Source organism: Pseudoalteromonas luteoviolacea (assembly GCF_001750165.1).
Taxonomy (GTDB): domain Bacteria; phylum Pseudomonadota; class Gammaproteobacteria; order Enterobacterales; family Alteromonadaceae; genus Pseudoalteromonas; species Pseudoalteromonas luteoviolacea_G.
In genome coordinates this window covers 3,860,247-3,916,365 of the sequence record NZ_CP015411.1, presented here as the reverse complement: position 1 = coordinate 3,916,365, position 56,119 = coordinate 3,860,247, and the positions used below count along the sequence as shown (strand labels likewise).

General features: G+C 43.3%; 68 protein-coding genes (2 of these 68 only partly in view). 58 read left to right on the top strand and 10 right to left on the bottom strand.

Annotated features, from left to right (window positions below; all coding sequences use genetic code 11):
- Positions 1-992, bottom strand: partial view of a flagellar assembly protein T N-terminal domain-containing protein gene (locus S4054249_RS16705; protein WP_046356525.1) — the 5' portion only. Its footprint begins 202 nt before the window's first position; 992 of the gene's 1,194 nt are visible here — the first part of the coding sequence; the start codon lies at positions 990-992; the stop codon falls past the left edge of the window.
- 125 nt (positions 993-1,117) lie between these two features.
- Here S4054249_RS16705 and S4054249_RS16700 point away from each other — a divergent pair, with 125 nt between their 5' ends.
- Positions 1,118-1,588: an LPP20 family lipoprotein gene (locus tag S4054249_RS16700; protein WP_039608532.1), complete on the top strand. Its 471-nt coding sequence runs from the start codon at positions 1,118-1,120 to the stop codon at positions 1,586-1,588.
- Positions 1,589-1,657: 69 nt separating this feature from the next.
- On the opposite strand, the gene flgN is transcribed toward S4054249_RS16700, so the two are convergent.
- The 3 genes from flgN to flgA all read right to left on the bottom strand — a co-directional run bounded on the left by flgN (position 1,658) and on the right by flgA (position 3,181).
- Positions 1,658-2,086 (bottom strand): flagellar export chaperone FlgN, encoded by a 429-nt coding sequence (gene flgN / locus S4054249_RS16695; protein WP_046356524.1) that lies wholly within the window; start codon positions 2,084-2,086, stop codon positions 1,658-1,660.
- A complete protein-coding gene (gene flgM, locus S4054249_RS16690; RefSeq protein ID WP_046356523.1) occupies positions 2,079-2,402 on the bottom strand; it encodes a flagellar biosynthesis anti-sigma factor FlgM in 324 nt (107 codons plus the stop codon). Before flgM ends, flgN begins: the two co-directional genes overlap by 8 nt.
- Positions 2,403-2,473: 71 nt before the next feature.
- Positions 2,474-3,181, bottom strand: coding sequence for a flagellar basal body P-ring formation chaperone FlgA (flgA, locus tag S4054249_RS16685; protein WP_046356522.1), 708 nt, complete (start codon positions 3,179-3,181; stop codon positions 2,474-2,476).
- Positions 3,182-3,321: 140 nt separating this feature from the next.
- On the opposite strand from flgA, the gene S4054249_RS16680 reads away from it, so the two are divergent.
- Together S4054249_RS16680 and S4054249_RS16675 are read left to right on the top strand one after the other, a co-directional pair.
- A complete protein-coding gene (locus tag S4054249_RS16680) occupies positions 3,322-4,254 on the top strand; it encodes a chemotaxis protein CheV (protein ID WP_039608536.1) in 933 nt (310 codons plus the stop codon).
- Between the two features lie 16 nt (positions 4,255-4,270).
- Positions 4,271-5,104: a CheR family methyltransferase gene (locus S4054249_RS16675; RefSeq protein WP_039608537.1), complete on the top strand. Its 834-nt coding sequence runs from the start codon at positions 4,271-4,273 to the stop codon at positions 5,102-5,104.
- 31 nt (positions 5,105-5,135) lie between these two features.
- On the opposite strand, the gene S4054249_RS16670 is transcribed toward S4054249_RS16675, so the two are convergent.
- From S4054249_RS16670 to ettA, 5 genes are all read right to left on the bottom strand, one after another.
- Positions 5,136-6,305, bottom strand: coding sequence for a glutathionylspermidine synthase family protein (locus S4054249_RS16670; protein WP_046356521.1), 1,170 nt, complete (start codon positions 6,303-6,305; stop codon positions 5,136-5,138).
- Positions 6,306-6,338: 33 nt separating this feature from the next.
- Entirely contained in the window at positions 6,339-6,932 is a 594-nt protein-coding gene (locus S4054249_RS16665; protein WP_046356520.1) for a DUF1190 domain-containing protein, read from the bottom strand.
- Between the two features lie 9 nt (positions 6,933-6,941).
- Positions 6,942-7,346 (bottom strand): DUF350 domain-containing protein, encoded by a 405-nt coding sequence (locus S4054249_RS16660; RefSeq protein ID WP_046356519.1) that lies wholly within the window; start codon positions 7,344-7,346, stop codon positions 6,942-6,944.
- Between the two features lie 23 nt (positions 7,347-7,369).
- The gene (locus S4054249_RS16655; protein ID WP_046356518.1) at positions 7,370-7,732 is read right to left on the bottom strand and encodes a PilZ domain-containing protein; all 363 of its coding nucleotides are present in this window, start codon (positions 7,730-7,732) and stop codon (positions 7,370-7,372) included.
- Between the two features lie 110 nt (positions 7,733-7,842).
- Complete coding sequence (gene ettA, locus S4054249_RS16650) at positions 7,843-9,507, bottom strand: energy-dependent translational throttle protein EttA (RefSeq protein ID WP_046356517.1); 1,665 nt, start codon at positions 9,505-9,507, stop codon at positions 7,843-7,845.
- A 580-nt stretch (positions 9,508-10,087) separates the two neighbouring features.
- Here ettA and S4054249_RS16645 point away from each other — a divergent pair.
- The 48 genes from S4054249_RS16645 (at position 10,088) to S4054249_RS26080 (ending at position 46,881) form a co-directional block, all read left to right on the top strand.
- Positions 10,088-10,363, top strand: a complete 276-nt coding sequence (locus tag S4054249_RS16645) for a helix-turn-helix domain-containing protein (protein WP_046356516.1) — start codon at positions 10,088-10,090, stop codon at positions 10,361-10,363.
- Positions 10,338-10,697, top strand: coding sequence for a hypothetical protein (locus tag S4054249_RS16640; protein WP_046356515.1), 360 nt, complete (start codon positions 10,338-10,340; stop codon positions 10,695-10,697). Before S4054249_RS16645 ends, S4054249_RS16640 begins: the two co-directional genes overlap by 26 nt.
- Positions 10,698-10,712: 15 nt before the next feature.
- On the top strand, positions 10,713-11,132 hold the full coding sequence (locus S4054249_RS16635; protein WP_039608545.1) for a glycoside hydrolase family protein: 420 nt from the start codon (positions 10,713-10,715) through the stop codon (positions 11,130-11,132).
- Positions 11,129-11,527, top strand: a complete 399-nt coding sequence (locus S4054249_RS16630; protein ID WP_187301391.1) for a 3TM-type holin — start codon at positions 11,129-11,131, stop codon at positions 11,525-11,527. Before S4054249_RS16635 ends, S4054249_RS16630 begins: the two co-directional genes overlap by 4 nt.
- Positions 11,524-11,772, top strand: coding sequence for a hypothetical protein (locus S4054249_RS16625; protein WP_145925043.1), 249 nt, complete (start codon positions 11,524-11,526; stop codon positions 11,770-11,772). The genes S4054249_RS16630 and S4054249_RS16625 overlap by 4 nt, the downstream gene beginning before the upstream one ends.
- A 118-nt stretch (positions 11,773-11,890) precedes the next feature.
- Positions 11,891-12,733 carry a baseplate assembly protein gene (locus S4054249_RS16620; protein ID WP_046356513.1) on the top strand — a complete coding sequence of 281 codons (843 nt, stop codon included), beginning with the start codon at positions 11,891-11,893 and terminating at the stop codon, positions 12,731-12,733.
- Entirely contained in the window at positions 12,730-13,740 is a 1,011-nt protein-coding gene (locus tag S4054249_RS16615) for a phage tail protein I (RefSeq protein ID WP_052960991.1), read from the top strand. The genes S4054249_RS16620 and S4054249_RS16615 overlap by 4 nt, the downstream gene beginning before the upstream one ends.
- Before the next feature lie 25 nt (positions 13,741-13,765).
- Complete coding sequence (locus S4054249_RS16610; RefSeq protein ID WP_187301390.1) at positions 13,766-14,320, top strand: phage tail protein; 555 nt, start codon at positions 13,766-13,768, stop codon at positions 14,318-14,320.
- 9 nt (positions 14,321-14,329) lie between these two features.
- Positions 14,330-14,599: a hypothetical protein gene (locus tag S4054249_RS16605; protein ID WP_046356511.1), complete on the top strand. Its 270-nt coding sequence runs from the start codon at positions 14,330-14,332 to the stop codon at positions 14,597-14,599.
- A 62-nt stretch (positions 14,600-14,661) separates the two neighbouring features.
- On the top strand, positions 14,662-15,438 hold the full coding sequence (locus tag S4054249_RS16600) for a hypothetical protein (protein WP_046356510.1): 777 nt from the start codon (positions 14,662-14,664) through the stop codon (positions 15,436-15,438).
- Between the two features lie 14 nt (positions 15,439-15,452).
- Entirely contained in the window at positions 15,453-15,914 is a 462-nt protein-coding gene (locus S4054249_RS16595; RefSeq protein WP_046356509.1) for a hypothetical protein, read from the top strand.
- Between the two features lie 110 nt (positions 15,915-16,024).
- A complete protein-coding gene (locus tag S4054249_RS16590) occupies positions 16,025-16,639 on the top strand; it encodes a hypothetical protein (RefSeq protein ID WP_046354650.1) in 615 nt (204 codons plus the stop codon).
- Between the two features lie 10 nt (positions 16,640-16,649).
- The gene (locus S4054249_RS16585; RefSeq protein WP_052960856.1) at positions 16,650-17,018 is read left to right on the top strand and encodes a hypothetical protein; all 369 of its coding nucleotides are present in this window, start codon (positions 16,650-16,652) and stop codon (positions 17,016-17,018) included.
- Between the two features lie 93 nt (positions 17,019-17,111).
- A complete protein-coding gene (locus tag S4054249_RS16580; protein ID WP_046358352.1) occupies positions 17,112-18,008 on the top strand; it encodes a hypothetical protein in 897 nt (298 codons plus the stop codon).
- A 2-nt stretch (positions 18,009-18,010) separates the two neighbouring features.
- A complete protein-coding gene (locus S4054249_RS16575) occupies positions 18,011-18,313 on the top strand; it encodes a hypothetical protein (RefSeq protein ID WP_046358351.1) in 303 nt (100 codons plus the stop codon).
- 74 nt (positions 18,314-18,387) lie between these two features.
- A complete protein-coding gene (locus S4054249_RS16570; RefSeq protein WP_046358350.1) occupies positions 18,388-19,419 on the top strand; it encodes a baseplate assembly protein in 1,032 nt (343 codons plus the stop codon).
- Positions 19,412-20,302: a phage tail protein I gene (locus S4054249_RS16565; protein ID WP_052961171.1), complete on the top strand. Its 891-nt coding sequence runs from the start codon at positions 19,412-19,414 to the stop codon at positions 20,300-20,302. The genes S4054249_RS16570 and S4054249_RS16565 overlap by 8 nt, the downstream gene beginning before the upstream one ends.
- A 16-nt stretch (positions 20,303-20,318) precedes the next feature.
- The gene (locus S4054249_RS16560; RefSeq protein WP_046358349.1) at positions 20,319-20,873 is read left to right on the top strand and encodes a phage tail protein; all 555 of its coding nucleotides are present in this window, start codon (positions 20,319-20,321) and stop codon (positions 20,871-20,873) included.
- A gap of 3 nt (positions 20,874-20,876) precedes the next feature.
- Entirely contained in the window at positions 20,877-21,791 is a 915-nt protein-coding gene (locus tag S4054249_RS16555; RefSeq protein ID WP_046358348.1) for a hypothetical protein, read from the top strand.
- Positions 21,792-21,854: 63 nt separating this feature from the next.
- On the top strand, positions 21,855-22,640 hold the full coding sequence (locus tag S4054249_RS16550; RefSeq protein ID WP_046358347.1) for a hypothetical protein: 786 nt from the start codon (positions 21,855-21,857) through the stop codon (positions 22,638-22,640).
- A 7-nt stretch (positions 22,641-22,647) separates the two neighbouring features.
- Entirely contained in the window at positions 22,648-23,001 is a 354-nt protein-coding gene (locus S4054249_RS16545) for a hypothetical protein (protein ID WP_046358346.1), read from the top strand.
- Positions 23,002-23,033: 32 nt separating this feature from the next.
- Positions 23,034-23,873 carry a baseplate assembly protein gene (locus S4054249_RS16540; RefSeq protein ID WP_046358345.1) on the top strand — a complete coding sequence of 280 codons (840 nt, stop codon included), beginning with the start codon at positions 23,034-23,036 and terminating at the stop codon, positions 23,871-23,873.
- Positions 23,858-24,712: a phage tail protein gene (locus S4054249_RS16535; RefSeq protein ID WP_046358344.1), complete on the top strand. Its 855-nt coding sequence runs from the start codon at positions 23,858-23,860 to the stop codon at positions 24,710-24,712. The genes S4054249_RS16540 and S4054249_RS16535 overlap by 16 nt, the downstream gene beginning before the upstream one ends.
- A gap of 156 nt (positions 24,713-24,868) precedes the next feature.
- Positions 24,869-25,348 (top strand): hypothetical protein, encoded by a 480-nt coding sequence (locus tag S4054249_RS16530; protein ID WP_052961170.1) that lies wholly within the window; start codon positions 24,869-24,871, stop codon positions 25,346-25,348.
- Between the two features lie 8 nt (positions 25,349-25,356).
- Complete coding sequence (locus S4054249_RS16525) at positions 25,357-27,339, top strand: DUF4815 domain-containing protein (RefSeq protein ID WP_046358342.1); 1,983 nt, start codon at positions 25,357-25,359, stop codon at positions 27,337-27,339.
- Positions 27,339-28,529, top strand: coding sequence for a hypothetical protein (locus tag S4054249_RS16520; RefSeq protein ID WP_046358341.1), 1,191 nt, complete (start codon positions 27,339-27,341; stop codon positions 28,527-28,529). The genes S4054249_RS16525 and S4054249_RS16520 overlap by 1 nt, the downstream gene beginning before the upstream one ends.
- Before the next feature lie 8 nt (positions 28,530-28,537).
- Entirely contained in the window at positions 28,538-28,756 is a 219-nt protein-coding gene (locus S4054249_RS16515) for a hypothetical protein (protein WP_046358340.1), read from the top strand.
- 9 nt (positions 28,757-28,765) lie between these two features.
- On the top strand, positions 28,766-30,232 hold the full coding sequence (locus tag S4054249_RS16510; RefSeq protein WP_046358339.1) for a hypothetical protein: 1,467 nt from the start codon (positions 28,766-28,768) through the stop codon (positions 30,230-30,232).
- A 9-nt stretch (positions 30,233-30,241) separates the two neighbouring features.
- A complete protein-coding gene (locus tag S4054249_RS16505) occupies positions 30,242-30,679 on the top strand; it encodes a hypothetical protein (RefSeq protein ID WP_046358338.1) in 438 nt (145 codons plus the stop codon).
- Between the two features lie 1,254 nt (positions 30,680-31,933).
- Entirely contained in the window at positions 31,934-32,833 is a 900-nt protein-coding gene (locus tag S4054249_RS16500) for a baseplate assembly protein (RefSeq protein WP_046357457.1), read from the top strand.
- A complete protein-coding gene (locus S4054249_RS16495; RefSeq protein ID WP_052961077.1) occupies positions 32,826-34,130 on the top strand; it encodes a phage tail protein I in 1,305 nt (434 codons plus the stop codon). Before S4054249_RS16500 ends, S4054249_RS16495 begins: the two co-directional genes overlap by 8 nt.
- The gene (locus S4054249_RS16490) at positions 34,130-34,699 is read left to right on the top strand and encodes a phage tail protein (RefSeq protein ID WP_046357458.1); all 570 of its coding nucleotides are present in this window, start codon (positions 34,130-34,132) and stop codon (positions 34,697-34,699) included. The genes S4054249_RS16495 and S4054249_RS16490 overlap by 1 nt, the downstream gene beginning before the upstream one ends.
- A gap of 14 nt (positions 34,700-34,713) precedes the next feature.
- Positions 34,714-35,523 carry a hypothetical protein gene (locus S4054249_RS16485; RefSeq protein WP_046357459.1) on the top strand — a complete coding sequence of 270 codons (810 nt, stop codon included), beginning with the start codon at positions 34,714-34,716 and terminating at the stop codon, positions 35,521-35,523.
- A gap of 3 nt (positions 35,524-35,526) precedes the next feature.
- Entirely contained in the window at positions 35,527-35,754 is a 228-nt protein-coding gene (locus S4054249_RS16480) for a phage tail assembly chaperone (protein ID WP_046357460.1), read from the top strand.
- Positions 35,755-35,810: 56 nt separating this feature from the next.
- A complete protein-coding gene (locus S4054249_RS16475) occupies positions 35,811-36,602 on the top strand; it encodes a hypothetical protein (RefSeq protein ID WP_230851870.1) in 792 nt (263 codons plus the stop codon).
- A 28-nt stretch (positions 36,603-36,630) separates the two neighbouring features.
- A complete protein-coding gene (locus tag S4054249_RS16470) occupies positions 36,631-36,912 on the top strand; it encodes a hypothetical protein (protein WP_046357461.1) in 282 nt (93 codons plus the stop codon).
- Positions 36,913-37,000: 88 nt separating this feature from the next.
- Positions 37,001-37,573: a hypothetical protein gene (locus S4054249_RS16465; protein WP_039608574.1), complete on the top strand. Its 573-nt coding sequence runs from the start codon at positions 37,001-37,003 to the stop codon at positions 37,571-37,573.
- 8 nt (positions 37,574-37,581) lie between these two features.
- Positions 37,582-38,394, top strand: a complete 813-nt coding sequence (locus tag S4054249_RS16460) for a phage baseplate assembly protein V (protein WP_046357462.1) — start codon at positions 37,582-37,584, stop codon at positions 38,392-38,394.
- A gap of 3 nt (positions 38,395-38,397) precedes the next feature.
- The gene (locus S4054249_RS16455) at positions 38,398-38,700 is read left to right on the top strand and encodes a PAAR domain-containing protein (protein ID WP_046357463.1); all 303 of its coding nucleotides are present in this window, start codon (positions 38,398-38,400) and stop codon (positions 38,698-38,700) included.
- Positions 38,697-39,035: a GPW/gp25 family protein gene (locus tag S4054249_RS16450; RefSeq protein WP_230851869.1), complete on the top strand. Its 339-nt coding sequence runs from the start codon at positions 38,697-38,699 to the stop codon at positions 39,033-39,035. The genes S4054249_RS16455 and S4054249_RS16450 overlap by 4 nt, the downstream gene beginning before the upstream one ends.
- 168 nt (positions 39,036-39,203) lie before the next feature.
- Positions 39,204-40,367 carry a phage tail sheath subtilisin-like domain-containing protein gene (locus tag S4054249_RS16445; RefSeq protein ID WP_046357465.1) on the top strand — a complete coding sequence of 388 codons (1,164 nt, stop codon included), beginning with the start codon at positions 39,204-39,206 and terminating at the stop codon, positions 40,365-40,367.
- Positions 40,367-40,882 (top strand): phage major tail tube protein, encoded by a 516-nt coding sequence (locus S4054249_RS16440; protein WP_052961078.1) that lies wholly within the window; start codon positions 40,367-40,369, stop codon positions 40,880-40,882. The genes S4054249_RS16445 and S4054249_RS16440 overlap by 1 nt, the downstream gene beginning before the upstream one ends.
- Before the next feature lie 3 nt (positions 40,883-40,885).
- The gene (locus S4054249_RS16435) at positions 40,886-41,143 is read left to right on the top strand and encodes a phage tail assembly protein (RefSeq protein WP_039608579.1); all 258 of its coding nucleotides are present in this window, start codon (positions 40,886-40,888) and stop codon (positions 41,141-41,143) included.
- A 5-nt stretch (positions 41,144-41,148) separates the two neighbouring features.
- On the top strand, positions 41,149-41,274 hold the full coding sequence (locus S4054249_RS27170; RefSeq protein WP_256370531.1) for a hypothetical protein: 126 nt from the start codon (positions 41,149-41,151) through the stop codon (positions 41,272-41,274).
- A gap of 147 nt (positions 41,275-41,421) precedes the next feature.
- Complete coding sequence (locus tag S4054249_RS16430) at positions 41,422-45,162, top strand: hypothetical protein (RefSeq protein WP_052961079.1); 3,741 nt, start codon at positions 41,422-41,424, stop codon at positions 45,160-45,162.
- 37 nt (positions 45,163-45,199) lie between these two features.
- Positions 45,200-45,652: a phage tail protein gene (locus S4054249_RS16425; protein WP_046357466.1), complete on the top strand. Its 453-nt coding sequence runs from the start codon at positions 45,200-45,202 to the stop codon at positions 45,650-45,652.
- Positions 45,652-45,864, top strand: a complete 213-nt coding sequence (locus S4054249_RS16420) for a tail protein X (protein ID WP_039608581.1) — start codon at positions 45,652-45,654, stop codon at positions 45,862-45,864. The genes S4054249_RS16425 and S4054249_RS16420 overlap by 1 nt, the downstream gene beginning before the upstream one ends.
- A gap of 6 nt (positions 45,865-45,870) precedes the next feature.
- A complete protein-coding gene (locus S4054249_RS26080) occupies positions 45,871-46,881 on the top strand; it encodes a phage late control D family protein (protein ID WP_046357467.1) in 1,011 nt (336 codons plus the stop codon).
- A 158-nt stretch (positions 46,882-47,039) separates the two neighbouring features.
- On the opposite strand, the gene S4054249_RS16410 is transcribed toward S4054249_RS26080, so the two are convergent.
- Complete coding sequence (locus S4054249_RS16410; RefSeq protein WP_046357468.1) at positions 47,040-47,927, bottom strand: DMT family transporter; 888 nt, start codon at positions 47,925-47,927, stop codon at positions 47,040-47,042.
- A 194-nt stretch (positions 47,928-48,121) separates the two neighbouring features.
- On the opposite strand from S4054249_RS16410, the gene S4054249_RS16405 reads away from it, so the two are divergent.
- From S4054249_RS16405 to S4054249_RS16375, 7 genes are all read left to right on the top strand, one after another.
- On the top strand, positions 48,122-48,355 hold the full coding sequence (locus S4054249_RS16405) for a hypothetical protein (protein WP_196302575.1): 234 nt from the start codon (positions 48,122-48,124) through the stop codon (positions 48,353-48,355).
- A gap of 286 nt (positions 48,356-48,641) precedes the next feature.
- The gene (locus tag S4054249_RS16400) at positions 48,642-49,589 is read left to right on the top strand and encodes a homoserine O-succinyltransferase (protein ID WP_046357470.1); all 948 of its coding nucleotides are present in this window, start codon (positions 48,642-48,644) and stop codon (positions 49,587-49,589) included.
- 58 nt (positions 49,590-49,647) lie between these two features.
- Positions 49,648-50,670: a homocysteine S-methyltransferase family protein gene (locus S4054249_RS16395; RefSeq protein ID WP_419555196.1), complete on the top strand. Its 1,023-nt coding sequence runs from the start codon at positions 49,648-49,650 to the stop codon at positions 50,668-50,670.
- Between the two features lie 11 nt (positions 50,671-50,681).
- Entirely contained in the window at positions 50,682-53,309 is a 2,628-nt protein-coding gene (gene metH, locus S4054249_RS16390; RefSeq protein ID WP_046357472.1) for a methionine synthase, read from the top strand.
- An 861-nt stretch (positions 53,310-54,170) separates the two neighbouring features.
- A complete protein-coding gene (locus S4054249_RS16385; protein ID WP_046357473.1) occupies positions 54,171-54,410 on the top strand; it encodes a hypothetical protein in 240 nt (79 codons plus the stop codon).
- Positions 54,411-54,418: 8 nt separating this feature from the next.
- Entirely contained in the window at positions 54,419-55,750 is a 1,332-nt protein-coding gene (locus S4054249_RS16380; RefSeq protein ID WP_046357474.1) for an ABC transporter permease, read from the top strand.
- Positions 55,751-55,761: 11 nt separating this feature from the next.
- Positions 55,762-56,119 carry the 5' end (the start) of an ABC transporter permease gene (locus S4054249_RS16375; protein WP_046357475.1) on the top strand. Its footprint extends 854 nt past the window's final position, so the window shows 358 of its 1,212 coding nt (coding positions 1-358); its start codon is at positions 55,762-55,764; its stop codon lies beyond the right edge, outside the window.

The window sequence follows — 56,119 nt, the reverse complement described above, 5'->3', positions numbered from 1 at the left end:
CTTAATTCTTGACCCACTTTTAACCCATGTGCACTTCCCAAGTTAATAACTAACTGATCCTGGTCTTTGTGGAGTATCTTCCCTCGAGTTGGTAAACAGGCAAATGCTTGGTTAAGGTCTTGGGCGAGGCTATTAAACACGCCTTGAATGCGTTTACCATAATCTGTATGCCAAAAGGTATCACTATACACATCGACAATTTTGGTTTTTTCATAAGGCCAAATACCGGTCACACTGTAGTGTTGCTGCCACACTTTGTCCTTGCTGATGGCATCAAAAGCGGCAAAGTCAATTTTAAAGCTTCTGACATATTCATCATTTTGCCAAAAGGCGTAGTCACTATTTAACTTATGCGTATTAGCAAGATCGGTGATTTGACTGAGTAAGACATATTGACTATTACTGGCAGAAGTTAAGCTCTCAATTAACTGTGCGTTGTAATCAAAGTTCTGTGAAAAGAAAGCACGAACATTAATGTTCTTATCAATAAAAGGGATTGGCTTGACCGTCATATTTCGCTGCATCAAAGTTTGATACATGCGCTCGCTGGCCGATTTATGAATGTCAAAAATTTGACCTAGTCTAGCATGATGCGGTTGTATTAATTGACTTTGAGTGACGGTGATCTGTTTATGGAACGACTCTTCTGGGCATTGCTGCTGTTTAGGGAAAATATCTAAATGCAGAGTCACGCTCATCACGCCGTCTTGAGTATTTTCTGAGACTAGGTTTATCTCTTGTATCTCACCATGACTTTTAATTTTAATATGATCTTGCGCGAGGACACCATCAGCCAGCGTTTGCACGCTAGATACTGTGGCGCCAGAGAAGATTAGAGCTTGGGTAATGGCATCTTGCACTGCCTCTTGTCGTGCTGCTGCTCGATCACTGGTGTATGCATTAGCATACCCTGTCACTTCAAACCATTCAGCTTGGGCACTAAAGCTCAGTAAACAGGCAGTGATGGCTGTACTACTTACTCTATTCATCATTCAATACCGTATCAAAATTTTGTCTATTATGTTTAGAGGAGCAAGTCCTATGCCAACAGTATTGGCTTAATTTGTGCATATCAATCGTTCTAAAGGCAAACTTTGTAATTAGGAGTCGATATCATATGCGTGGGTTATTTAAAATTAGCAAAATTCTCGCCATTGGTGTAGCCGTTGGTTTAACAGGGTGCAGCTCAATTATCGACAAGCATGTAGAGTATAGCTACGTACAACCAGATAGTTACCCGGTATTAAAAGCGATAGGTTATGCACCGTTGCAAGCGCAACCTGGAGCAACCGACAGCGAAAAAATGCTCATGGCCATAAAAGTATCCAAGTTGGAGGCATATCGAGAACTTGCTGAGCAAGTATATGGTCACCAATTAAATGCGACTACAACCGTGCGTGGCGTTATTGCACAAAATGATGGGTTGCGCAGCCAAGTTCAGGGCGTCATTAGAGGTGCACGTGTTTTAAAATCTTATGCGGTAGGAGATATTTACACCACTGAGCTGGAGCTAGATATGAAGACTGTTTATGATTTGTATATTGGCCAAGTGAAGCCGAAAAAGATACAAAGAGTGACCTATTATTAGTGGATATGACGATTAGCAGACACAAAAAAGCACGATATGTACCGTGCTTTTTTGAAATTAGATAAATGATTATGCTTTCAAATTTTTAACTATCTCGCCAACGTTTTCTACCACATTGCCTTCTTCTGTGTAAGTTGTAGACATGGGTCTACCTATGAGAATTTCTTTGAGCTCCCGAACCGTCATATGTGCTAAGTGGGCCGCTTTTGCATTCACTTCATTTTTGTTTTTACACTTTATCAGCAATAGTTCTATTTGCTCAGTCAGAGGCATTACATCAGGGTTTTGAAACAACTCTTTAGGATAGGTCGACAGATCTTTGTCTGTTTTTTGAATACTATTCAAAAAGGTAATTTTTTGCCGTGCAATATCTTTCAAGCCTTCACCATTTCTGGCGCTAAGCGCGTCCAACTCTTCGTCCAGAAGCTGGGTCAAAGCTTCTAGAGAGGTAATTTGCGCTGTTAACTGCTGTACACACAGCTCAACTGTTTTATCCATACAAATCAAATTCAAATGCAGCTATGTTTTTAGCAAGCTTCTCAGCATCAACTTGGTATTTACCTTCAGCAATTGCTTTTTTGAGCTCTTCCACTTTTTTGCTATCAAATGCTGGGGCTTGTTGCGCTTTATCTTGCAAGCCTTTAAGTTGTTGCGCCTGTGGTGTTAGGCTGACAGAGTCCGCAGCGGCTTTTTGCTGTGCCGCTGGTTTAGTTGCTGTATTGTTTGCATCATTTCTTTGCAATTCAGCACGTTGTTGCTTAATATTATTAGCAACATTGTTCGGCTGATTTTGACCGTTAATGTTATTAACCATGATAGTGACCCATATAAATAGTTGTTTCAGTCTTATTATCGACCATTCCACTACTAACTTTAGCAAAAATTTTAAATATTGACTGCAACGGAATCAACATCTTTTACTCTTGCCCGTATAGTTTTTCCTGATTTTATGTTTTTCACTCTTATTTGCTCACCCAGATTGCCGTCTTGCAGCGCTATTCCTTGCGTTTTAATCGCAAAATGCGCGTTACCTGCCAAGATTATGACTGAGTCCCCTTTGCACACCATACAAATATGCCGCAAATTAATTGCTTTGTCGGCTTGAATTCGACGTTTGGTTTTACTGCCCACCAGCATATCAATGGTATCAATGTTTGAGGCGCGAACAAAATGTTTAGGGCGCATCGCAACTTTTAAGTCCTCGCGTTTTAACACTGTACCTTTATCAAGTTGCTGTGTGGTGACAATCACTGGGTATAAAGTTTCAATTTTTACATGCACAAACTGTACCCAGCTGCGTTTATCGTTACATCTAACTTGTACTGTGACTTGGCGATTAAATGGTGGTGCGGCTTTAGAGGTAACTTTTAAGGGCGTCAGACAGCGTCTGCTGGGGATCCGTGCATCAAGTGGCAATGCGGAAATTGTGAGTTTTCCTTTTGGGTCCTCTGCGCTATGCTCTTGCACATACTTTATTGCGAGTTCCTGAACTTTTGATGGCTCATAGGTGTGAGCATATACAGGCTGCTTGGCTAAAAAGTATACCAGAATGAGAAAGAATTGAACTGCAATTGTATTTTTTAACAAACTCATGATGTTTCGACTATGCTTATGGGGTGAAACAAGGTATAAAGATTTTGCGTGAATTGCTTCACCGCTTCAAGGGCAACTTTGAATGCTATATAACAAGCAAACATTGTTCCGATAAGCTGTATTTTGAGTAGGAGAATGAAATGGCAGGTATTTTAGACTCAGTTAACCAACGAACTCAGTTGGTGGGTCAAAACCGACTTGAACTATTACTCTTTCGTTTGAAGGGGCGGCAACGCTTCGGTATCAATGTTTTTAAAGTGAGAGAAGTACTTCAATGTCCACCTCTTACTGCTATGCCAAAATCAAATTCTTATGTGCGAGGTGTTGCACATATTCGCGGGCAAACTATTTCCGTCATTGATATGTCTTTGGCCGTTGGTGGTCCACCTATCGAAGATATTAAAAATTGTTTCGTGATTATCGCGGAGTACAACCGATCTGTGCAAGGTTTCCTCGTGGGTGCGGTTGAGCGTATCGTAAATATGAACTGGGAACGCATTATGCCACCACCATCTGGTGCTGGTAGGTATTCTTATGTGACTGCCGTAACAGAAATAGAAGAAGAGTTGGTTGAAATCTTAGATGTAGAGAAAATACTGAATGAGATTTGCCCAATTAATACAGAAGTCAGCGAAGAAATTGTCGCTGATGGTGAGATGCAAAAAGACCTCGGTGAACGTATTGTATTCATTGCCGATGACTCTGCAGTTGCACGAAATCAGGTGAAACGTGCACTTGAGCCGTTAGGAGTGCAAACGGAGCTAGCTAAAAATGGTAAAGAAGCGCTTATTAGGCTAAAAGAAATTGCTGAAGTTGATTGCCAAAACGACATTACGGAACGTGTTGGGTTATTAATATCCGATGTTGAAATGCCTGAGATGGATGGGTATACATTAACCGCGGAAATTAAAGCTGATCCTAAATTAGCACCTTTGCATGTTATCTTGCATACTTCACTCAGTGGTGTATTCAATCAGGCAATGATTGAAAAAGTTGGTGCAGATGACTTTATTGCCAAATTCAACCCAGATGAACTGGCTTCGGCAGTGAAAAAATGGGTACATTGTGATTAATAAGTGGTGGTAAACATTGGAAAATAAACATTTAGAGCAAAGCGAGTACGATCAGTTTCGCACCTTTTTAGAGCAGCAGTGTGGTATTGTACTTGGTGACAATAAGCTTTATTTGGTCAAAAGCCGCCTTGCGCCTTTGATGTCTCGGTTTAATGTTGACTCATTATCATCATTAGTAACAAAAACGCTTAGTCCACATGAGAGGCAGTTGCGCGCCGCTGTAGTTGATGCAATGACAACAAATGAAACTTTATGGTTTCGGGATCAGTATCCGTTTGAGTTATTGAAAAAGAAAATTTATCCAGAGTTTAAAGACTTACGTCGACCTGTAAAAATTTGGTCAGCGGCAAGTTCCTCAGGACAAGAGCCTTACTCAATAGCAATGTCGACAAGTGAATTTCAGACGCAAAATCCTGGTGCGATGAAAATGGGTGCGCAAGTTGTTGGCACTGATATTTCCAACACTATGCTCGATATGTGTAAAAATGCGGAATATGACGCATTGGCATTAGCTAGAGGGTTATCTCCAGAGAGACGTAAAAAGTTTTTTATCGACAGTGGTAATGGCATGGCGAGAGTGGTGGATCCTATCCGAAAAATGGTGAATTTTCGCCACTTAAACCTGCTCGACTCTTATGCATTATTAGGGAAGTTTGATGTTATATTCTGTCGAAATGTACTCATTTACTTCTCTCCTGAAGTCAAAGCAAAGATTATTTCTCAGTTTGCACAAGCATTAAATCCGAATGGATATTTGTTTTTGGGTGCGTCAGAATCAATGGCTGGTTTGAGTGACGATTTTGAAATGTTACGATGTAACCCAGGCATTATATATCAAAAAAAATCTTAATAAGTAAAGCAGCCGACAGGCTGCTTTTTCGTTAGTTAAGGATTATGTGAGGCACAAAGCGGCTGAGATCTTGTGTGATGAGACCGGGATCGGCTCTAAGCCCTATACCAGCTGGTTGATCACCTATAACCCAACTTCCTATCACTATATGCTCATTTACGAATTTAGGCAGCGGCTTAAAGGCTTGATAAATATATCCTTCATCGCCATACCCTCCGCTTGATTTCGCAATCAGCTTATCAGCCTTAACGATTTCAATATTTGCCCCTTCACGAGAAAATATGGGTTTTTTAACAACCCCAATATTTTTATCTAGCAAATGTTTTTGCTCGCTAAAATAAGCGGGTAATAGGTTTGGGTGGTCAGGGAAGTGTTGCCAAAGTATCGGTAATATCGCCTTATTTGAAAGTAGCGACTTCCATGGAGGCTCTAACCACTGCACTGACATATGGTTGAGTGAGTGGCCGTACTCGTCATCAAACATGAACTCCCAAGGGTAGAGTTTGAAACACCAATCTATTGGGCTGTCTTCTAGATCAGTAAATTGATTACTGGTGTTGATACCAATATCTTCGATAAATGTAAATTGACTTCGAATACCGGCTTCTAGTGCACAGCTTCTTATGTAGTCAACCGTTCCTTTATCCTCTTCGGTGTTTTTGCAGCAGCTGAAATGTAATGTTCGAGTGCGGTTAAATTTGTGAATCTGTAAAAAACGTGCAATTAATTGTTCTTGAATGCTATTAAATTGGTCGCAATGTGCCGGTAGCTTCCCTTTGTTGACTTGCTGCTCTAACCACATCCATTGCCAGTATGCTGATTCAAAGAGAGAGGTAGGGGTGTCATAGTTTGCTTCTAAGAGCTTCGCGGGTGAAACCCCATCATAGCTAAAGTCGAATCGACCATATAAATGAGGGTCTCTGCGCAGCCATGAACGCCTGATCATATTCCAATAGGATTCAGGCACTGCAAACCGGCGCATCAGCTCGTCGTCGTTGCATACTTTGTCTACAAGATGAAGCAGCATGTCATGAAGTTCTTGCGTGGGCTGTTCAAGATCCTGCTCAATTTGTGACAAAGTAAACTGATAGTATGCACTTTCATCCCAGTAAGGAGCGCCGTGCATAGTGTGAAATTTAAACCCTAGCGTGTTGGCTTGAGCTTGCCAATCTGCTCTTGGCTGAATAGGGATTCTTATCATGTGGTTTTTTAAGGTGTTGTATAGGGGGGGAGTTTATCCGCCCCAACTTCTAGAACTGGCACTGCGACCAAAACCACCACGACTTTTGGTACGCGTGATTGTTTTGCTGAGCTTTGGCTTATAGTTAATCGCTGTACTTTTTACTGTTGTAGTACCAGCAGAGTTGACGCTGGCTACGACACTGTTTTGCGCATTACGATATTTAAAAAAGTCGTCTTTGCTGCGATAGAGTGGTTTGGCACCTGAATAGTATTTGCCACTTAAAAAAGCGGCTTTTCTTTTCTTGCGCTTCTTCATGGCATCTAGGCCTTCGTCAACAGCCTCGGCGAGCAGTGCAACCATAAAGCCGGCCATAACCGGACGCCATAAACCGCCATTATTCTCACAGCGTTCATAGCCAAAATCGCTTTCACACAATTGCTCAGTGGCATATCTAGGTGCTTCCGATAAATGTTGGTCTTTGGCTTGATCGTAATGGAACAAGCATGATGCCGTTTCTACACCAAACGATGTACATTCATCAACATCTTTAAAAAGCAGCGCGGACTCGTCTGAATCTGAACACCCAATCAGGCCTGCGGATGTGCCCATCATTAAAGTGAGTTTGATTTGCTTACTGCGTTTCATACTCACTCCTTAATAGGTCATACATGCTGCATTGAGAATACCGGTTGCCAGCGAAGCGCCGCCTAAAAACAAGCCTGCACTGATATGGTTATTTTCAATTTTTTCTGAGAGTTTTGGCATATACAAGCGAACAAGAAAGAAAGTCAGCAATTGGATAACTCCAGCAATCACTCCCCAAATTGCGAAATCGAGTAATGACACTGCATTGATCGCAGCGCTGGCTATTGGCAGCGTAAAGCCGATTAGGGTTCCCCCAAAAGCAGCCGCAGCAGATGGGTTATCTTCTTTGACCAATTTCCATTCACAGTGTGGTGTAACTTTGGTGTAGACATAGAGAAAAGTGAGTATTAGCAAGTAGCCAATTAAAAAGTATAAAATAAATGGAATAAATCCCTGCAAAGATTCCAAAATCATTATGATGCTTGCCTTAAGTGTTATTATTCGTGAAGCAATAAGTGCTCCAATTCCCGATGGAGTATATCATCGTCTCCAATGTTCAATTCTATCAAACGTTTTAGATGGGTAACACTGTCTATGTCAATTTGAGCGCAATGTAAACCTAAATGCGCTTCTTCTATATGGCGAATTTCGACTTCCATGTTTATTTCTATTTCACTGCCAGGTAGAACAAACTTCAAACTCGCAGGTTGCCCTTTCAGTGGGGTAAGTCCCATAGGGAGTGTGATCAGCGCCCCATTAAGTGATAAATCAATAATTTCACATTGGTAGTCACCTGATGTTGTCATTAAGGAAGCTGTGTTAGAGAATAAAATTCTCGAAAACTTTCTGCGTTCTGTCATAAGTCGATCTCGTCATGCTGTTACTTCAAGTTTAGTCATATTTTTGCGGACTAACCAGATATAAAAAAGCCCTGAGCATATTCAGGGCTTTTAATTATGGGTATACAGAGTTAGCCAATTTTTTTGTATTTGATACGTTTAGGCTCTGCAGCTTCAGCACCGAACGTCTTCTTCAACCACTCTTCGTATTCCGTATAGTTACCATCGAAGAAATTAATTTTTCCTTCGTCACGATAATCTAAAATGTGTGTTGCAATACGGTCTAAGAACCAACGGTCGTGCGAGATACACATTACACAGCCTGGGAATTCTAAAATCGCGTTTTCAAGAGCACGAAGCGTTTCTACATCTAAGTCATTGGTTGGCTCATCCAGCAGGATTACGTTACCGCCCGCTTTTAGAAGCTTGGCTAAGTGTAGACGGTTGCGCTCACCACCAGAGAGTTCTTTGACGAATTTTTGCTGGTCATTGCCTTTGAAGTTAAAGCGGCCTACATAAGCTCTGCTCGGAATTTCAAAGTTACCAATCTTTAAGATATCTTGACCGTTAGAAATTTCTTGGAAAACAGTATTTCCATCATCCATATTGTCACGGAACTGCTCAACAGTAGCCAGCTCAACTGTGTCACCAAGTTTAATCTCTCCACCATCAGGCTGTTCTTCACCACTTAGCATTCTAAATAGTGTTGATTTACCTGCGCCGTTAGCGCCGATAATACCGACAATGGCCCCTTTAGGCATTGAGAAGCTTAAATCATCAATCAGTACTCGGTCACCAAAGCCTTTTTTCAGGTTATTGACTTCGATAACTTGATCGCCTAGACGTGGACCCGGTGGAATAAATAGCTCATTAGTCTCATTACGCTTTTGATAATCAGATTGCTGTAGCTCAGTAAACTGTGCCATACGTGCTTTTGATTTCGCTTGACGTCCTTTAGGATTTGAACGCACCCATTCAAGTTCTTTCTCAATTGACTTTTGACGCGCTTTTTCAGACTTCTCTTCTTGTTTTAAACGCGCATCTTTTTGCTCAAGCCAAGATGTATAGTTACCTTCCCAAGGAATACCGTGGCCACGGTCTAGTTCTAAAATCCAACCTGCTACATTATCTAAGAAGTAACGGTCGTGGGTGATCGCAACAACGGTACCTTCGTAATCGTGCAAGAAGCGCTCAAGCCAAGCGACTGATTCGGCGTCAAGGTGGTTGGTCGGTTCGTCCAGTAGTAGCATGTCTGGTTTTTCAAGCAATAAACGACAGATTGCCACTCGGCGTCTTTCACCACCAGATAAGTGCTCAATCTTCGCATCCCATTCTGGCAGACGCAAAGCATCAGCAGCGCGCTCTAATGCGTTATCTAAATTGTGGCCATCATGTGCTTGGATAATGGCTTCTAGTTCACCTTGCTCTTTTGCAAGCGCATCGAAGTCAGCGCCGTCCATTGCGTATTCAGCATAGACTTCATCTAAGCGAGTCAGCGCATTTTTTACTTCACTGACTGCTTCTTCGATGGTTTCACGTACAGTTTTGCTTTCATCCAATACAGGTTCCTGTGGAAGGTATCCAATTTTTGTACCTGGCTGTGGACGTGCTTCACCTTCAAACTCAGTGTCAACACCTGCCATGATACGAAGTAAAGTGGATTTACCTGCACCGTTTAAACCCAGTACGCCTATTTTTGCGCCTGGGAAAAAGCATAAAGAGATATCTTTGAGGATAGTGCGCTTTGGTGGAACAACTTTGCTCACCCGCGACATTGTATAAATATATTGAGCCATGAATATAGTCCGACTTATTTTTTATTTCCGCTATTGTAGTTACAACTTACGGTGCATTCAATGTAAGTGATCAGATTAGTGAATGAGCTTTGACGTATTTCCTGCATAGCCGTGATTATTTTTTATTCACAGTGTGGTTTTGATAAATAAATCTGCCTTACTTTGCCCTTTTTATTGCAATGAAAATGTTCAGTTTCTTTTGTTGATCACCGGAAGAAATATAAAAATTGTGCAGCTAGATTTTTTCATATAAAAACAAGCATTTTTTTTAAGTCTTTATTGTTAGGGCATTTTTGACCTGTTTGAATTCCTAAAAAAAGGTATTATTTACCTATGCTCAGCAAAGCTATGAAGTAAAGCGGTTAACTTCATTGATGCAATGAGTACCTCGAAATAGCTCACATTGTATGTGAGTACAGATACTTCCTATTTAGGAAGCCAGACTGACAAGATAGGCGAGATATTTTCTTAATATACAGTCATTAATAACTTCACGGCTTTTGGCTTCGAACATTCACCATAGGCCAAACACAACTTCACATCACCATAAAGCTTAGCTGAATTATCGGTAAGGATCGCAATGACACAGTCAAGTTACTCATCAGGCAGAATATTTAAAGAGAAGCGAACACCTTTAGGGGCTGAAATTCTTCGCTTTGCAAGACGTATACGCGGGTTCACTCAGGCTGAGTCTGCGGCAAATTATGGCATTGAAGAGCGCACACTGAGGCGCTGGGAAAACAAAGAATACAGCCCTAAATGGAATGATGTGGTTGGTTTAGTAGAAGACGTTTATTCACTCGATATTATAGAAGTAATAGGAAAGCTCAATGATTGCGACACAAATAACCATTAAACAAATTCGCAGCGCTTTAAGACGTTGGGGCAAATATTGGCGACAGCGTGAACTGGGCAAAGGCTTTAGTCGTCAGGCTGTTACTGAGCAAAGTGGGGGAGGCCATAGCAATTACTTCTCTAGTGACATGATGAATGTACCTGAAGAAATTGAATTACTGGGGCAGTTAATCAGCAAACTGCGACCAGAATGCATCCGAGCAATACGCGCTAAGTATTTATTGGATGTTGAATTAAGCCAAGCGGCAAAAATGCTTGGTTTTGATACAAAACGCTCTGCAGAGTTTTGGCTTACTAAAGCTGAAAGGACACTCATGCTGGAGTTGAGCTACTAACGAGTAGGAAAATAGATGTCGATCATGAATACGGTTGAGCAAATCAAGAAACATGAGGGCTATCGACGCTTTCCGTATTACTGCACGGGAGGCAAACTCACGATAGGTTATGGTAGAAATTTAGATAATAAAGGAGTGGATAAAGAAGAAGCCGAGTATTTACTTGCACAAGATATTCAAAATGCGCTTGCAGGTGTTAAGCGTCGTATTGATATTTCGCATTGCAATGAAGCTCGGGTAGCAGTGCTGACAAATATGGCATTCAATATCGGTTTGCAAGGATTGATGGGGTTTAAAAGGATGCTGGAACACGTGCAACAAGGAGAGTTTGAAAGTGCCGCAGTTGAAATGCTTGATAGCCGCTGGGCAAATCAAGTGCCGAGTCGAGCACAGGAATTGGCGCAGCAAATGTTAAGTGGGGAGTGGCAATCATGAACTGGCTAACAAATTTGTTCACTGGCAGTGTGAGAGAACCACTGCAGGTAGTCAGTGAAATCATAGATGAGCTGTACACGAGTGAAGAAGAAGTACTCGAACAACATGTCATTAAGGCAAGGCTACTTAATAAGCAAAGTGAAATACAAGCACATATAAATTCAGTGCAAGCAAGCCATCGAAGTCGATTTGTGGCTGGTGCTCGCCCATTTTTGATGTGGGTATGTGGGCTTGGCTTCTTATTTGCTTTTGTGATCAACCCAATTTTACAGTGGTTGTTTCCAGAACAAGGGGTGCCGGTATTGCCACTTGACGTAATGTTGGAATTGACTTTAGGTATGTTGGGGCTAGCTGGCCTTCGAACCATTGAAAAGTTGAAAGGAGTGGCAAAGTGAGACAACCTGAAAATTGGCAAATGAAAAAGGAATTGAGTTTAGCCCACATTCTTACAACGATTGCCTTGGTTGTATCAAGCATCTTGTATCTAAGCGATTTAGATAAACGCATTACCTCTAACTCTCAAGAGTTAGCCCACTTAAAGCAAATCCGTAAGGAAGATCAAAAGCGGATTGAAAAGCGTCTTGACTCAATAGACAAAAAACTTGATGCGCTGCTCAGTGCAAAGCGCACCTCCCTTTAAGCCCTATCTGGGCACTGTTTAAAAATCCTTTTTTTGTAATTAATCACTTAAATCCATGTGCACAAGCTATGAGATTGCATGTGCGTTCGTGCGCAAACGTATTATCAGGAGACGAATTGTGAGTACAGCCATCGAATTAGCTAAATTGCCACCACCTCAGGTTATTGAAGCGCTTAGTTATGATGAGATTTATAAGCAAATGGAGCAGGCTTTGCTCGAAAAGTTGCCGGATCATGCTTTATTGGCCTCTGATCCCGCAATTAAATTAATTGAAATTGCGTCATATCGTGAACTTTTGCTAAGGCAAAGAATTAATGACGCGGCCAAATCTGTGATGCTGGCGTTTTCGCAAGGTAGCGACTTAGACAATTTAGGCGCCTTATTTGGAATTGGACGAGACGAAAATGAAGGCGATGAACGCTATCGACAACGGATACCTTTGTCGTTGGAAAGCTACAGTATGGCTGGCACTAAAGGTGCTTATGAATATCATACGCTAACAGCAAACGATCAAGTGAAAGATGTATATGTAGACTCTGATCGTCCTGGGTATGTCAATGTATATGCATTGATCAATACCATGACAGAAACTCAAGCAAATGCAATTAAAGCGGATATTGATGCTCGGCTTCATGATGAAGATATCAGGCCAATTACAGATAAAGTGGTGACGCACTGTGTAATGCCAACAAGGCAAGCACTGCAAGCGCAAATCTATTTAAATATTGGAGCAAATAAGGCACAGGTTGAACTTAACATTATGCAGGCGCTAGACGTATTTATGGCACAGCACTGCAAGTTAGGAGAAGAAGTTCCTCACTCTGGGATCATTGATGCATTGCATCAGCCGGGCGTGAGAAAAGTTAAAGTACTTGCCCCAATTGAAGATTTACAACCTAACGTCAATCAGGCGTATAGCTTAGACATTAATTTACAGTTTCCAAATGAGGCCGAGATATGATCGAAAAATCACTTCTGCCTCATAATGGAAGCAACTTAGAACATCATCTTGAAGAGCGTTTATCACATACCCGTGAACAGTTTGATACCAGGACGGTCATCCCTGAATACATAGGTTCACAATGGGACCCGATGACTTGTCCTGAATCCTTGTTGCCTTGGCTTGCGTGGGCATTATCAGTCGACGAGTGGAAAGAAGATTGGCCTGTAGAAACAAAGCGGGCGATGATAGCCAATTCGGTGACAGTTCATAAACATAAGGGGACGGTTGGTGCAGTTAAGCGTGCATTGGCGTCACTGGGTCTTGAGATTGAATTTTTTGAATGGTTTGATGATGTAGATGATGTGTATTTAGCACCTCATCATAGCGGTGAACCGCATACTTTTACTTTTATTGCATGGGCCAATGATGTCCCTTATACCAGCCGCGCGGTGGTGCTTGATCAAAAGTTGTATGATGCAATACATCGTGTGACTAATCAAACCAAGCCACAACGGGCACATTTTGATTTTTTAGTTGGCATGAAGATGTCGTCGCAAATTGCAGCGGCCAGTAGTGGTCATGGTTTTGCGTCAAGTCGGCTTTATGCCAAAGTTATGTCGCACACAAAAGAACGTGCGGGTAGTAACTCTCTTTCACTCGCTGGTGCTATTTCTGGGCATCGCACAGCCTCTTCTCGCTATTATGCAGCATCCTCTACTGAGCGTAAGATCACATCATCTGCTCAGCCAGGCTGCGCCCTTGTTATTAGAAAGCAGGTGCCATTGGTTAGTCGCCAGCGCATCAATACTGCCAGTGAGCGAAAGTTAAGGGCGGGCGCCAAACTCGGGTTTGGCGCATCGCTTTCAACGGGTTCAGGTCAAGTCGTTAGAACTTACATACGTAGTGACCAAACCATGCCTTCGCGCATGATTGAATTTAGCAGCCGCCTTACGGGTGCGATGTCAAACAGCGCAAAGCAAACGACTGTATGTCGTTTGTATTTCAATGCAGTGTCTGCATCATAAATATCGAAAAACAAGGAGTGCAATAGTGAGCACGATTTTACAACCGGTGATCACGTCAGCGGGACTGGCTGCTGTGTTCAGAGCACAGCAAAGTGGCTTTAAAGCGAAAATCACCAAAATCGGGATTGGCTCAGGTGTGCATCAAGTTGATGAAAACACCACCAATCTGAAAGCAGAGCGATATCGTCTGGATATTGACTGCGCAGAATATGATGAAGCAAATAAGCAGCTTCATTTAACCGTACGCGACGATTCTAAAGTGGCTGATGACGGGTTTTTTGTCAACGAGGTCGGTTTTTACACCGAAGAAGAAGTTAATGGGCAAATTCGTCATGTGTTGTTTGCTGTTTATTCAGCAGCAGATCCGATTGCGTATAAATCTAATGATATTGATCTGTTATTGGCGTTTGACCTCACACTGACAGGTGTACCGGGTGACGCTATCACTATTATCGACAAAGGAGTCGATTTTAATATTTTGATAGCCCCAGAGCTTGCCAAAATGGCGCGTTCACAGATCATGAATATGTATCGTCATTTAAAACAAAAGTTTGCGTTAATTGACAAAGGTATTTTGTAAGGAAATTTCATGAAAAAAGTAGATAACCAGCGTGCACAAACATTAGCGGAAGAAGCACTGAAGTTGATGCAAGAAGCAAAAGTATTGCAGCAACAAGCCCAATGTCAGGCAGCTCGTATTTTGGGCTATCAACAGCAAAGTGATGGCTTGGCATTTAAATATTTAGCGGCGAAAGCCGAGCACGGCGAGCAAAGCCAGCAAGCATTTGATGCAAAACAGGCGTGGCTTCATGCGCGAAAGTCTGTGCAGGTGCGTTATCCAAAACTTCATGGAAAATAATTCAAAACAGATTTTAAAAAGCCCGCTTTAAGTGGGCTTTTTTGTATAAATGGAGAACGTAAATGTCTTTAGAACAAGATATCACACGCGTTGTTGAGGCCACTGAAGGGTTGACTGCAACCGTTGATAATCAGATCAGTGAGATCACGAACAAATTAAACACCGCGGTAGCTGAGACTAAAACCAAGGTGGATGCCCACCTAGCCAGCGCTGATTCATTACTGAACTCTTATGAAGAGCGTCAGTCGCACTTTCGAGTGACAAAAAACCAAGCCTTGGCGGCAAATCAGGCGGGTACCTTCCCAGAAGCTTGGGCTGGTGGCTTTGTAACAAAAGCGACGTTGCTAGAAAAAGTTGAGACCAACGTTGAGCCTACTCAGCGTACGCCACTAGCAAGAGAGTTTCTAAAAGCCATTAATTCAGACACAAAGTGGTTTGCTCAGAACTTTAATATTTGGGAACTGGAATATGCGCCGAATCGAGGCGGTGATAACAGCCATGTCGATGCTTATTTAATGTACCAGTACTTAAGAAGGCCAACGCACATAACAGCAGGAGCCGTTGTTAAGCACATTCGTGGAACTGTGCCTACAAACTTTTGGTGTCACGGTCTGAAAGCCGGAGAGCCTGCCAAAGTATGCGGACTTCATATTCAACATAATAGTCGAAATCACTATACGCATTGTCACCCCTATGTGCCAGGCAGAAACTTACCGGCTGATCAAACGGGGGTTATTCAGGTTGCACTGCCAGCGGTTGTGACAGGTCATGTACCTTTGGATAAATCCTGGGGTCAGTTTGCTTACATCGGTGACGGTGCATACGACGTGATTGCTTAAGGAGAAAAAATTAAATGGCTAAATTAATCGTAAATGGACAGGTGGTTGAGCAGTTTTTTGATGCCGGTATGCAACAGTACGCGGTAGCTCAATTAGTTGAAGAAAACTTTGGTAAAGACAGCACTTTCTCCGTTGAATTATCTGTTGAAGAAGCACAGCAAAAGAGCCGTGATGATGTTCGTTTATCCATCGAGCAGCAAGTGGCTGATACTGAATCTTTGCTTGGTACCACATCAGACACCGTACATATGTTACTTAACGAGCTAAGTGGCTTTGTTAATAAATTAAGCGATGCATCCACCTTAGCGGAGATGCGCACTTCTACCACATCACTTAAAGCGGCAATTGGCGATATTGAAACAAAAGTTTCAGCAGGTGCGCTGAGCTTTCCTTATCAGACCAAAGGCCAAGATGCGGTGATGACAGATATTATGACGCGTGCAAACGGCGTGGATACTGTTATCAAAGCAAAGTAAGTCATGCATAACACGGTTCTGAGCACTCCGTGTTGATGCCGAGTTAGAAAAAACTCAAACGTGAAGCCCACCATTTGGTGGGCTTTTTTATTTTAAATTGGAGGTAAATTATGTCTTTAGAGCAAGACATTGCAAATGTAGTCAGTGCAGCAGAGCAGCTAACTGGCATCGTAGATACAAAAATTGAAGATATTAACAATACTGTGAATGGCAAAGTTGCTGAGATGAACTCGCAAGTCGCTGTAAAAAAGAATGAAATTGATACGGCAATTACTCAGCAAGTGCAGCGTGTTGATACTGCCTTAGAGAATAAGCAGGTAATTGGTAATGGTGGCCACGGAACCAAAAGTATAGGCATTGCAAGCTTTTTTACTGGTGAGACTGGTGCAACCTATATGCACCTAAAGCTGCCGTATAAGATTGATACGCATAACTGTATGTTCCATTTGAATATCTATGGTTACGAATATGGTAAAAATAATATTGTGGATGCAACATTCACTGGTTACTGTTACACAAATCAAAACAAACTATATCAGTCAAAGACAGCTGGAACTCATGAACCTATTGTTTATGTAGGGACAGATCAACATGTTTATTTAAGAATAACACTTGAAAGTCAGTACTACTTAACTTTGAGTGTTGACTCTACTTATGTAGGTAATGGCAGTGTACTCAAGCCTGGGGATGTTCAATTTATCAGTAGTACAGAAGCGCAGTTATAGGGAGCTTATAATGGAAAATTTAATCGCGGAAGCGCAAAGTGCAGCAGTTGAAGAAAAAATAGCACTCGAGAATGCACGTATCAACGTTAGGCATAAGATTAGTAATCGCATTGCAGATACAGACAGTATGTTAGGGAATACATCAGATATTTCTCACATCCTACTTCATGAACTGAGCATATTTGTAAATAAGCTATCCACTGCTAACTCCCTAGCAGAAATGCGCACCTCTACAGAATCTTTGAAAAACGCCATTGGTGCAATTGAAGGGAAAGTGGCAAGTGGTGAGGTTGAGTTACCTTATCAAGTAAAAGGTCAGGAAGCCGCTTTAGAAGAAGCGGTTGTACGTGCCCACGGCGTCAGCAGTCTACTGAAATAAATTGGTTTAGTTTGCTAAGTAGCAAACAGAACGGTCAACAAACCCAGCCCACCTATTCGGTGGGTTTTTTATTTTAAAAATGGAGGTAAACATATGTCTTTAGAGCAAGACATTACACGCGTCGTTGAAGCGGCGGAAAAATTAAGTGATATCGTCGATACCAAAATTGAAGATATTGATGCGCGGGTGGCACAAAAGGCCATTGAGATTGATCAAAAAAATGCGGCGGTTGAAAGCCGTTTAACAGCGAAAGAGCAAGCGGTTGATGCCAAAATACAAGCGTTTCAAAGGGCGTTACCACTGGCACCTAACACTCTTGTGGACTCAAAATATTTTAATTCTATTTGTGAAGCTAACAATACCCCAACAGATATATTGACGGCACACAAAGCGCCTTGGACGTCTTTTTTGCACGATGGGACTGAAGGCAGTGGCACTGTTACTCGCTTAACACTAGACAAATTAGACGAATATGGCCTGACACCAAATCAGGATTTTCAGAGCCGTGGTATTGGGTCAAAAAACCATGGTGGAGAGCATTATTATGGCTCTAATTATCGTGTTTTACTGATGGACATTGAAATTACCAAAGGCCGTACTAACGATGCAGATAATGGTTATTTCTTCGTGTTATCACAAGGCTGTGATACTCATGTTGGATGGAGTAAAGGAGAGTTTTTAACGCAAGCCAGTTGCTGGATAAATGTGTTGGAAAGTTCAGGTACGATAAGATTTCATCCATCTTCAAACCGCTCTGCTCACATTACATGTGATCACACGGATGTCGGTAAAGGCTGGCAGTACAAGCACGCCGTTCGACAAGGTTGGGGTGGGTGTCATCAGCCTTTGTTTATCGGCATGGGGAGAATGAAAGTGGCAATGTGCCTGCCTTATGTTGGTACGGGTAATCATGGCGACAATATGATTTGGGCAGATAGTGTCGGTTTCCCTTATACACATACTGACGCAGCTGGATATGTAGGAGTATAAACATGGCATTATTGAAACAAATCTCAACAGGTCGCATTGTGGCAGGTGGACTAACTACACCAGAAAGCGCTCAGAAAATAGCAAAAAATGCCGGAGTTGATGAGGGAGATTATCAGCTCATTTTTTCCGAGCAAGAAGTTCAAGAAAATCGTCGAGAACGATATGCTCATGTCTGTGACCATCTCTTCATAGATTACATGGCTAGCCTGACTGAATTTGGCGACACTGCGCAAAAAACCATTGACGCAAAGCGCGTATGGTTAGATGCCAGAGCCAATGTTAAAGCAAGTTTTCCTAAATCATAGCTTGTTAACCCCCCTTATGTGCCTGTCTTTGCATTAACCGGGCACTTCTCATAACTTTAATCTTGGGCTTAGTTATGTCATTGACAAACTTTAGCGCCATAGATCTCAGCCGTTTGCCGGCGCCAAACCTTATTGAGTCACTAAGCTTTGAAAAGATTAGGGCTGAGATTTTAGATGACTTTAAAACACGTTTTCCCGATGCTGAGCTTAACCTAATCAGTGATCCTGTGGTTAAGTTAGTAGAGTCATTTGCTTACAGAGAGCTGCTGTTACGTCAGCGCATAAACGACAGTGCACATGGTGTACTACTCGCCCACGCTACAAGCAGTGAGCTTGATTACTTAGGTAATCGCTTTGATGTAGCGCGCGCAGTATTAGAGCCAGCTGACAATACACAGATACCACCTAAAGCAGCTATTTATGAGAGCGATGAACGGTATCGTGAACGTATTGCATTGGCGCTGGAAGGATTCAGCACTGCGGGCCCCGCAGGCGCATATGCTTTTCATGCACTGAAGGGGTCGCAATATGTCAAGGATGTGTTTGTAGATGCCCCCGAGTTTGCTTATGTCGACTTACCTGACCAAGTCGCTAATTTATTACCGCCCAGTGCGCGAATATTAGTGTGTACAGAGGATGCCGGTTTGACGCCAGAAGTCCTATCAGGTGCTGAACCATCAGAGCCTGTACCTGGGGACGTGGTGGTGACATTGCTCACAAGCCAAGGAAGTGGCCAAGCAAGCACAGAGGTCATAGAGCATGTCAAAACGCAGTTAAACAAAGAAACTGTGAGGCCATTGACTGATAGAGTACATATTAAATCGGCAGATATTATCGAGTTCTCAGTCGATGCGGTATTGCATATTTATCCTGGGATGGATGGGCCTGCACTGGTTGAAGAAGCAAAAGCAAGCTTAGCGGATTGGTTGGCTGAGCATCATAAATTAGGCCATGACATTTCTCTGTCTGGTTTATATGCGGTATTACACCGAGAGGGCGTGCAGCGCGTTGAGTTGCTTGCGCCACAATGGGATATTGCCGTGCAAGCACATCAGGCAGCATTTTGTTCTCGAGCGACTATCTCGGTGGGAGAGGAGCATGTCTAACTTCACATTGCAGGGTAATACTTCCGAGCTGGAGTTGGCGCTTGAGCATTGCAGTGACCGTATACTGAATATCCCAGTGTCCCATAAGCAGCTATGGGATCCATGGAGGTGCCCTTTACGGTTTTTGCCTTGGCTTGCCGATGCATTAAGTGTGGATGTTTGGGATAGTGCTTGGCCTGAGCACGTGCAGCGCAAAGTCATTGCGGATAGTGTGCCAAGGCACAGATATAAAGGGACGATCAGTGCAGTGAATAATGCATTGAAAGTGCTCAATGCCAAGGTTGAGCTGCAAGAGTGGTGGCAATATGGCGGGGTACCACATAGTGCAAAGTTGCTGGCCATTGCCAATGAGAATCTAGACAGTAATGGCAGTACATTTTTAAGTCCTAAATTACAAGGGCAAATGTGGCAGTCTGTGGTGGCGACTAAACCAATGCGGACGAGTATAGATTTTAATATTGGCGTTAACCTCAACACGAGCACTCAAGTGATTGGTGGCGGGCAGAGCGCGTCGATGCAAATAGCTTTACACCGCGATGAACCGGTCTTTAATTTTGCGCCAGTTCATATATGTCATGTTGCTGCATCCCAAACGGGCAGTGTGCACGCATCAAAGTTAGCAGATAACCCGAGTTTCGATTTTAATTTGAGCTCAATACATGTGGCTTCAATGAGTGCTGCTAGCCATGTAGGAACGCAGTTATTCGAAGATAAAGCTAATGCTTATTTTAGCGCGAGTGTTTTTATATCCTCTTGTGCAGTTGCCACCCACCTATCACGCACTTTGTTGAAAGACACGCCCAAATTTCAACATATATCAAATAGTTCATTAGCAAGCGGTGCCTATACCGTTTCTATTCAAAATATCACGCTTAATTTATAAATTTGAGGTACTAAATATGAATGTATATACGCCTGTTGTGACGCAACAGGGAATAAACGCAGCCGTCAGTGCCCTTGAGCAAGGGGTTAAAATTCAAATTGGCCACATTGCAGTGGGTGACTCGGGATACACACCCGATAGAAATCAAACGGCTTTAAAAAGCCCCAAAAATACAGCGCCTGTATCGGGTGCTGAAGTGGTTGGCAATGGTCAATTTCACGTAACAGCCGAGTTTACAGATGATAAACAATATGCGGTTAAAGAAGTCGGTTTTTACTTAAATGATCATGAACAAGAAAGTCAGCGAACCTTGTTTGCAGTGTGGTCACACCCTGAAAATGTGCTTTTTTTTCAGACGCCAATTGCAAAGATTGTACAAGGGTTCGATTTGCTTTTAACGGCGGTTCCGCCAGAGAGCTTAGACTTTAATGTATCGGGTGATTTGAGTTTATATTATGCCGATGAGTTTGCTGCACTGACGATTGCACAAACTAAAGCGCTCACAGCGCAAATTCAGTCCAACCTGAGACAAATCCATTTTAATGACCGCCTTTTGAATTTGGAGGGGTAGTTCATGTCTAGTTTATCTGAGAGCGTAGCTGAACTTGCTAGTAATAATGCGAATTTGACTCAGCGGTGTAGTGAGTTGACGGATGACATCAACCAGTTGTTACTCAACGTGGATACCAAGGTTGATTCGGCGTTTGCCAAAGTGAGTGGCGAAATTAACAATACACTGGAGCAGACCTTGTATGTTAATGCTGATCAATCGGTTGGTAGCGATAGCAATGATGGTTTAAGTGCGCAAACGCCATTAAAAACAATAAAAGCAGCCGTGGCTAAACTGGTACCAGGTTGCTTTGCTCGCATCATGCTGGCTGCAAATAATGTTGAACATGTATCTGCGGCTGTTGTGGTCCCAGATTGTTCAGTTGTTTTTAATACATACACAGAAGATGATTGGCAATCTATTGGCTTAAAACTGCATTTTACCGGTGCTATTGCGTTTAATACGCGAGGTGAGAATGCTTCAATCTCACTTGAGCTGTTTGGCGAGTTCCAAAAGACATTATTGATGGCGGGTAATCGCTTATTTGAAAACCTAGGCAAGGCCGCTTATTCATTGGCCAGTGACAGTGCAAGCTTTCCCGTGGTGGTGTTTCACCGTAATACGACGGGGCAATTTTTTCCTTATTTTGTTGCAGCAAATTATGCCAAGTATAGCAAAATTGGTTTATTTTCAATGAGCAACGTCATATTTGCCTCACATATTTCTAGTAGTGCAGGTGAGACAGTTTATGAGCCTATGCCACATATTCGTTTGGACACCGCTCCAGTGGGCGGTGCCGTACTGGCAGTATTTAATAACGTTGATATGCATTGTGAACAACTGTCTAATCCTGGTGTGGAATTGGCTACAGGTTGTTATTTGATCTCCAAGGTGACAGGGCTAAACCATGTTGCTCCACCAGCTGCCGCAAGTAGCTAACCCTGCAACCTTCCTTTTCTTATTTATTATTTAAATTTCAAATTTATATTGAGGACAATATTTATGTCTACACAAGCTAAAACGCTTGAGCAGCTCATCACAGAGCTACATACAACCAATGGTGAATTGGTATCAGCTAACAGAACATTGACAGAGACTGTTTTGAATAAAACAGCGGAAGTAAATAGTGTCGTCAGTCAAGCTAAGCTTGATATTCAAGCAGCGATTGACAACGCGAAAAGTGAAGTTGATAACGCAAAACTGAATTTCGCAAAAAGCCATGCGGAAACGAAAATTAATTATTACGACCGTAAAGTGCACACTAAAGCTTCACTAATTGAAAACAGCGGGTTAGTGGTCGACCCAAATGATGATACAAAAACCGTTTGGGTGAGGGTACCAACAGGTGGCAGCTGGTCTGGTTTCCATACTTATCCTGAAACAAATACTTTGACTATGCTTCATACCGTAGCGGGCTATGCATATTCACCTGGCCATAGTGAGTCAACTCAGTATGAGCGGGATTGGAGTATTACAAATATGGAATTTATTTTGACTAATGAAGCGGCGACTAGCGAGCAAATAAATGACAATATAGCTGCACTAGGAATTGATGTTGCAATATCAAGAACTGGCGGTTGGTGGGATGGTTCTCGCGTTTTACAAATACCAGCGATGAGAATCAACGACATGCATCCATACTGTAGTTTATATGTCAGGTTAGTAAATATCGTGTTTAATTCGGTACCAAACAAGGAATCGAAGCTACCACAGGAGGTATTGCAATTTGGTGGCAACTGCACTTTCGCAATCGACAGCGTTGTTAATTATCCACATATTTCAGTATAGGTGATATATGTCAGAAATAAGTTTATTTGATTACAAAGATACCGGTGTAAACCTTGTTAAAGCAGAGCAACGCTCTCGTATTCATTATGAAGTTGCAGATGCGGACTCATTAATAGGCACGACATCTGATACTACACATTTGTTATTGGTTGAGTTTGCTAAATTAACACAAGCAATTTCAATCGCAGCTTCTCTTGATGAAGTAAAGTCAGCAGCGTTGCAGTCAGCGAGTTTGTTTGCACCGATAGTAGATAAACAAAATGGAGAGCAATTGACTTTCCCGTATCAGCATAAAGGGACTGAAAGCGTGCTCGCTGAAATTGCAGCGCGTGCGCAAGGTGTCGCTGATATTATTAAGTAATAATTTAATATTTCCTTCCCAAGAGATCCCCTATGAACTCCCAGTACTTTGATTTTTCTGCGCTCCCAGCGCCAGATATCATTGAGCCACTGGACTATGAACGTATTTTCCAAGCCCGCAAAGAAAGATTTAAATCTATTGCACCGCAGTATGCAGATGCGCTAGAACTCGAAAGCGACCCACTAACAGTATGCTTGCAAGTGGAGAGCTATCGAGAGCTATTATTACGCCAGCGTATTAACGAAGCAGCTTATGCTAATTTGTTAGCGACGGCGCAAGGCGGCGATTTAGATCAGCTTGGAGTGTTTTATGGTCTTGGGCGTGCCGAGGGTGAAGAAGACGGTAACTACCGTCTTCGCATTCGGCAAAAGACTCTGGCCTCCAGCACAGCTGGTAGCAAAGATCATTACCGCAATGCAGCGCTCACCGCTGCCCCTAATGCTATTCGTGATGTAGAAGTGGATAGCCCAGCCTCCGGACGTGTTCGAGTATCAATATTATTTCAAGATGCACAGCGTGCAGATGAACTTTTACAGCAAGTACGAGCATACGTACTGAGCGATCAGGTCAAGGTATTGACTGATCAGGTTGAAGTGAACCACGCACAAGAAGTGCCTATTGACGTTAAAGCCGATATTTATCTGCAACATAATGTACCTAATTGGGTATTTACTCAGTTGGAAGGTAAGTTACGTGCAGCTTGGCAAGACGCAATGGCGCTTGGTGTTGCGATGACGCCAAGTTGGCTGAGCGCTCAGTTGCATGTTGAGGGCGTAAAGCATGTTGAAATACATACGCCTGATAACTTGATTGATATTGCGTCTAATCAATATGCTCAGTTAGGGCAAATTCAATTATGTCTCATCACCTAGATACAAAGAGCGACGAGTTGTTACCTTATAATCAAAGCGAGCTGCAAGCTGCAATGGTTAAACATGGGCAGCTAGAGTTAATGCTGGGAGACGGCATTGCACTTTTACGTGGCTTCAAATCTCACCCTAAACAATCTTTATTACCTTGGCTTATTTGGGAATATGGTTTAGGCGCATTGGTTCCGTACTTAGATGATCTTGACCAAGTATTACAACAAGGTTTGGCTTGGCAGCGGATCCGAGGGACGCGAAAAAGCCTAGAAATGGCGTATGGTTGGCTTGGATTTTCACTGAAAGATGTAGAAGAGTCTGATTCCTATCGCCATTTTTATCGTTACCAATGTCACCTTGAACAATTACCCAGTTTAAATGACGTTGAGCGCATGTCTCAGCTGGCAGAGCTCAGTGCTCCAGCTAGAAGTGAGCTTACTCGTGTCACTTATCAATTTGACATTAGAGAGCTGACTTTGTCAGCAAAACCTTTTGGGTCACTTTTGAGTGATCATTCAGGATTTAGACATCGTCTTAAAAATGGCAAATTGCTGCGAATTAGCACCAAACGAACTCACCCAAATCAGTTTAGCTTCAGTGGCGACGCACAAAGCGGGTTAACGCGTAAGCATAACAGCACTTGGCACAGTTATACCTCTGAAGTTTTGGGCGTTTTACGTCTCAGTGAGCCGGTAGTAAACCAGTTTGGTGCGACCTCGATGCACAGTCGCCAGTCGAGTCGTGCTTATATTCTCGACCAAGCTCAGTGGTTTGGTCATTGGCAAGCGAGTAGCTGGTCTGCAACTCACTCCCCTCAAATAGTGATCGCACATCAAGCAAACCGCTAATTTTTTAACTTTAAAATTACCCTAAACTTGGTTTTACGCAACTCTCAATGAGTGTTTGCAAGGATAGTTATGTCTTGCCTAGGAAGGCTCGATGAGACACTCGGTAAGTGAGTTAAAGCGATATATGGACCGAGTGAAGGTAGATAAGGAAATATTTTGGCTATTCTTACCCGTGCAGGGCGAACCATGCTCGCTCAAAAAATTGCACAAACTCCAATTTATTTGGCTTGGGGGCGCGGAGAGTCTCAGTGGCAAACACCGCCTGCTGAGCCCATTGCTGCAACAGAGCTTGCAGCCCCTATAGGTTATCGCAAAGCGAAAAAGGTTGGATACTGTTATCCCGATGCACAAGGTGACATCTTTATTCAAGGTGGCCGCTTTAGCTTATCATCAGAACCAACTCAGCATATTTATTGCGAATTTACGTTTGACTTTACTGATGGCGCAGGTGAAACCGTGCGCGAACTCGGCTTAATGTCAGGCTTACAAGCAGATCCCCAGCTACCCGAAGGTTTGGTGTATTTGACGCCTGAGCAGGTATCGAACTTTGGCACTTTATTGCTTCTTGAACACCGTGCTCCACTGATTCGTGAGCAGGGAGTCAGAGAAAGCTTCGAATTTGTTGTCAGTTTTTAGAGGTGTTTATGCTTGACGATTATTATGAAAAATTTCATGCGGACTCAGGCTATGAGCGTTTACTGTTCAGAGCGGGTAAGGGGCTGCAAAGCAGAGAGCTCAATGATCTACAGTCACAGGTCAATCACCAAATAAAAGGAGTTGCAGATGTGCTCTTAAAAGATGGTGATTTGGTCAAAGGTGGTGAAGTGATCATTGATGCTAAGCTGGCTACTGCTTTGGTAACTGAAGGAGAAGTGTATATAGCTGGCCAAGTGAGACCAGTGCCTAGTAGTGTGGTTCCCATCGAGATGACGGGGAGTGTCGATATTGGTGTATGGCTCACGCACAATGTGGTGACCGAAGAGCAAGATCCGAGCCTCAGAGATCCTGCAGTTGATGCAATTAACTTTGACGAGCCAGGCGCTGCGCGCTTGCAGCAAGTTTGTCAATGGGGACTGCTCAGTGATGCCATTGGTCCTGATGATGCATTCTATCCGGTGCATAAAATAGAGCAGGGCACCTTAATTATTAAGCAACCTCCACCGCAGCTTGATGCAGTCACACAAGCTCTTGCGCGTTATGACAGAGAGTCAAATGGGGGCAGCTATGTGGTCGAAGGGATGTCTTTAAGTTATCGAGGCGCAGATCAGACGATTCAAAGTTTTAGCTTGGAAGAAGGTAAAGCACATATAGAAGGGTATGAAGTCGCATTTGCAACGTCGAGAACGGCTGAATTTGATTATGATCCTGATGTAGGAGAGGTCAAAGAAGAGCCTAAAACTTTTCAATCGGATAGCCAAGGTATCATGCGCATTGATACTGACTTTTTCCCAGTTAAACAAGTAGAAGAAGTCAATGTTACTGTTGAAAAAACGGCTCAACTTACCCGTGGCCAGTTAGCTGGTGGAGAAGATTTATTACAGGATGATTCTGTACTAGAGATCTTAAGTATTACTCAAGGCGACCCCAATTCTCAAGATAGTACGACTTATATCCAAGGAACGGATTTCATCTTTTTGCGAAACCACATCAGTTGGCAACTCAGTGGTGAAGAGCCCGCAGGTGGCAGCCAATATGAGGTAACCTACCGCTATAGAAAGCAGCTTATGCTCGATTTTGATGAATATGGTTTTAATCTTGATCGGCAGCTGGCTGATGGTGGTGTGATTGTCGATAATACTTTAGTAACGATTGACTATCAGTGGCACCGCCCACGTATTGATTTGATTGTGCTTGATCGCTTTGGCCAAATAAAACGGATCAAAGGTCAGGCAGCACATCAGTTCCCTACAGCACCGAAAGCACCAGCGCACCATTTGGCTTTAGCGCAAGTCACGCAATCTTGGCTAAGTGATCAGGCGCCCGAAATTGAAAACCTAGCAGTGCGTGCGGTCTCTATGTCACAGCTTGAGCAAATGCAAAATCAAATTGGCGATCTTTACCAATTGTTGGCAATTGAGCGTCTTCGCAATGATGCCAATAGCCAAGATCCTGCCAGTAAATACGGTGTTTTCGTGGACCCATTCATTGATGACGATATGCGTGATGCCGGCATTACACAAACAGCCGCAATTGTTGATGGCGAGTTAGTACTGCCACTTAGTGCTGATATTGCAGAGTTGCCAGTACCAAATGGAGGGTTACTGACCTTACCGTATGAGTTAGAAAATGTGCTCGAGCAGCCTAAGCAAACGGGCAGTATGAAAATAAACCCTTATCAAGCAGTTGAGCCTATCCCAGCCACGATTACTTTAACACCTAGCCTTGACCACTGGACACAAACGCAGCGCAGTTGGACGAGCCCAATCACGCAACGGTTTACTCGAGGCGGAGGATGGCGCACTCGTACCACACAATCAACGCAAACACAGGTGATTGGTCGCACAACGCGAAGTGCTGAGCTGTTGCGCCGACGTTGGGTGAACTTCTCCTTGTCTGGGTTTGGAGAGGGTGAAGTACTTAAGCGGGTAATTTTTGATGGCATTGTGGTTACACCTGAGGAGACATAATGATTAACGCAGATCCAAACGGCCGCTTAAGCGGCCGTTTTTATATTCCCGCAAACATTCCTGTTGGCAGTAAAACAGTGAGGTTTGAAGGAGAAAAAGGCTCATTCGGTGAGGCAACATACACGGGTAGTGGCACCATAGTGAGCGAAACAGCACGTCGTATTACCACAATTACAACGTTACGTTTTGACCCTTTAGCACAAACATTTACTTTGCCACAAAGACGCTTTATTGCTGGTGTTGAGCTGTGGTTTAAAAAAATAGGTGGGGATAAACCCGTTCGTGTTCAGATCAGAGAAACTGAAGTGGGTATTCCCAATCAGACTGTTCTAGCGGAGGCATCACTTGAACGACCTATGTTTAAAGTGAATGGCGAGCCAACTTTATTTGAGTTTGATCCAGTTTCGCTTAATGCGGGACAAGAGTATGCCATTGTGGTTTTAACTGATGACCCAGATCATGAAGTTGCCATCGCTGAGCTGGGTAAGTTTGATAGTGAAAGTGGGTGGGTAACCACGCAACCTTATCAAGTTGGCGTATTGCTCTCTTCAAGCAACGCCTCTACATGGACACCTCATCAAAACCGAGATTTAACTTTTCGGTTAAAAGCAGCACGCTTTACACAAACCACGCAAACGGTCCCACTTGGTCAAGTCGATTTGGATGAGCACAGTGATCTTTTGGCGATGGCCGTGATTGAGCGCCCGAGCAGTGAAACCCAGCTTCATTTTGAGTTCAGTGGTGCACAATTAGGTCAATTTAATCTCCAAGAGTGGCAGGCGCTGCGTTTAGCCAACAAAGTAAAAGAGCCTTTGCAGGTGAGCGCGAGATTAACCGGGACCGAGACGCAAACGCCGGTGTTATTTGACAGTGTACAAACCGCGCTGGGTACAGTGAGCAACGAAGCTGACTATGTAACACGTGCTATCCCATGCCAAATCGCTGGCAGTTTAAAAGTCAGTTTTGAAGGGCAGCTTCCAGGTACGGCGAAAGTAGATGTGTTTATCCAGCAACAAGGTCAATGGATAAACATACCGCAGAAAACGGCTCAGCCACAGGGCGATGGCTGGTTATTGTGTAATTATGAGTTCTCTAACTTGAGTGAATCGCAAGCTCGCGTGAAGTTGGTGCTGTCTGGCACACACATAGATAGGCCTCGTGTACGCTCCCTTAGAACCTTCTCAATTTAGGAGTGGGTATGATAGACGATAAAACCCTCTCTTACGCATTACCTCTCCCACACTCCGACAATTTATTACAGCAAGATGTAGAGCGCATTCGGCAAGCCATTATCGACATTGACCAGTTGCTCTATATGCAAACCAATCTTGACCAGCAGCAAGATACGCTGCTGAACGAGAAACTCAGACGAGTCAAGCTTAATCAGCTACTCGGCGAACCACTATTAACTTTATAAGAGGATATTATGGCGAGTATTCAAAATGCCGTGCAAGTCATGGTAGATAAGCTAGTTGCCGATATGGAAGGCAATCAGCCGCTTACAGCCGAAGAACAAGCATTAGTAAGTAATGCAATTACTAAACTCACCGACAATGCAAAGCTTGAGCAAGCGGTTGTAGCAGTTGCTGAGTCACATATTAATGATGCCACGTCGACACTACAGCAAGTATCTCAATCGAGTGGTGCTGCATTACAAAGCGCGACAGAATCTCTGACGCAAACAAGCGCAACACTCGATACAAAGTCTAGTAAATTAGATTTATTAGATTCAATGGCGCCGAATTTAAATCGAGTAGAGTCTTTGCAGGCTTCTAGTAACGCCTTGCATATAAGACCTTTATTTGGGATGACGCCAATAGATTCTCCTAGTACATCTTCAAATAACCGTAGGGCGACAGGTATATTTGCTGTTTACGACAATAGTGGAGATACTTATGCAATTAGACCGAGCTTTAGCCACAATGGGACTACGGAGCAGTGTCGATTAGAGTATTTAAAGCTCAATTCAAATGCTGCTGAAAAAACGACGACGCATACCAGCTTTGTTCATACGAATGCATTTGAGCAAAACCCAGCGAGTAAAATTTACTACTACGGCACCAGTGCGTATTTACCGCTTGCGAGCAAAAGCAATGCGGCAGATATTCAGTATGAAATTGTGTATAGCACACAGGACTCTCAGACAACTGCTATTGCAAACTACGGCGGCATATTCTGTAAATCATCAGGCTTTACCTCCATTACTAAACCAAAACAAAATTTAGATGCAATCGATCAATTTGGTATTAGTACAGCAACGACTCATGCTCATCATCAAGTAGGTGTTTTGTATGATAACAATAAACATTGTCTTGTTATGGTTGACGAAGGCACATCTGTATTGGTTGAAAAGTACCGTGATGGTAACGTTGTTACAACGACAGCTATTGCGAACAACGAAGAGTTACAAGCCTATGTGGATGCCGGTGACTTCACGGTTGTGAAATTTTTGTACCATAGCTTACAGCACGCTAATGGAAGACATTATTACAATCATTCAGAAACACCGATGAGTAGCTATGGTGTGAGTTATTATGGCTATTTTGGTCACTACAATGGCGTGACCAAAATGGGTGAAAATAAGTTTAGTGCCCATTACCGTTTCACGCATGAAAGACGTTTAGAGCCGCTTAACTACTTCTTCAGTTGTAGCACGGGTCATTACAATGCTCACAATTCACCAGATGCTGAAACTAAAGTGATACTTGAGACGATGTCAGGCGAAATATTGGGGGCATACTCTTATCATTCAAGACCTTACCACGCAGCATATGATAATGGTCTTATGGGCGGAGTAATTAGTTGTATTAATCCATATTCTGGAGCAGGCATTTTGAATGAGCATTACACCTATAATAATTATGGTCTTGGCCGTACTTGTCGCGCATTTTAAGGAGAAAACATGAGTTGTGAATATTTTGCCGATAAAGGCATGAAAATTGATGGAAACTACTGGTTGGTTCACCCTCAGACTGGTGTAGCTTGGAATAGCACCTCGATTGAAGATTACAAGCAAACATATGAGGCTCAGCAAATCGTAGTGGCTGAAGAACGGTTAAAAGCTGAAAAGGCCAATCAGCTTGCTGCGATAAAAGAGGCGGTGTTTAATAAGCTGAATGATGAGCAGTGGCGAGTGCAAAAAGCACAAGAACATCTATTGATGGCTGAGCTTGCAGGAGATCAGGCTGAGATAGGTTTGGGTAAGGCACATTTGGCAGAGTTGTTGGAACAACGAGAGCAGATCCGTTTGGCCAGTGACAAGGCAGAGCTTACTCTTGCGGATATTTCAACATCCAAAGAATTGGAAGAATTTACATTTGATGTAAATAATTCATTATAAATTTGGTGTAATGACCCGTTTTATTCCCATTAAACGGGTTAGTATCATCTGTGCTTGAGAAAGCAACAGACTTTTAATTCCACAACCTAAACCCGCTTAGTCGTGTCGAGCGGGTTTTCTTTTATTGAGTTTTAGGCTTCTTTTAAATTATTGCATATAGGGCAGGAATGACCTGTTCGAGATGCTTAAAATCAGTAAAATACCCCTAAGCTTGAGAAAAGCTTAAACAGCTTGTGACTGACACTGAGCTGACAAATTGCCCAACTATTAAAGCGCCATTTCACTTGTTTATTACGATAAATTAGCGCGTGGCGTTTTTTGTATTGAGCACAGGTTTAGCGGTTTTAAGGCGGTCATAAATGACCTGTTTTAAAGCCTTAAAATCAGTAAAATACACCTAAGCTTGAGAAAAGCTTAAACAGCTTGTGACTGACACTGAGCTGACAAATTGCCCAACTATTACAACGCCATTTCGCTTGTTTATTACGATAAATTAGCGCGTGGCGTTTTTTGTATTGAGCACAGATTTAGCTGTTTTAAGGCGGTCATAAATGACCTGTTTTAAAGCCTTAAAATCAGTAAAATACACCTAAGCTTGAGAAAAGCTTAAACAGCTTGTGACTGACACTGAGCTGACAAATTGCCCAACTATTACAACGCCATTTCGCTTGTTTATTACGATAAATGAGCGCGTGGCGTTTTTTGTATTGAGCACAGGTTTAGCGGTTTTAGGGCGGTCATAAATGACCTGTTTGAAACGCGTAAAATCAGTAAAATACACCTAAGCTTGAGAAAAGCTTAAACAGCTTGTGATTGACACTGAGCTGACAAATTGCCCAACCATTACAACGCCATTTCGCTTGTTTATTACGATAAATTAGCACGTGGCGTTTTTTGTATTGAGCACAAGTTTAGCGGTTTAAAGGCGGTCATAAATGACCTGTTTGAAACGCTTAAAATCAGTAAAATATACCTAAGCTTGAGAAAAGCTTAAACAGCTTGTGATTGACACTGAGCTGACAAATTGCCCAACCATTACAACGCCATTTCGCTTGTTTATTACGATAAATTAGCACGTGGCGTTTTTTGTATTGAGCACAGGTTTAGCGGTTTAAAGGCGGTCATAAATGACCTGTTTGAAACGCTTAAAATCAGTAAAATATACCTAAGCTTGAGAAAGCTTTACACAGTTATCCCATGAATCAAAACCCGTGCTCAAATGAGTACGGGTTTTTTATTGTAAATAGGAAAATTATGAGTGGCTTTACTAAATTAGACTTATCACAAGTTCCTGTTCCAGACGTTATTGCAACGCTTGACTATGAACAAGAGTATGAGCAACTCAAAGCCCAATTTTTATTACAAAACCCACAGTATCAAGCTGCGCTTTCATTAGAAAGTGACCCAGTTGCCTTGCTGCTACAAACCCTCGCATATCAACAGGTATTGCAAAAGCAAAAACTCAATGATGCCGTGGAGGGGAATATGCTGGCTTCAGCACAAGGGCATGATTTAGATGCCATTGCAGCGAGGTATAACCTTTCACGCAAAGCGTCTCCAGATGAGTCTGATGCCGCTTTTAGACAACGTATCCAATTGGCATTTGATGGGCTTAATACGGCAGGCAGCCGCGAGTCATACATTTATCACTCTATGTCATGTGATCCGCAGATAAAAGATGTGGCAGTACTTAGCCCAGAGCCTTGCGATATAGAATTGACTATATTGAGTGACCTTGATGCCGGTCAGCCAAACGATGGGCTGATTAATAAGGTGAAGCGCTATTTTTCTGCACAAGGCAATGAGCTGGCGGGTATTGATGAAGTAGCATCAAAAGTGCGCCCATTGGGAGACCGAGTCACGGTACATAAGGCACAAATAAAGCCATTTACGGTGAATGCTGAACTTTCTATTTTGCATGGCCCCTCCGGTAGTACGTTAGTGTCGGCAGCTGAACAAGCTGTTCGAGCATATTGTGATTCACGGCATTATCTCGGTAAAAAAGTCACCCGTGCGGGCATTTATGCTGCGCTGCACCAATCAGGTGTTGAGGATGTCACGTTGTTGAGTCCAATTGAAGACATTGTTTGTCTGACGACAGAAGCGCCTTATTGCGAGTCAATTTCGGTATCAATGGAAAATGTCTATGGATAAATTGATTCCAACCAATGCCAGTCAGCTGGTAAAGGCACTCAGTCAGCAGTTTCCCTCGCATCAAACCGTACGAAATTTACTTATTTCTTTATTAGCGCTTTCAACCCGAAGCGATGCGCAGTTAGTTTGGTTAGCAAAGCTATGTGGTATGCAACCCAGTGCAGTACTGATGAATCCAGACATCTTATTACAATGCAGTGCTAAGCAATTGTTAACGCTGGTGGACCATCCTGAATTCTGTGATGCACAGCAGCTCAATGAATTTGCTACACAGCTTAGTATTGAAAACTGGCAGCCTGATGAGGCTGATGCTGTGAAACGCGCACAAGTAAAATCTGCATGTGTGCTGAACGACAGTCGCTTGCTGCTTGCGAGTGTGTGGGATCCTTTTTTATGTCCAACAGAGTTGCTGCCTTGGTTAGCTTGGTCTGTGTCTGTGGACGAGTGGGATGAGGCATGGAGCGAAGCGTTAAAACGCCAAGTGATCAATGACGCATTCGCCGTGCACCAAGTGAAGGGCACGCCTTACGCGCTGCAAAAAGCGCTCGATAGTTTAAATATCAAAACCGAAATTAAAGAGTGGTGGCAAGGAGACAATTTAGAAGAGTTGCCCCGAGGCACTGTGCAAGTGTGGGCACTTATCAATAGTAATTTGGATGAGCAGCAGCAAGGAATGCTGACCCCCCAAATGTTAAAGCGAGTACGCCGTATTATTGAAGCGGTTAAGCGTGGCTCTATACATGTGGATGTGCAGCTGGGTTTGGCATTTACAGAAGGTTTTGGTTTAGCGGGCATTGCCTCCACTGCAATTTTACAGCGGGCAGATGCGCCTATTGGGGTGGGTATTAAACCCCCAAGTATGACACAAACTAATGTGATGCTTGGTGCTCAAGACACTTTTCAATCTGGGCACTATGCAATTTCTGGAAGTGGTGTTGTGCCGCCTGACTCTATAGGTACAAACGGTCTTTTTGGCATAACTGGTACAAACCAATCAAGACACTTAGCTATCAACAGCAAGGGCGTTGTGCCACCGCAATCAATAGGCTTTAAGTCGATTCAAGGCGTCACTAAAACACATCAATCGCAACATTTAGCAATCACTGCGTTAGGAATAAAACCCGCAGAGGTTATTGGAACGAGTGGCGCTGGCGGCGCAGCGACGAGTTACCTTTGTGCGAGCTTGCGTGTTGCTGGGTATGGAATTACACCAAGTGGCGGTACGGGGAATATGGCTCTAGCAAGTGGTTCTCGGCAAATTATTTATCAACATTTTAACTTACAAGGAGCTGCTTAATGTCTGCATTAACGCTGCAGTTTACCCAAGTAGGCTTAGATGCTTTATTAGCAGCGAAAGCCAATGGTAAAAAAGCACAGATCAGCCATATGGCATTTGGTGATGCGAGCTATACACCAACTCAAACGCAAACTAGCTTACAAAGCCTAAAAGAACGTCAGCCTATTCGTGATGACAATTACGAGACAGATGAAAACCACCAAGTCACGGTGGTTGCACTGTTTGATAAAGCCATATCGGCGCCTGAGTATGCTATTCGTGAAGTGGGTGTATTTATTCAAATAGATGAGCCTGTGGGTAGCGATGACAACTTAATTCTTTTGGGTGTGTACTCTGAACCTAATCGAACATTAGGTTATAGAACCCCCGATGTAAAGATTCTACAAAGTGTGACTTTGAGTCTTGCTCAACTCCCTTCTGATAGTGTTGAGGTAAAGCCGGGTATCGATAACTTTAATGTGTTGTTGGATAACGAATTGGCAGACTTAACTTTGGTGCAACTCGATACAATGCACCGCCAATTGAATCAAGAGCTTAGATTACTTGCATTGGAAAATGCTCAATCCTAATTTAGAGAGAAACCATGTCAAACGAACATACAACAATTACAGAACAATTGGCTGCTGTAGTGACGCGTTCTAATGCGCTATGCAATACAGTACAGGATCAAATTAATAATATTAACTCTACTCTAAACACGAAAACGACTGAGGTAGACAACTTTGTAACTCAGTCCAAAAATGAGTTAGAGACGAAATTTACTCACTTAAAAAATGGTTTTGTTGAAACAATTAATGGGTTAGACGTTTTCCAAGAAGGCTTGATTAAGCGGTTTGCTTTTAAATCGACTCTAAATGCAGGTGGATATACGGGAGCTTCTGATGGTCCTGATTCTAGCTACCCTACCTGCTTTAATCCACAGCCACCATATTATATCAATTTAATTGAATTCGATGCGCAAAATGTCGGCAGTGGCTTTGGTTATGATGGCGATACTTTTAATTGTGATTTTGTCATGGCACACCGAGGTATGGCCTCTTATGTTGACCATATTGTTATTAGCGGCACATCGCAGCAGGACTGTGTGTCAGCACATGTTGAAGTGAAGAAGGTGATGAACAGCGGCGCAATTAGTCTGTATATCTCTGAGCCTGGCGAAGAGCCTCGTGAAATACCGATTACAGCCGCGGATGTAGGAAAAACCTTAACGGTATTCTTTAGACAAATAAACAAAGGCTATAGCAATGGCCGAGCTAGAGTGACTTTGAAAGTAGACACTCGTCCTCACTGTGGCTCGACACGAGCTTTCCTTGCAAAATGTGAATACAGTTCAGTGAATGGTCGCCCTTGTGCAGACAGAATTTCTCAAACAGCGCCGACGTGGGAGCAATAATTTATGGAAAATAATTTTGTAACAGAACCTCATGGTGAAGATATTTCTTGGGTAACGGTGCGTTCGCAGCGGGATAATCTACTAGCTGAATCAGACTTGATGGTACTGAGAGCGCTTGAAGCGTCGCAGATGGTGCCTGCTGCACTTGCTGAATATCGTCAAGCCTTACGTGATTTACCTGATAGCTTTGCAAGTCCTGAAGAGGTGACTTGGCCCCAGTTAGCTGAGTAACGATAAACATGATATGGCTTTGAACACGTTAAAGTCATTAAATAGTAGGATTTATTATGTCTAATGACACAATGAGTATAACGGAAAGGCTCACCCATGTTGCTGCCCGAGCAAACGCGATGAGTGAAACGGTTAATGCACATTTAGGTGTGCTTAACTCAGCTATCCAGTCTGCAGAAACTAAGTTCGATAACTACATGAGCGGCGCTCGCGCTGAATTATCTCACATTTTGATGAGTAAAAATCAGTGCATGGAACCTAATGATAATGGGAGTGCAATCAAAGAATTCACCACTATTGGTTTAGAACGATTTGAAGTGATCAAAGAAGCCACTATTTATGCAGCGGCTGCGAATGATACAGATCACACAGGTAATGGTGTTGCACGAGACTTTCGCACGAATGTTTACAATGGTTATGTAAATGGCGCTTTTCATATTTTGAGGATTAAATGGAAGAGAAACAACGCTAATCACCCTGCTAGACTCGATAACAACTGGAACACTCGTTATCAGCAGGGAGCAATGACTTCTGGGTGCTATTTTAAGTTGCTATCAGGGACGGTTGATGGGTCTATGCAGCCTGTGAAAAGTTTTAATAATGGATGGCAGTTATTGGGGTATCGACAAAAAGCGGATAATACAGCGAAGTCTTTTTATGCGCCGCACACTAAGCTTGCGTTATCTACCTCACTTTTAGAAGAAGGTGAAGCATTGATTTGTTTATTCGGGACGGTCAGCGGTTATGTGGATTTTGAGACTGCGGGATGGGGTGTATACCCTGAGTTTTCAAGGCCAGCTGATGTATCCTCTGCTATTTCGCAATTGCGAGCTGGATTGACGCCATAGTCAGGTGATGTGATAAGGAAGAAATACTATGCAAATAAAACACAATGACACCTTGATTGCCTCGATTGGTGAAGTTTTAAGTTCAGCGCAGGTGGCTCATTTTCTGACTGCGAATGAAATCAATCTACCATTGGATGAGATAACTTTTGAGTACTCCCAAGGAGAAGCGCTAGAAGCGCGCAGGACAGCTTATATTGTAGAGTCAGATCCGTTATTCATGGAATGGCAGTACGATCAAACAGATACAAGCAAGCAAGCTTGGTTGGATAAGGTGGCAGAGATTAAAGCGCGTTATCCATTTCCAGCTTGACGTTTTTGGGCATTTCGTCCATCTCGACTCGCCTTTTCCTTCGAGTCACAACCATCATAAGTTTTAACTTCAAAGAGTAATAAACCTCATGCAAAGATGTACCTTAATTAATAAGGTGCTTGAATGCTTATCATCTGGACTTCAAGGGGTGGCACATGTGGGGCTCTTAAAAGCCGCACAACCTTACCCAGATCTGACGCAGCAAGCCCAACTGACAGTCAAGCTGCTCGGCGAACGTCAAGCCAGTGAACTGCAGGCGAAAGGCGCCGACAAAGGCGTCACATATGGACCGTCGTATAACAAAAACCTCAGTCCAAACTCACTCGATAGACGAGTGTTGCAGTTACAGCTAGACATTGAGTTGGAAGATGCCGACAACGCACAGTTGCTGCAACGACTTGACCAGTTGATAACCCAGTGTGAGGCGCTTGTGATGGTGGACGAAATGCCCATCCATTGGCAGCATTTTATCGCCCAAAAAAGTGATATATCGTTTAGTCATCAAGTCAGCTCAACACTTGCAAAAGCACAGCTTTACTGGGATTTTTATTATCAAGTGGAATACCCAGACGACCCTCCAGGACCTGCCATTACCGAAGTGTATTTGGGGCCCAAAGGGGGAGAATACAAGCTGATCAATAAAGCACCTACCACAACTTAGGAGCGACTATGATAGCAAATCAACAGCAGTCCGAACTGGCAGCCTCTGACATGCAGCATCGCTTTGCCAAATTGATTTCAATCGGGACGGTTGAAGAAGTTGACTATGATTTGGCGAGGGTGAAAGTGCGTATCGGTGAGTGGTTAACCGCAAAATTGCCTTGGTTGACCAATCAAGCTGCCCAAGACATGACATGGCAAGCGCCTGAAGTCGGTGAGCAAGTGTTAGTACTAGCCCCCAGCGGGGATATGGCACAAGGGATTGTATTGGGGAGTTTATATGCCAATGGACATGAACAGCCGCATTTTAAAATGAACCATGTGGTGGATGCGACCAGCGAAGGAGGTGCGCTAGTGCAGGCATTATCTGCCATCGCACCTGAATCTCGGGAGCATGTGCAGCGTACACATTATCAAGATGGCGCTATTGTACAGTACGACCGCGAAAATCATGCCTACGATATTTTTGTGCCGCAAGCCGACCCACAGGCGAAGATCAATATCTATTCTGGTGGGGATATAAATGTTGAGTGTCATAACGATACCAATATTACGATTGGGAATGATGCAAATGTATCAATAGGTAACAATGCCACCGTCGAGATTGGTGGGGCCGCTCAAGTTGATGTGACAGGCACTGCGGATGTCACTGTGGGCGATAACGTGTCTGTGAATGGCGGTGCAAATATCGATATCGTTGCCTCAGGAGCGTTAAATCTGACCGGAGAATCGGTTGCCGTAACGTCAACGGGCAGCAATGTTGAAGTGCTTGCTTCAGCAACGCTAAAACTCAATGGTACAAAGATCAGTGCACAGGAGTAAACGATGCCAGCTATTTCAGTAAACGGTGCGATTACAGATGTTCACGCAGGATATGCCCCTGGGGTTATTTCTGCTTCAGGTCCCAAGTTTACAGTGGGTGGTATCGATGTGCTTCGTGAAGGTGATAGTGTCAGTGTGCACGTTTATATGCCAGACCCAAAAGTGAACCACTCAGGAAAGGTTGTGCAAGCGGGCGCCCCCAATTTTACCATAGGTGGCAAAGCGGTTGCGCGACTGGGAGACCCCACAGATTGTGGCGGTAAAATTGCGATTGGTGTGGGCAGCTTCACGGTAGGAGATAAATGATGATTGGAATGAACGCGCAAACGGGTAAGCCGTTAGGTGGCGTTGAGCATTTAAAGCAGAGTATTCGCGACATTGTGACAACGCCGCTCGGTAGTCGAGTTATGCGTCGTGATTATGGCTGTGGGTTATTTGAACTCGTCGATAGGCCATTTTCTCACAACCTAGTTGGTGATATCACCATGTCGATTGCCAATGCGTTAGATAGGTGGGAGCCGCGCTTTCGTTTGGAAGGTGTGTCGGTGCATCCCGCTGGTGCGGGAAAAGTCGATATCACCATCGAAGGCCTTTACCTCATTAACAATGAGCCGGTCACAATAGAAGGGATCCTGCTCTAATTTATAGTGGTTGGCATATCAGTCAACTTTTCACACTTAACTTCATTCTGTACTGATTGGTACAGATAAAAAATTAATCAACTTAAGCCATGCGACTGACTTGAATTTTCAAGTTCGGTCACATGGCTTTTTTATTAGCTAATTGACATACCTTTAAAGGAGATATCTATGTCGCAATTTCTACACGGTGTAGAAGTCATCGAGGCGCAGTCTGGTACGCGCCCAATTAAAACAGTAAAAAGCTCAGTAATCGGTCTGATTGGTACTGCTCCACAAGCAGATACTGAAAAGTTCCCTCTTAACACACCGGTTTTAATTGCTGGTAAACGTGCGGAAGCTGCGTTGTTAGGTGAACAAGGCACATTGCCTGCAGCTATTGATGGTGTATTTGATCAAGCTGGTGCGGTTGTGGTTGTTGTGCGTGTTGACGGCGCAGACGACAATGCAATTATGACTAACATTCAAGGCGGTGTTGCTGCTGATGGTAGTTATGAAGGTGCCTACGCTTTCCTTGGTGCTGAGTCTGTATTAGGTGTGACACCTCGTATTCTAGTTGCGCCTGGTTTTACTCATCAGCGTCCATCTGGTGCAGCTAACCCAGTTGTCGCAGAGCTTGTAGGTATTGCAGAGCGCCTTCGCGCTGTGATCATTGCAGACGGTCCAAATACAAATGATGCAGATGCGATTGCATATCGTGGTGACTGTTCATCTCGTCGTGTGTTTGTAGTTGACCCTCAGGTGAAAGTATTCAAAGAAGGCGCAGTTGTAGATGAACCTGCAAGTGCGCGTGTTGCGGGTATGATCGCTAAATCTGACAATGACCGTGGTTTCTGGTGGAGCCCGAGTAACACGGCTATGAATGGCATTGTGGGTACTTCAAGACCAGTTGATTTCCAGCTTGGCGATAAGAATGCACGTGCAAACTTATTGAATGAAAAAGAAGTGTCTACAATCATTCGTCAAAATGGCTTCAAGCTTTGGGGTAACCGTACTTGTGCGACAGACCCTAAGTGGGCTTTCCTGTCAGTTGTTCGTACAGCGGATATGATTAACGACTCTCTACTTCGCGCACACATGTGGGCTGTTGACCGTAACATCACATCAACTTACATCAAAGATGTGACAGAAAGCGTTCAAGCTTACCTTGATAGCCTAAAGGCGCAAGGCGCTATCCTAGGTGGTCAAATCTGGGCTGATGAAGACCTTAATACGCCTGAAAACATTCAAGCGGGTAAAGTGTACTTTAGCTTTGATTTCACGCCGCCAACACCTGCTGAGCACATCACGTTCAAGAGCATCTTAACTAACAACTACCTAGAGGAAATCGTATAATGGCAATGTCTCCTAAAATCCTAAAGAAATCAAAGCTGTTTGTAGATGGTAAGGGTTACCTTGGCATTGCAGACGAAATCTCGCTTCCTAAAGTCACAGTCAAAACACGTGAAGTGACTTCAGGTTTCCAAGCGCCAATTGAGCTAGATGTAGGTCAACTTGAAAAGCTTGAAGGTTCAATCACGTTACTAGAGTACAACGCAGATGTACTTAAGTTACTTGGTGATTGGGGCGGTACTGGCAGAACAATTAACCTGACTGCACGTGGTGCGATTCAAAAGCAAGGTGCTGCACCTGAGCCTGTTGTTGTCACACTACATGGCTTCTTCAAAGAAGTAGACATGGGCAGCTGGAAAGACGGCGAAGAAGCGAAAATGACGCTGCAATACGCTGTTCAGAAGTACAAGTTAGAAATCAACAACGAAGTTATCTACAACATTGACTTGTACAACGATATCCGCGAAATCGCGGGTGTTGATCACATGGCTAACCTACGCAAGACTATCGGAGCTTAATCTATGACTGAAATCATTAAACTGACTTTCCCTGTTACGGTCGATGGGCATGAGTATGCAGAACTAAAAATGAGACGACCTAAAGTGCGCGATCGGTTAATGGTTGATAAAGCGGATATTAGCGAATCTGAAAGTGAAATCCGCTACTTCTCACATTTGTGTGAAGTGTCTCCAGATATCATCGAAGAGCTAGATTGGAGCGACTTTGTTAAGTTACGCGAGGCGCTCCAGGCTTTTCTCGTATCCCGCCCAAGCGTCTAAAAGCAATGGTGATTGCCCTGGCTAAGTACACAGGGTGGGGCTTGCAAGAACTCAACGGACTGACTGAAGACGAGCTCATCGAGTGGTTTGAAGCAGCCGTTGATTATAAAGAAGCAACAGAGGCGGGGTAACCCGCCTTTTTTTCACCAGCGCAAGTTTGATAGCTCAAGGACTTAAGCGCAGTTTTAGGGTCTTGAGCTATCAACCTTGGCACAGTGCCGTTCGTTGCGCTGTGCAATTCCACACATTCCCGCTTATTTCTCTTCCTAGGTATGATTATGAAACATCAAGGATTGTCTGCAAAAGACCGTTCAAAGAACAAAGTAAAGTACCGCCTACCTAAGCAGGATCAGGTTGATCCAAATGTTCAATTAGGCAGTTTGCTTGCTAATTTAGTTAAAGCTAAAAAGCCATTAGATACCAGCTCATTAGAGGCTGTGATAGGGCAGTTGGCCAATGTTAATGTCAATGAGCTACTGGGTAATACGAGCCAGATAATTTCTTCGCATTTAACACAATTTTCCAGCGCGCAAGCGAAGTCCAATAACGCAGTTACGCACAGTGCACAGGTTTTGCAAGGGGCTCAAGAAGAGCAACAAGCTGAAGCACTTAAAGCACAAGTGGATGCCAAAATTGGTGATGGTACAGGGTTAAGCGGTGCCATTAAATCACTGGCAGAGCAGGTATCGGCGCTAGATTTTCAGCAGTTACAAACAGCAGCAAGTAATGAGCTTGCACAGCTGCAGGCTGCACTACCACAGCTTTATGATGGCTTACCTATTAACGCCTTGAGTGAGTCGTTAGCCACGGCAACCGCGCAAGTACAAAATGCGGATGCGCAAAATACCTTAGATTTGCAGCTTGATGCTTTGCGCCAAGCTGCTCCTGTCATGGTTGACGCACTGGGTTTTGCGCAATTGGGTAGCGACATCACCAGTGCCACGCAGGGCATTGCGCAAGGTACCAGTAGTGCGACCTTCAATGAAGATTTAAATACGCTGATCCAAAGTGCTCCTCAGGTACTTGAAACGTTTGGCTTTGATAAAGCCAGTGATGTGGTTCAGCAAACATTGCCTGCTATTTCCTCGGTTAATTTTAAAGAGGTTTTTGAGGGTGATATAACAAGCTTAGCAAGTGCAGCGCCAGAGTTGTTGAATGCGTTTGATTTATCAGGAGCTGCAAAAACCCTCGAGGGTGCACTGCCTGTTGTTGAAGCGCTCAATGTTAAAGAGCTACTCAATGGTGATTTATCGAGTTTGGTTGATGCGGCGCCAGAAGTGCTTAATGCACTAGATATGTCCGGTGCCGCGCAAACGTTAGAGCAGGCATTGCCAGCGCTTGAGCAAGTCGATATCGCGGCGGTCATGCAAGGTGATTTAAGTACGCTGCAAAGTGCGGCACCTGAATTACTCAAAGCCGTTGATTTATCAGCTGCTACGCAGTCTCTAGCACAGCATATCCCAGCCTTATCTCAGTTGGACTTGGCAGGCGTCATCGATGGTGACCTAAGTCAAGTTGTGAGTATCGCGCCAGAGCTATTAAAATCAGCTGGCTTTGAGCAGGTCTCAAACACGCTCAGTGCGGCCATGCCAGCATTACAGCAGCTCGATTTAAAAGGCATTGCCAGTGGTGATGTTTCAAGCTTGATGTCAGCGGCGCCTGATTTGTTGGCCTCGGTTGGTTTGAATGAAGCATCCGAAACACTAGGAGCGGCTTTACCTGCGCTACAGCAGCTCGATTTAAAAGGCATTGCCAGTGGTGATGTTTCAAGCTTGATGTCAGCAGCGCCTGATTTATTGGCCTCGGTTGGTTTGAATGAAGCATCCGAAACACTCGGAGCAGCTCTACCTGCGCTACAGCAGCTTGATTTAAAAGGCATTGCCAGTGGTGATGTTTCCAGTTTGATGTCGGCAGCGCCCGATTTATTGGCCTCGGTTGGTTTGAATGAAGCATCCGAGACCTTGGGAGCAGCTTTACCTGCGCTACAGCAGCTTGACTTAAAAGGCATTGCCAGCGGTGATGTCTCAAGCTTAATGTCTGCGGCCCCTGGTTTACTGAAAGCTGCGGGGCTAGATGAAGCGTCAGAAACTTTAAGTGCAGCACTGCCAGCGCTACAGCAGCTTGACTTAAAAGGCATTGCCAGTGGTGATGTTTCAAGCTTGATGTCAGCAGCACCTGGTTTATTAAAAGCCGCTGGTTTAGATGAAATAGGTGCAACGTTAGATGCGGCTCTGCCAGCTTTACAAAAGCTAGACACCAAGGCCATTTTGGAAGGTGATTTAAGCTCATTGATGCAGCAAGCACCGCAGCTGCTTAATGCATTTGGGCTGCAAGACGCAGCAAGTTTATTCACCAAGCACTCTGCGCTGATTGAGAAGCTCGATTTCAAAGGTATTTTAAATGGCGACCTATCTTCATTGACTGGCGCTGTTCCCGACTTATTAGCTGAGTTTGGGCTCGGCGAGCTAGGTCTTGAGTCACTATTTGAAGGTGATGGAGAGGAAGAGGAGCAGTCTAAAAAGTCGAAGAAGAAATCGAAGAAAAACACCAAAAAACAGCGTAAAAAGCAATCTAAGCGAGATAAAAAGAGTAAGCAAAGTAAGACCCCGGACGTTGAGAACGATGCAGCTGATAACCGCAAAGAAACTAAGCTAAATCAGACGCCTGAGAAAAAGCAGGATAAGCGTAAAAAGCGCTCTAAACCTGTATTGAAAATCTTGGACGGTGGCAAAGCCAAACCGGTTGAGCAGCAACTTCAAGATAGTAAAGCAGGGTCTGCTAAGCAAGATACAAGCAAGCAATCTAAGCGCCAGTCCAGAAACCAGTCTAAATCAGGGAAGCCAACTAAAGCGCCTAAGGCCGCTAATGATGCAATTTTCTCAAAGCTGGGTAAGTTTTTCAGCCAAAAAGGCGGTGGTATAGCGAACTTTGCAAAAAATAATTTAAAGGGTGTTGGTCGGTTGAATGCCGCTTTAACCATTGCTACGAGTGGTTTTGATGCTTATTCCGCTTTAACCGATGACTCTTTAAGTAAGCGTGAGAAAACCAGTGCTGTGGGCGGGGCTATTGGTTCTGCTGGTGGTGCTATGGCAGGCGCTGCTGCTGGTGCTGCAATTGGCTCCGTGATCCCCGTTGTTGGCACGGCAATTGGCGGTATTGTTGGTGGTGCTATTGGCGCATTTGGCGGTGAATCTATCGGCTCATTTTTAGGTGATACATTGGGCGGTTGGCTCTTTGAGGATGAACCTAAAGAGGAAGCTGTCAAAGCTGATGAGTCTGTTGCGGTATCAAATACTTTGGCAAAAGATCAAGCTGATACTGATTTTAATGCCTCAACACAGCAAGCGTCGCAAGCAGCAAATTCGCCTCTGCAATTTGTCAAAGACAATGTCATCAATGAAGCCAATATGTTCACAGGTACTATGGCTGCGGTTGAGCAAGCTTCGGGTAAGCCAAATGGGAAGTGGAACAAAGCGTCCCAGCGAGGGCAATTACTTGGGCATGCGCTAAATGGTCACACCATTTATCAGGCTGCTGCAAATGATGAGTTATCAGCAGAGGAAAAAGCTCACACTATTGGTGGTACGGCGACTGGTGCGTTGAGCTCTGAGGTAGTGTCTAATTTAGTTGGCAAAATTCCCAAGTATGGCAAATTCCTAGCGCCAGTTGCTGGGTATCTAACGAATGCTGTGATGTCTCAAGTCGGTGGTGACTTCTTCGCTAGTTTATTTAGTGATGATAAGCCGCAAAATGCGGATGCACCCAAGACCAAAGCACCTTTATCAACGCCTACACCTCAAGCCCTTGCTGAGTCTAGTACATCGAACTCGCAAATCAGTAGCGATGTGCAAGCACAGCAAGTCGCGGGCAACATCACAGTGAATGCAAATATCACGGTGAATGCACAGTCTGAGCAGCAAGCACATGAGATAGCACAGCAAGTGAAGCAAGTGCTAGATCAACAGCAGCAACAAGCGATGCGCGATTATCGTGCTCGATATTATAACGAAGTAGCTTAAGGGGAGTCCCCCTTAAGCTTTCATACGAGGACTTTCGATGGCAAAGATCAATCATGCCAATTACATGATGCAGCTGGGCGAATATAAGTTTTCTGTCAGTACAGCGGCGTTTCAAAAATTACAGTTTAATACCGAATATCGCTGGAAAGACCTTGAGTCACAAACCGATAAAAACAGCCCAGTAAAGCAATTTATTGGGGTCGGTGAGCAAACTTTAGACCTTGAAGGGACTATCTTCCCGCAACTGGTTGAAAACGGCTTAAAGCAGCTAGATTTTATGCGTGATGAAGCAACCCAAGGTGTGCCGCTGACGCTGACCTATGTAGAAGAAAGCGGTAAGTCTAGCCCGAGTGTGGGGCGAGTGCTTGGCAAGTGGGTAATTAAATCAATCAATGAGACGCGCACGCTGTTTTTGAATGACGGTATTCCAAGAGAAATCCAATTTAGTATGCGTCTGTCACGTTACGATGGTAATGAGGGAAATAAATAATGAGTGCAGTAAGTTACATTACACGAGATGGTGACTGTCTCGATTTGATTTGCTTTCGCCATTATGGTCGCAGTTCAGGGATGGTTGAACGTGTACTTGAAGCCAACTATGGTCTTGCCGACTTGGGACCGATTTACCCTGAAAACATTAAAATTGTCTTGCCGGATGTACCTAAACCAAAAGTGCAACGCGAGATCAATATTTGGGAGTAATTGGCAATGGAGTTACAGCCGCAATATTCAGTAAAAGCCAACGGTAATGAGGTGGCAGAAAAGCTGCGCGATAGAATCGCAGAAGTCAGTGTGACGCTTCGCACAGGTTTGCTAAGTGACATGTGCGTGGTTAAATTCGACAACCTTGAAAAAGCGCCTATCACCTTGCCTGAACCGACTGATAAACTTGAAATCGCGATGGGTTATAAGCAAGGCACCGAAGACGGGAAAGCGCCCAGTGTTGTCCTTGGTGAGTTTGAAGTCGGTGAATATCAAATTGTGGGCCCTGTGCGTGCGCTGGAGCTGGTGGGGAATAAAGTGTTTTGGGATCAGAATTTAAAAGCGGCTAAGCTAAAATCTTGGCCCAGCGATCCTGAGAATCCATTAACGCTTGGTAGCCTGATCTCTGAGATTGCACAAGAGTATGGACTCACTCCCCGTATTGCCCCAGCACTTGATAGCATTACTTTACCGCAAATTGAGCAAAGTGAAAGCGACATGCAGCTGATGAGCAAGCTCGCTGTTCAGCATGACGCGGTGATGAAAATCATCAATGACAACCTCGTGTTCATGAAAAAGGGCACTGGGCGATCATTGTCGGGACAACCCTTGCCGCAAGTAACCCTTGAGCCCAAATGGATTGTTGACTGGAAGTTCAATACATTGCATTACCGCTTAACCAAAGAAGTGGTTGCTAAATATCATGATTTGGATATCGCACAGTTACAAACGGTTTCAGCAGGTGGTGGCACACCCAGCTTGACTTTACCATATACCTACGCAGATGAAGCGAGTGCGCAACATGCCGCTGAGAGTAAGCTGGCACAGCTTAATCGAGCGCATGTCAGTGCGGATATGGTGGTGTATGGCAATCCAGATATTGTGGCAGGCGCAGTGGTTGAAGTACAAGGCACACAAAGCGCACTTGATAAATCTTGGTTTGTGAAAGAGGTTAGGCATGTCATCAATGGGCATGGCTTTTTGTCCTATTTGCAATGCGAAACCTTATCTGAATAACCTTTTTTAACCTCTTTTAAATTAAATATTTCATATCGTACTGCTGATCATGCGGTGCTTTTCCTCCCAAACCTCCTACCTCCAAGGCCATCTTACCGGTTTGATCACGTGCATTGCTCTATGCATAAACTGGCTGAGATGGCCTCTTTCCTAAATCTTTATCCCCTCAAAAGTAAAATAATACCGCTCAATGCGGTTATCCCACCAAATATCATCCCCCGTGTTACATGCTCTTTTCGGATCAAACTCATGGTCATTACCATTAAAGGCGCTGCTGAAAAAATGGTTTGTGCAATCGCCGGATCTGTATTGTTGACTGAGATAAGTTGCAGCCATAGTCCGATAAAGGTGCCAAAAAACACAGCAGCAAATAACCAGGTTTTGCCATCAATCCCTTTAAGTGTAATGGATCGAGTCAGTGATGCTTGTTTGAGTAGGGCAACTATCATGGCGACGACTAAGGTACCTGAAGCAAGCCGTATCATTGCAGCCCAAAGGCTACTGATACTGTCATCATTGAGTGCTCCTTTTGAAAGTACCATGCCGGCCGCTTGGCAAGTGGCAGCTACAAGTGCAAATAACACCCCTTTTCGATAGATATCTTTATCTAGTTTTGGCAGTTTTTGGCTTGGTTTTACCGCGATAATGACGCCGATAGTGGTAATAATAATACCTAACCAGGCCGTTGCAGAGATATAAACACTTAGCAAAACGATGTTGAGTAGTCCTGCAATGGCTGGTGCGAGTGATTCAATCACCAGTGTGCGGGCAGGGCCAATATTGCGCAGTGCTGCAAAATAAGCGCTGTCACCAATGGCAATGCCAACAATACCACTGGCAATCAACCACCCCCAACTCGTATGGCTAGATGGCAATTGCGTATCCCACGTGAAAAGGAGTACGGCTGCCATTAATGCAGTAGCGATAACACCCTTTGCGACATTTAATTCTAATGGATTTAGATGATGACTAAATCGTTTATAGAGCAGGGTCGAAAATGCCCATACTGCAGCTGCACAAAACGCAGCGATCTCTCCAATACCCACAAATTTACTTAGTTACTTGTTTGCTGATGTGGCGCTACTGTAATTATTTTGTATATATATGCAACATAATTGAGTTTAACCGTCTGCGAGTATCTTGTTCCCTTCTTTATATTTCCCACCTAAAAATAAACTTTCAGTTTTTATTGAAACTTTAGAACTTTATTTGCTACACTCATTTTCGTTGAAGTAGTCGTGTGCTTAAATCGGCCTATGGCCTTGTTCTGGAGAGTGATATGTTCCTAGATGCAATTCAAATTAATTTAATTATTTTGGGCTTTTGCATGTTTATCTCATGCTTAATTATGGCGATGACGGAGTCAAAGCAATTTGCTGGAGAGCAGCGTTTAAAAGTGGGCATCGAGTATGGTATTTTCGCTGCAACAGGACTGATAGCGAGTGTCGTTTTAGGGTATGGCTATTTCAGTTAATCATCTACTTGCATGACTGGGTGCTTATTGCTTGAGCACCCTTTATTCCTTTTTTGATTCCTTCCAACTAAGCTCAATGTAGCTTGTCCTTCCTTCCTTACTTAGCTTTTCATGATCCTGCTGATTATTTTTTAGTTTTTGCTTGGGCCTGTCGTGTGTGTCTCTTTACTTTTTAAGAGTGAATTTCATTTGGACGTCTGAACATCTAGAAGTTGATATTTTATGGCGTTCGTTCATAATGTCAGCCACTATAGTATTGTCAGTTTATCCAATTTGGGAGGATCTCATGCCGATCACTGTTAAAGACGAGTTACCTGCGATTGCGAGGCTGCGTCATGAAAATGTTTTTGTGATGCCAAAAAGCCGCGCCATGTCTCAAGAGATCCGCCCGATGCGTTTAGCTATATTGAACCTAATGCCAAATAAGGTAGAAACTGAGGTTCAATTTATTCGCTTGTTGGCCAATACCCCGCTACAAGTCCATGTGGATTTATTGCGCCTCGATACACACCGTAGCTCGGAAAACTCCGAGCAGCACCTAAATATGTTTTATCGTTATTTTTCTGAAGTAAAAGATGAAAACTACGATGCTTTGATTGTGACTGGTGCACCATTGGCACATTTGGAATACACCGATGTAATTTACTGGCAAGAACTACAAGCGTTTTTTGACTGGGCTGAAAACCATGTAACCTCAACGTTATTTTCTTGTTGGGCGGCTCATGCAGGCTTATTTCATCACCATGGATTAAAACGAGATCTTAAAGAACAAAAGCTGTGTGGTGTGTTTAAACATCAAGTATTTTTTGATCACGGCGCTTTGACTCGCGGGTTTGATGATGAATTTTTAGTACCGCATTCTCGCTATGGCCATATCGACATTGATAAGATTAATAATAATGATGACCTTGTTATATTGGCTGGTTCAGAGAAGGTGGGCGCTTACCTTCTTAAAAATAAAACGGGCAGTCAGGTGTATATTACTGGGCACCCTGAATATGATGCTGATACACTGCAAAAAGAATATTTGCGTGACTTACAAAATGGTCCGGATGCCCCTATGCCTGAAAACTATTTTCCAAATAATGATGCTGATGCCAAGCCATCAAAAACGTGGCAAAGTCACGCCTTTTTATTATTTTCAAATTGGTTAAACTATTATGTTTACCAGACAACTCCGTACGATATTAATCTCGTTAGCCAAGACGTAAGGACTAACAATTATGCCGAATAACAGTGTGCCATTTGAGCCTGTCGATGGCCAAGCCGTATCTGAAGCGCTGAAAAAAACCATGCAAGAGCGTATTGTCATTTTAGATGGTGCTATGGGTACCATGATCCAAAAACACAAGTTTGAGGAAGAGGATTACCGTGGTGAGCGCTTTAAAGATTGGCATGTGTTGATTAAAGGCAACAACGATTTATTAAGCCTCACGCAGCCAGATGTGATCAAACAAATTCACCGTGAATATTTAGAAGCCGGTGCTGATATCATTGAGACTAATACGTTTAACTCGACGACGATTTCTATGGAAGATTATGACATGGCGAGTTTAAGCCGTGAAATTAATTTCGAGTCAGCAAAATTAGCGCGTCAGGTATGCGATGAATTTACCGCCAAAGATCCAAGTAAACCACGCTATGTGGGCGGGGTACTTGGTCCGACATCAAAAACATGTTCTATTTCTCCTGATGTAAATGATCCGGGTTATCGTAATGTGACCTTTGATGCGCTGGTGGAAGCATATATTGAATCAACCCTTGCCTTAATCGAAGGCGGCGCGCACCTTATCTTGATTGAAACGATTTTTGATACGCTCAATGCTAAAGCGGCTGCCTATGGCGTAGAAGAGGCATTTGAGCAAGCGGGGATCCGCTTGCCTGTAATGATTTCAGGCACTATTACTGATGCGTCTGGTCGTACTTTGTCAGGTCAAACCACAGAAGCATTTTATAACTCTATTCGTCATATCAAACCGATTTCTATTGGTTTAAATTGCGCCTTGGGACCTGATTTACTGCGTCCTTATGTTGAAGAGCTATCACGCGTCTGTGAAACCTTTACATCCGTGCACCCTAATGCGGGCTTACCGAATGAATTTGGTGAATATGATTTAGAAGCCGATGATATGAGCAAAGAGATTGTTGATTGGGGTAAAGAAGGTTTTATTAATATAGTTGGCGGGTGCTGTGGTACGACGCCTGAGCATATTAAAGCTTTCGCTGATGGTTTGACTACGGTGTCACCGCGTGAGCTCCCTGAGCTTGAAGTACGCATGCGTTTATCAGGCCTTGAAGCCTGTAACCTGAATTAGGAAGTATCATTATGACGCAATCTACAGCTGTATTTACCAACGTTGGGGAAAGAACCAATGTCACCGGCTCTGCGCGATTCAAACGCCTCATTTTAGAAGAAGATTACGAAACAGCGTTGGAAGTTGCCAGAGAGCAGGTTGAAGGCGGTGCACAGGTGATTGATATCAACATGGATGAAGCCATGTTGGACTCAAAAATGGCGATGGTGAAGTTTTTAAACTTGATTGCCTCAGAGCCAGAGATCTCAAAAGTACCTATTATGGTTGACTCCTCTAAGTGGGATGTCATCGTCGCTGGCCTGAAATGTATTCAAGGTAAGGCCATTGTAAACTCTATCTCGTTGAAAGAGGGCAGAGAGCCTTTTGTACGACAGGCCAAAGTATTAAAGCGCTTTGGTGCAGCTGTTGTTGTCATGGCGTTTGACGAAGTCGGTCAGGCCGAAACGGCAGATCGTAAGTTTGAAATTTGTCAGCGCTCTTACAAAATCCTTGTGGACGAGCTTGGCTTCCCGCCAGAAGACATTATCTTTGATCCGAATATCTTTGCCGTTGCCACTGGTATTGAAGAGCATGATAACTATGCCGTTGAATTTATTGAAGGTACGCGCCGCATAAAGCAAAACCTGCCACACTGTAAGGTATCAGGTGGTGTGTCTAACGTGTCGTTCTCGTTCCGAGGCAACAATCCAGTTCGAGAAGCTATCCACTCAGTGTTTTTATACCATGCTATCAAAGCGGGTATGGATATGGGGATAGTCAACGCCAGTCAATTGGCGGTGTATGACGATATTCCACTTGAGTTGAGAAATGCTGTTGAGGATGTGATCCTCAATACCGACCCAGGTGCTGGTGAGCGCTTAGTGGATATTGCCCCTAAATACTCAGGTATGGCGCAAGCTGAGAAAAAAGAGGATTTAGAGTGGCGCACATGGCCGGTTGCGAAAAGGTTAGAGCATGCCCTTGTCAAAGGGATCACTGAATATATCGATGAAGATACAGAAGAATGCCGTTTAAGCTTTGATAAGCCTATCCAAGTGATCGAAGGACCACTGATGGATGGTATGAATGTGGTCGGTGATTTATTTGGTGCCGGTAAAATGTTCCTGCCTCAGGTGGTTAAATCGGCCCGTGTAATGAAGCGAGCAGTGGCCTATCTTGATCCGTTTATTGAGGCGGAAAAAGAAGAGGGCGCAAGTAACGGTAAAATCGTTATGGCCACCGTAAAAGGCGATGTTCATGATATTGGTAAAAATATTGTGGGGGTTGTACTACAGTGTAATAACTATGAAGTGGTTGACTTAGGCGTCATGGTTCCTGCTGAAAAGATCTTGCAAACGGCCATTGATGAAAAAGCAGATGCCATTGGTTTGTCTGGCCTTATTACGCCATCACTGGATGAAATGGTACATGTGGCGAAAGAAATGACGCGTCGTGGCTTTGATATTCCGCTACTTATAGGTGGGGCAACTACATCTAAAGCCCATACTGCGGTGAAGATCGAGCCTCAGTATGACAAAGGCGTTATTTATGTGAACAATGCCAGCCGAGCTGTTGGGGTGGTGTCTAGCCTATTAAGTGATACTCAAAAGCCTGTGTTCCTAGAAAAAACAGCCAATGAATATGTCAAAGTACGTGAGCAACAAGCGCGTAAAAAGCCGCGTTCAAAGCCGGTGACGTTAGCCCGCGCGCGTGACAATGCGACAAAATTGGATTGGGATAACTATATCCCACCAAAACCTAAAAAGCTCGGTATTACTGAGTTTAAAGATGTCAGCATTGCCACATTGCGTAAATACATAGATTGGACACCTTACTTCATGACATGGTCTTTAGCGGGTAAATATCCGCGTATTTTAGAAGATGAAATTGTCGGTGAAGAGGCGAAGAAGTTATTTGCTGATGCCAACGCCATGCTCGATGACTTGGAGCAAACAGGCAAATTACAACCGCTTGGCGTCATTGGTTTATTCCCTGCAAACCGTGTGGATGATGATATTGAGATTTACACAGATGAATCTCGCTCAGAAGTCATTTTAAAATCTTGTCAGCTGCGTCAACAAACAGAAAAAACGGATTTTCCAAATTACTGTTTAGCTGATTATGTTGCGCCAAAAGGTATAGATGACTATTTTGGGGCATTTGCGGTGACAGGTGGTCTTGAAGAGGATGACTTAGCGGATGCGTTTGATGCGCAACAAGATGACTATAACAAGATCATGGTTAAAGCGGTTGCTGACAGATTAGCCGAAGCCTTTGCTGAGTATTTGCACGAACAGGTGCGAAAAGAATACTGGGGGTTTGCGGCGGATGAGTCACTGACCAACGAAGAGCTTATCCGTGAAAATTACCAAGGTATTCGTCCTGCACCAGGTTACCCAGCTTGTCCTGAGCACACCGAGAAGAAAAAAATCTGGGCGCTACTAGATGTAGAAAACCGTATCAATATGAAATTAACCAGCTCTTATGCCATGTGGCCGGGGGCTGCGGTTTCTGGTTGGTATTTCTCTCATCCAGATTCAAAGTACTTTGCTGTTGCAGCAATCCAAAAAGATCAGGTGGAAGACTATGCTCGCAGAAGTGATATGTCTTTAGAAGAAGCCGAGCGGTGGCTATCTCCTAATCTTGGTTATGAAAATTAATAGCCCTGAACCCAGTGCATCAGGCAGTTCTGTTCTGATGCACAAATCTACTTTGCATATAATTGTTTCCAATATAATTAGTCGGTTGCATATAATCAATGACATGTTATATTTTTGTGTGTACTTTGGGGGGGAATTGTTTTTAAATAGAGATGTTTGGGCAGATATATAAAATTGCTTAAATACAAAACAATTTAGTGACAAGTAATATAAGTTTCAGCTTAACCTTGCATCAATGTACAAATACGAAATTTTAATACGCACCGGAATATGAAATTATTCATAGTGATATTAAGTATTGAAATTTATATTTAACTTAATTGGTGAAAGTACACGTTATTTGGATCCGCGTTGCCCTAATGTTACTTTGTCTAGCACTGAGGTTTGGCCAAATTCACTGATTAAATATCAACTGTTTCTAAAGCATGCTTCTTAATCTACCTGTGCTAATCATGTGGATTAATGATGAGTTTAATTAAATGTATAAGGACTCAGTAACCACAGAGGTAGTGCCGTGAAGTGCTCCTGTCAGTAGATGAAGTTAAGGGGATGTTTTGATCTAGAGTTAATTTAAATAAAGATAAACCACCAATGAGTTTTTGTATAACTAAAAAGCAACCTTTTCAAGTGTGCATTAAATTGTGATTTAGTCAGTATTTATATGGTTTTACTGATGACTTTTTGATGTTTGTTATGTATATTTTTGGTTTTTATTGTGTATATTTTTTGTTTCTTTAGTGGCGGGTTATAAAAGTTCAATGTATGGCGATGCAATAAGATGGGAAAGGCAATAGAGTGAGTAACTCTATAAGTGAACAAAGGGAAGTTCATATATTAATCAAGGAATTGTGAGGAATAATAATGATAAATAAGTTGAATTTTGCCAATTCAAACAGTAAGAATAATGTCAATAAATATGTATCTCAGCTGTGTGGCAATGCCAGTTTTTTCAGTGAGCTTATTGCAACTATATGTAATATGTATGTTGTTCGCAAAGTAAACTTCCAATTGATAGTCAATCCTATACAAGATGACGAGGCACCAGAAAAGTGCAGCGTGATTTCACCAAGATATCTGCAATTTAACGTCACGGCCTCCTAGGAGTGAGTATGCTGTTTTATTATACTAGGCTGGCAGCCTTAAGCTTAAAAAGAACGCCGCTATTAAGCTTTTTAATGATTGCAACTATTTCGATTGGCATCGCTGCAACGATGATTACATACACAGTTAGTTACATGATGAGTAAAGATCCTATCCCAAGTAAAAGCGAGCGATTGTTCACCGTTCATTTAAGTTCATGGAGCCAAGAGCATATGTTTCGGATGCAAGATGGGAAAGAAGATATTCCTATGTTTGTCAGCTACCAAGATGCGATGAACTTGTACGGTGCAAAAAGAGGATTAAATCAGACTGTTATTAGCAGCCACAAGGCTATGACGCGAAGCGCGGCGCAGCCAATTAGTGAAGCAGTTTCTACTCTTATCAGACCAACAACGTATGAGTTTTTCGACATGTTTGACGTACCCTTTTTATACGGTGCTTCTTGGTCTGCTCTTGAGGGTAAGCAAGGGGCGCAGGTTGTTATTTTATCAAAACAACGAAACGAAAGATTATTTGGCGGCCAAAATTCCATAGGTAAAGATGTGATGATTGGTGGCCGCTTATATCGGGTGGTGGGGGTTTTGGATGATTGGCGATTAATTCCACGCTTTTATTTACAAGGCCTAGATATGTTCGACGACGCTCGTGATATGTTCATTCCTTTTCGCACTCAGGTAAATAATGAGTGGTTCTCAACTAAAGATGCCAATATTTACTGTTGGGGTAAATTTGACTTGAATGAGTTTAGCTCATTACTGAACTCAGAATGTGTTTGGTTGTACTTTTGGGTTGAATTGGAATCGGCTGATGACGCCAACGCGTATCTAAACTTTATTAATAGTTATGCGATGGAACAGCGTGAATTAGGGCGCTTTCAAAGAGAGCAAATGAACCGAATTCTAAATGTGAATGAGTTTATTGAATACAATAAAGTTGTAAGTAGTGATGGTAAAGTTGCAATTTGGCTAGCTGTGGCATTTTTAATTGCTTGTTTACTTAACTGTATGAGTCTAATGATGACTAAATTCCATGGTAAGGGTTCGGAAATAGGGTTAAGGCGTGCAATCGGTGCGAGTAAGCAAGATATTGCGTGGCAGTTTAGTTGTGAAGCTGTGATTGTCGGTTTGGTGGGAGGGATCCTCGGATTAATCCTTGCGCATATCGGTTTGTCGATAACCGCGCAAGTTTATAGCCACTTGAATCCGCAATTGATGAAAATGAACATTGAGCTTGTCATAACAACGATATCAATGTCTGTTTTCACAAGTGTAATATTTGGGGGCTATCCAATATATAAAGCGTGTCAGATCCAGCCGTCTAGTCAATTGAAAAGTTTATAGAAGAGACATAAATGAAAGACTTTATACCAATCATCAAGTCACTTTTACGTGCAAGAATGTCTCCACTACTGCTAATTTTGCAAATTGCCGTCACCTTCACTGTTTTAGTCAACTCAGTTTATTTAATGGTTGAGAAGCGCTTAGAAATTGATAATCCGACTGGGTTAAATGAGGATGCTATCTTTTCATTTCAAATGTCACTCAGTGGTGAGGGAGCCGAGGAAAAGGTTGCGAATATGTACAGAGATATAGAGGCAATTAGAGCGCTTGACAGTGTTGCACAAGCGACAGTAGTCAACTCAGTTCCATTGTCTCATCGAGGGAGTGGGTTTGAAGTTAGACTAGATCCTAATGAGTCAGGATATATAA

Excerpts from the sequence above, each read along its gene's own strand:
- S4054249_RS16700 (WP_039608532.1), top strand. The coding sequence starts at position 1,118 with ATGCGTGGGTTATTTAAAATTAGCAAAATTCTCGCCATTGGTGTAGCC.
- flgN (WP_046356524.1), bottom strand. The coding sequence starts at position 2,086 with ATGGATAAAACAGTTGAGCTGTGTGTACAGCAGTTAACAGCGCAAATT.
- flgM (WP_046356523.1), bottom strand. The coding sequence starts at position 2,402 with ATGGTTAATAACATTAACGGTCAAAATCAGCCGAACAATGTTGCTAAT.
- flgA (WP_046356522.1), bottom strand. The coding sequence starts at position 3,181 with ATGAGTTTGTTAAAAAATACAATTGCAGTTCAATTCTTTCTCATTCTG.
- S4054249_RS16680 (WP_039608536.1), top strand. The coding sequence starts at position 3,322 with ATGGCAGGTATTTTAGACTCAGTTAACCAACGAACTCAGTTGGTGGGT.
- S4054249_RS16670 (WP_046356521.1), bottom strand. The coding sequence starts at position 6,305 with ATGATAAGAATCCCTATTCAGCCAAGAGCAGATTGGCAAGCTCAAGCC.
- S4054249_RS16665 (WP_046356520.1), bottom strand. The coding sequence starts at position 6,932 with ATGAAACGCAGTAAGCAAATCAAACTCACTTTAATGATGGGCACATCC.
- S4054249_RS16660 (WP_046356519.1), bottom strand. The coding sequence starts at position 7,346 with ATGATTTTGGAATCTTTGCAGGGATTTATTCCATTTATTTTATACTTT.
- S4054249_RS16655 (WP_046356518.1), bottom strand. The coding sequence starts at position 7,732 with ATGACAGAACGCAGAAAGTTTTCGAGAATTTTATTCTCTAACACAGCT.
- ettA (WP_046356517.1), bottom strand. The coding sequence starts at position 9,507 with ATGGCTCAATATATTTATACAATGTCGCGGGTGAGCAAAGTTGTTCCA.
- S4054249_RS16645 (WP_046356516.1), top strand. The coding sequence starts at position 10,088 with ATGACACAGTCAAGTTACTCATCAGGCAGAATATTTAAAGAGAAGCGA.
- S4054249_RS16640 (WP_046356515.1), top strand. The coding sequence starts at position 10,338 with ATGATTGCGACACAAATAACCATTAAACAAATTCGCAGCGCTTTAAGA.
- S4054249_RS16635 (WP_039608545.1), top strand. The coding sequence starts at position 10,713 with ATGTCGATCATGAATACGGTTGAGCAAATCAAGAAACATGAGGGCTAT.
- S4054249_RS16630 (WP_187301391.1), top strand. The coding sequence starts at position 11,129 with ATGAACTGGCTAACAAATTTGTTCACTGGCAGTGTGAGAGAACCACTG.
- S4054249_RS16615 (WP_052960991.1), top strand. The coding sequence starts at position 12,730 with ATGATCGAAAAATCACTTCTGCCTCATAATGGAAGCAACTTAGAACAT.
- S4054249_RS16605 (WP_046356511.1), top strand. The coding sequence starts at position 14,330 with ATGAAAAAAGTAGATAACCAGCGTGCACAAACATTAGCGGAAGAAGCA.
- S4054249_RS16600 (WP_046356510.1), top strand. The coding sequence starts at position 14,662 with ATGTCTTTAGAACAAGATATCACACGCGTTGTTGAGGCCACTGAAGGG.
- S4054249_RS16595 (WP_046356509.1), top strand. The coding sequence starts at position 15,453 with ATGGCTAAATTAATCGTAAATGGACAGGTGGTTGAGCAGTTTTTTGAT.
- S4054249_RS16590 (WP_046354650.1), top strand. The coding sequence starts at position 16,025 with ATGTCTTTAGAGCAAGACATTGCAAATGTAGTCAGTGCAGCAGAGCAG.
- S4054249_RS16585 (WP_052960856.1), top strand. The coding sequence starts at position 16,650 with ATGGAAAATTTAATCGCGGAAGCGCAAAGTGCAGCAGTTGAAGAAAAA.
- S4054249_RS16580 (WP_046358352.1), top strand. The coding sequence starts at position 17,112 with ATGTCTTTAGAGCAAGACATTACACGCGTCGTTGAAGCGGCGGAAAAA.
- S4054249_RS16575 (WP_046358351.1), top strand. The coding sequence starts at position 18,011 with ATGGCATTATTGAAACAAATCTCAACAGGTCGCATTGTGGCAGGTGGA.
- S4054249_RS16570 (WP_046358350.1), top strand. The coding sequence starts at position 18,388 with ATGTCATTGACAAACTTTAGCGCCATAGATCTCAGCCGTTTGCCGGCG.
- S4054249_RS16565 (WP_052961171.1), top strand. The coding sequence starts at position 19,412 with ATGTCTAACTTCACATTGCAGGGTAATACTTCCGAGCTGGAGTTGGCG.
- S4054249_RS16560 (WP_046358349.1), top strand. The coding sequence starts at position 20,319 with ATGAATGTATATACGCCTGTTGTGACGCAACAGGGAATAAACGCAGCC.
- S4054249_RS16555 (WP_046358348.1), top strand. The coding sequence starts at position 20,877 with ATGTCTAGTTTATCTGAGAGCGTAGCTGAACTTGCTAGTAATAATGCG.
- S4054249_RS16550 (WP_046358347.1), top strand. The coding sequence starts at position 21,855 with ATGTCTACACAAGCTAAAACGCTTGAGCAGCTCATCACAGAGCTACAT.
- S4054249_RS16545 (WP_046358346.1), top strand. The coding sequence starts at position 22,648 with ATGTCAGAAATAAGTTTATTTGATTACAAAGATACCGGTGTAAACCTT.
- S4054249_RS16540 (WP_046358345.1), top strand. The coding sequence starts at position 23,034 with ATGAACTCCCAGTACTTTGATTTTTCTGCGCTCCCAGCGCCAGATATC.
- S4054249_RS16535 (WP_046358344.1), top strand. The coding sequence starts at position 23,858 with ATGTCTCATCACCTAGATACAAAGAGCGACGAGTTGTTACCTTATAAT.
- S4054249_RS16525 (WP_046358342.1), top strand. The coding sequence starts at position 25,357 with ATGCTTGACGATTATTATGAAAAATTTCATGCGGACTCAGGCTATGAG.
- S4054249_RS16520 (WP_046358341.1), top strand. The coding sequence starts at position 27,339 with ATGATTAACGCAGATCCAAACGGCCGCTTAAGCGGCCGTTTTTATATT.
- S4054249_RS16515 (WP_046358340.1), top strand. The coding sequence starts at position 28,538 with ATGATAGACGATAAAACCCTCTCTTACGCATTACCTCTCCCACACTCC.
- S4054249_RS16510 (WP_046358339.1), top strand. The coding sequence starts at position 28,766 with ATGGCGAGTATTCAAAATGCCGTGCAAGTCATGGTAGATAAGCTAGTT.
- S4054249_RS16505 (WP_046358338.1), top strand. The coding sequence starts at position 30,242 with ATGAGTTGTGAATATTTTGCCGATAAAGGCATGAAAATTGATGGAAAC.
- S4054249_RS16500 (WP_046357457.1), top strand. The coding sequence starts at position 31,934 with ATGAGTGGCTTTACTAAATTAGACTTATCACAAGTTCCTGTTCCAGAC.
- S4054249_RS16495 (WP_052961077.1), top strand. The coding sequence starts at position 32,826 with ATGGATAAATTGATTCCAACCAATGCCAGTCAGCTGGTAAAGGCACTC.
- S4054249_RS16490 (WP_046357458.1), top strand. The coding sequence starts at position 34,130 with ATGTCTGCATTAACGCTGCAGTTTACCCAAGTAGGCTTAGATGCTTTA.
- S4054249_RS16485 (WP_046357459.1), top strand. The coding sequence starts at position 34,714 with ATGTCAAACGAACATACAACAATTACAGAACAATTGGCTGCTGTAGTG.
- S4054249_RS16480 (WP_046357460.1), top strand. The coding sequence starts at position 35,527 with ATGGAAAATAATTTTGTAACAGAACCTCATGGTGAAGATATTTCTTGG.
- S4054249_RS16475 (WP_230851870.1), top strand. The coding sequence starts at position 35,811 with ATGTCTAATGACACAATGAGTATAACGGAAAGGCTCACCCATGTTGCT.
- S4054249_RS16470 (WP_046357461.1), top strand. The coding sequence starts at position 36,631 with ATGCAAATAAAACACAATGACACCTTGATTGCCTCGATTGGTGAAGTT.
- S4054249_RS16465 (WP_039608574.1), top strand. The coding sequence starts at position 37,001 with ATGCAAAGATGTACCTTAATTAATAAGGTGCTTGAATGCTTATCATCT.
- S4054249_RS16460 (WP_046357462.1), top strand. The coding sequence starts at position 37,582 with ATGATAGCAAATCAACAGCAGTCCGAACTGGCAGCCTCTGACATGCAG.
- S4054249_RS16455 (WP_046357463.1), top strand. The coding sequence starts at position 38,398 with ATGCCAGCTATTTCAGTAAACGGTGCGATTACAGATGTTCACGCAGGA.
- S4054249_RS16450 (WP_230851869.1), top strand. The coding sequence starts at position 38,697 with ATGATGATTGGAATGAACGCGCAAACGGGTAAGCCGTTAGGTGGCGTT.
- S4054249_RS16445 (WP_046357465.1), top strand. The coding sequence starts at position 39,204 with ATGTCGCAATTTCTACACGGTGTAGAAGTCATCGAGGCGCAGTCTGGT.
- S4054249_RS16440 (WP_052961078.1), top strand. The coding sequence starts at position 40,367 with ATGGCAATGTCTCCTAAAATCCTAAAGAAATCAAAGCTGTTTGTAGAT.
- S4054249_RS16435 (WP_039608579.1), top strand. The coding sequence starts at position 40,886 with ATGACTGAAATCATTAAACTGACTTTCCCTGTTACGGTCGATGGGCAT.
- S4054249_RS27170 (WP_256370531.1), top strand. The coding sequence starts at position 41,149 with ATGGTGATTGCCCTGGCTAAGTACACAGGGTGGGGCTTGCAAGAACTC.
- S4054249_RS16430 (WP_052961079.1), top strand. The coding sequence starts at position 41,422 with ATGAAACATCAAGGATTGTCTGCAAAAGACCGTTCAAAGAACAAAGTA.
- S4054249_RS16425 (WP_046357466.1), top strand. The coding sequence starts at position 45,200 with ATGGCAAAGATCAATCATGCCAATTACATGATGCAGCTGGGCGAATAT.
- S4054249_RS16420 (WP_039608581.1), top strand. The coding sequence starts at position 45,652 with ATGAGTGCAGTAAGTTACATTACACGAGATGGTGACTGTCTCGATTTG.
- S4054249_RS26080 (WP_046357467.1), top strand. The coding sequence starts at position 45,871 with ATGGAGTTACAGCCGCAATATTCAGTAAAAGCCAACGGTAATGAGGTG.
- S4054249_RS16400 (WP_046357470.1), top strand. The coding sequence starts at position 48,642 with ATGCCGATCACTGTTAAAGACGAGTTACCTGCGATTGCGAGGCTGCGT.
- S4054249_RS16395 (WP_419555196.1), top strand. The coding sequence starts at position 49,648 with ATGCAAGAGCGTATTGTCATTTTAGATGGTGCTATGGGTACCATGATC.
- metH (WP_046357472.1), top strand. The coding sequence starts at position 50,682 with ATGACGCAATCTACAGCTGTATTTACCAACGTTGGGGAAAGAACCAAT.
- S4054249_RS16385 (WP_046357473.1), top strand. The coding sequence starts at position 54,171 with ATGATAAATAAGTTGAATTTTGCCAATTCAAACAGTAAGAATAATGTC.
- S4054249_RS16380 (WP_046357474.1), top strand. The coding sequence starts at position 54,419 with ATGCTGTTTTATTATACTAGGCTGGCAGCCTTAAGCTTAAAAAGAACG.